Source organism: Roseibium sp. (assembly GCF_039982295.1).
In the GTDB taxonomy this organism is placed as follows: Bacteria; Pseudomonadota; Alphaproteobacteria; order Rhizobiales; family Stappiaceae; genus Roseibium.
In genome coordinates, this window is record NZ_JBDWYP010000009.1 from 1 (window position 1) to 54125 (window position 54125).

Here is a 54125-nt window from a genome sequence, read left to right on the forward strand (position 1 = left end):
GAACTCGGCCCCGTGATGGCAGGAACACCATGGATGATACGACAGGTTCCGAGGGTGAGGATAAGTTTCGGCTAGTCATAGGCTGTGGCTGTGTTTTCAATGCCTTGAGAGGGGCCTGTCCCCATCCGGATGTGGGATAAGCCTTGAGTAGCCCCTCCGCCGTCATCACCGAGTTTGTCCCGAGGATCCACTCTTCCAGACATTGGAGTGGTGCTATTTGGATTGCCGGGACAAGCCCGACAATGACGACGGAGAGTGTGTTTGCAGCCGCAAGGTCTCGCTTCAATCTGGGACGTCATCCCCGCCCTGTGCGGGGATCTATTGGCTCCCGATGCGCATCGAGCAAAGCAGAGAATGTGCGGCGAGTTCGAGCGCGCTCACAAACGCCCGGCCGGCAGCAATTTGGATTGGATCCCCGCACAAGGCGGGGATGACCGCCGGTGGTTCGGGGAATGTAGTGGGGTAGATGGTCATTGCCGTCCACCACACCCACTGGCGTCATCCTCGGGCGTGTCCCGAGGATCCACGTGTTACGCGTCTTCGGAGAGGGCCGCGCGGAGGGTGGCAAGGCGGGCGTGAACGGCGTCGCGTTTGGCGTCGAGGTCGGCCCGAAGCCGCTCGATCTGCTCGAGTTTGCCGAGCAGTTGCGCGATGCCACCCTCACAGGGGCCGTCACCCTCGTCGGATAGGCAGGCGGCCATGGCTCGGATTTCGCGGGTCGAAAACCCGGTGGCAATCAGGTCACGGATGCGGGTCGCGCGGCGCAAGTCTGCGGCGTCATAGCTGCGATAGCCATTGTCCGCGCGGCCCGTCTCCATCAGTCCGGATTGTTCGTAGTGGCGTAGCATGCGTTCCGTGATGCCAAGCCGCTCGGCTGCTTCCTTGATCTGCATATTGGCTCCTTTCGGGAGGCATCTAACACCTTAACACTAGTGTCAAGGTCAAGCCTCCCGTTCCAGAACGCAATTGCAAAGCGGCTTAGCTTCGGTGTGACCAACCGCCGTCAATCGTGAGCACCTGGCCTGTGAGCCACTCGTTTTCCGCGCTGCCCAGGCGCAGGATCCATGGCACCAGATCCGAGGTTTCGCCCCGCCGGCCGAGCGGAATTTGGGCTGCTTCCGTCTCCTCGATCGAGCGTGCAATGTCTGCCGGCAGACCCATCATGCCGGTCAGCGCGCCGCTTTTGACCGGGCCGGGGGAGACCGCGTTGACCCGAATGCCGTGCGCGGCCAGTTCGAGTGCCCAGGACCGGGTCAGATGTTCAAGCGCGGCCTTGGTGGCCGCATAATGGGCAAGACCCGCCGCTGCGTTTTGAGACAGGGCAGTTCCGATGTTGACGACGGCGCCCTTGGTGGCGGTGAGGGCGGCCTGGGCCTCCTTCAACAGGAGGGATGGTCCGACGATGTTCACCGCGCAAATGTTGGACAGTGTCTCCGCGTCATAGGCTTCGATGGGAAGCGGTTTGCCCGCGCCCGCATTGTTGACCACCAGATCCAGTCGGCCCCATCGGTGCGTTGCCGCCTCGACAATGCGCTGGCTGGCGGACGGATCGGCACTGTCGGCCTGAACCACTTCGATCGCCGGGCTCTTGCCCGCGACATCGGCGAGCTTCTCGCTGTCACGGCCCGTAATGACCACATTGGCGCCCATTTCAGTCAAGGCGAGAGCCGTCGCCCGCCCGATGCCGGAGCTTCCGCCGGTCACGATGGCGACCTTGCCCTGCCAGTTCTTCTGTTCACTCATCTCGGTCTGTTTCCCTGATTTGACCTGCGCATATGCGCGATGAGCCGGTGCTAACGGATTGACGTTAGTGTCAGGGTCAAGGCCGAATTTCAGGAGGTAGGTTTGTGGGTGTTTCTTGCAAGCGTCGGGCGTTCGATCCTAGTCAAACCAGGGACAATATCCGTGTTCCCATGAGGTGGCGCACAGGGCTGCGCTATTGAAGGAATAGCCGATGTCGTCAAGCAGGTGGAAGGCGGCATAGGTGAAGAGGGAGAGTGTCAGCGCGACCACGGCAAAAGCAACCAGGGTCCACAAAGATTCGCGGTAGGCGAGGTGGCGGGCAAGGCTCTGTTGTTTGCCGAGGCGGGGCCACGGGCCTTTGTGGTCATCAGGTGGATAGGTCGCCAGCAGACCGGGCACTTTTCCGGGAACGAGCGCCATGAAGGCAGCGGACAGGCCGAGCGTCAGATGAACCAGTGTTGGCGCCAGTGTCGTCAGCAGCATCAGCCAGACGAACAGGCCATCGCCAGTGGGGTCATGCATGGCGGCGGAAAGATATCCCTCCCAGTCGATCTGCGGCCCATCGATAAAGGCCATAAGAATATTGAACAGCACAGTGACATTGGGCAGCAGCATAGCCAGCAGCACCAGACAAAAAAAGGCGGCGAGGAAATCGGCCAGGAGATCAAGGATGAGCCAGAGATAGCTTTTCAATCCGCCGGGATGTGACTGGGCACGCTTCAAGAAATATCGCGTGGCGAGCAGCGAGAGCATATCCAGGGCGGCGTTGGTCAAAGGCAGAGCTCCTAAGAATAAAAAAACTGGAAAGACGCCAGCAATCGCAAAAGCAATAGCGACGGTAATCGCGATGTCACTCGCAAACGTTCCAGCAACGCCGTCAGCGTAGCCTCCAGCGAAACTACCAGCGACGGCACCGGCAATGACCACGGTGTAGGCGAAGGCTATGGTTCTGGGTAAGGTAGCTGTGCCAGTAAATGCAACTGCGACAAGAACAGAAATGGCAAAGGCAAAAACACCAACGCCGAAAAATTTGTCGACATCGAAAAACGTATCTAAAAAATAATTTACAAATAAATATGAAATAATAAGCCCAGAGAAATAAGTAATATAAATGTTAATTGAGTGAGATTTTGTGTTTTTTATTTTAAAAATCAACCTGATAAACCGAGTGATTAGATTTTCTTTTCTGCTAATATACCGCGCGTAAAGGCTGGCGCCCGAGCCAATGAGCAAGAGCAGGGTCGCAAATCCAAGCCTCTGCCACCACAGTGGCAACAGAGGCAAAAGCTCAATCCCGCCAATTTCCGGCCGAGCCCCGCATATCCAGGCGATCAGATAGACAACCAGTGGGTAGACATAGGCAATCGACAGGCAGCGCCAAAAACAGGCGCGATACGAGCCGTGTGACAGCCGTCCGGATGTATCGGTGTTCAGGTTGAAAAAGGCATCCAGCCTGTCATTGAACCACGACAACCAGTCAAGATACCGATCAAGGACGCTGTCTTTTTCAAGGGAACCCCTGATGTCTCTTCGATCGTCGGGACTTTCCAGTTGGGCGAAAAGTTGTGTTTCGCGGTATCTGAAAAAGCCGCCGACAGCGCCCAATACCGCCAGAACCAGCGTGATGACTACGCCGACAAAGCCCCAATCCATTTGCAAGTATGCCACCCCTGACTTTTTTGAACTATTGCAAGAAGAGGTTGTGCCTTCAAGACGTGCCTTCCGCGGTTCTGACTGTTGCCGCAGAATTTTTCAGTCTTTTTTTGGGCGTCATGTCGAAATCGCAAAGGGCCGAACGTCATGGGGGTGTCGAAACCCAAGTGAGGTGCTTTGAGAATGAGTTTTTATGTCACCACCCTGGTCGCGCTTGCGCTGACGCCCATCTGGCTCGTGCTCTGGATGGGGGTTACATCCGCGCGGCCGGGATATGAGACCTCCATCGGCGATGGCGGTCATTCAGTGCTTTTGCTCAAGATCCGCCGTCATGGCAATTTCATCGAATGGGTGCCTCTTACGCTCATCCTGATGCTTCTTGCCGAGGCCCAGGGAGCCGGTAGATTCTGGCTTTTTGCCGCTGGCGGTCTGCTGGTTCTTGGCCGGCTTGCGCATCCCTTTGGGCTCAAGGAAACTGAGGTCCATCACCCGTTGCGGTATGTGGGCAATGGAACAAATTTTCTCGCCGCTGTTCTTCTTTTTGGAACACTGGCGCGGCTTCACTTTGGTTTTTGATGGTCTTGAACCGACTTTGAAATGAGGATTACGTCATGAAATACATGATGTTGATCTACGCGGACCCTGCGAACGAGCCCGTCTATGGCACGCCTGAATTTGAGAAGATGATGGCCGGTTACCTGTCCTTGAGCGAGAAGATGGCAGCCGATGGTGTGATGCTCGCAGGCGAGGGGCTGAAGGAGGCGGAGACAAGCACAACCTTGCGCGTTCGCGGTGAAAAGGTCGAAACCATGGACGGCCCCTTCGCGGAGACCAAGGAACATCTCGGCGGTTTTTATCTCATCGATGTTCCCGATCTCGATGCGGCGCTGCAGTACGCTGCGCTGATCCCAAGCGCTGAATACGGCACTGTCGAAGTGCGTCCGGTGATGGACTATCCTGACGCCGGCTAGCACAGGATCTGGCACTCAACCGGACTGAACCATGACCGCCCCTGCCTCCAACGCCATTGCTGTTACGAAGATCCTCGGCAAGCTGGCGCGCGAAGAGCAGGGGCGGTTGCTGTCGATCCTAATCGGCAAGTTGCGCGATTTTCAGCTCGCTGAAGATGTTCTGCAGGATGCCATGGTGTCCGCGGTCTCCCATTGGGGGCGCAATGGCCTGCCGGCGTCACCTCAGGCGTGGCTGCTTCAGGTGGCGTACCGCAAGGCGATCGACCGGATCCGGCGCACAAAAACGGCAGAGCTTGCCGGGGCTGATCTGACCCTGTTGATGGAAGAGGCCTCCGGGCAGGACGACAATCCGGACATTCCCGACGAGCGGCTGCGATTGATCTTCACCTGCTGCCATCCGGCGCTGGAGCGCAAGTCACAGGTCGCGCTGACGCTCCGGACCCTCGGCGGACTGACGACTGAGGAGATCGCGCGGGTCTTTCTGGACCGGGAAACAACCATGGGCCAGCGCCTGTCCCGGGCCAAGACCAAGGTGGCGGCGGCGGGCATTCCCTATGAAGTGCCGGGCCCGGAACAATGGCCGGCGCGGCTCGATGCGGTGTTGGGTGTTGTCTATCTGATCTTCACCACGGGCCATGCGGGAGCGGCTGACGATGGCCGGGATCTGACGCAGGAGGCGCTCTTTCTGTGCCGTCTGCTGAACAGCCTTCGGCCTGACGACCCGGAAATCGAGGGCTGTCTTGCGCTGTTGACCATCAATCATGCGCGCCGTGCCGCCAGGCTTGATGACGCGGTCGTGCGAATTGCCCTTCTCGATCAGGATCGTTCACTTTGGGAGGCGTCTGAACTCAAGGAGGGGATTGCCCTCGTTGAGGTTGCCTTGAGTCGCGGGCGGCTGGGGCCCTATCAGATCAAGGCAGCGATTGCCGCCTGTCACTGCGAAGGCGACACGCCTGACTGGGCGCAGATCCTGTTGCTCTATGACGAGTTGCTGGCTTTTGAGCCGACCGACGTCGTTCGGCTCAACCGCGCCGTGGCCCTGGCAGAGGCCGGAGGTCTCGAGGCTGCGCTCGGAATCGTGGACGGTCTTGAGCCGAGCCTTTCGGACTACCAGCCGTTCCATGCAGCCCGGGCGGAGCTTTTTGCGCGGGCGGGCAGGCGGCAGGACGCCTGCACGGCCTATGAGAAGGCGATTGCCCTGGCGTCGAATGAGGCCGATAAGCTGTTCTTGAAACGCAGACTTGCAAGGGTCGCGGGGAATTGGCCAAGGGACGGCTGAGCCCTGTTGCTATGACGCAGGCTGCATTGCAATGGAGAGCGGGATGAACGGTGAACTGGATCTGCAACGACTGCTTTCGACCATGCGGCCGGAGCTGGATCCTGAGCCTTACGTGTTCTGCTGCTTTTCCGACATGTCCTTCGCACAACTTGCGAGCCATGATCCGGTCGCTCTGATCGCGGAGGCGGAAGGGGTGACAGCCATTTTGCCGCTCGCATCAGCGACGGCGCTTGGCCAAGACGCGCCGGCCAGGTTTCAGCGGATCACGCTGACCATCCATTCGAGCCTCGAGGCGGTCGGTCTGACGGCGGCCTTCGCGGCGGCTTTGACCCGGCACGGCATCTCGGCGAATGTGGTGGCGGGCTATTATCATGACCATATCTTCGTGCCCGAAGCCCAAGCCGTTGAAGCCATGTCGGTTTTGCGGCGACTGTCTGACGAGGCACGATAGCGCGGCGGGACACTTTTGGACGTTTCAGACACGTCTGCTGTTGCAATTTTCGCGCGGCGATCCCATTCCTTAGGGGGTGGAACAACGGGAACTCGGCATGGAACGGGCAAGGCGGCGTCTGGCTGCCGTAATGTGTGCCGATGTGGCGCATTATTCGCGGCTGATGGAACGGGATGAAGACGGGACCCTGGACCGGCTGAAATCCTACCGCAGCATTATGAGCGGGCTGACCGAACGCCATCACGGCCGGATCGTCAACACCTGGGGCGATGCGGTCATCATCGAGTTTTCCAGTGTCGTCGAAGCCGTGCAATGCGCGGTCGACATTCAGAACGAACTCTCCCTTCGCAACGCCGATCTGCCGCAAGCCGCCCGCATGGACTTTCGCATCGGGATCAATCTCGGCGACATCATGGTCGAGGGCGATGACATCTACGGCGACGGTGTGAATGTGGCCGCAAGGCTGCAGGAGCTGGCGCCGACCGGCGGCGTCATGCTGAGCCAGTCGGTCCATGACCAGGTCCGCAGCAAGCTCGCGCTCGGGTTCGAAAGCGTCGGACCGCAGACGATCAAGAACGTCAGCGAGCCGGTCGAGGCATTTTCCGTCCGTTTGGGCGGACGCAATGAGCCCGCGCCTCATGAAGCGCCTTCGCAAGACGGGGAAGAAACGGCCCGGCAGCAGGCGGATCCTCAGCTTGGGGCGGATACCCAGGCGTTTGCAAATGGCTTTGAACAGGCGCGCAACTGGCTGCGGCGCCAACCGAAACGGATCCGGAGCTGCGTCTTCATGATCGGTTTCTTTTTCGTGCTCAACCTTCTGACCAGTGGTCTGTCGACGCTCTGGTTCGTGTGGCCATCCCTGCCATTCGCGCTGGCGCTGATCTGGCATGTGTTTGTCGGAACGGAGCGCAAGTTGATGTCCGGCCGATCGGGGCCGGGAGACTGAACTGAAAGATCGCAATCTGCTGTTGCGGATCTGATAACTCTTTTTCGCGTATGAAGAGCCATGGGATTTGCGACAAGCGTCTGCTTCGCATAAACAAGGGTAAGAACCTGCTGGTGGCAACGCCGGCAAACAGTCAACGGAGCCTATCCTGCGCATGAAAAACTATTCAACAACGGTGCCAGCCCGCCTCGATGACGAGGAAGAGGACAAAGCAAAGAGCCAGCAGTCGATTCAGGTCGACAAGCACCTCTTCGATGCCCGCACCGTCCTGATCACCGGTGGTGTGACCCAGGAAATGGCCCGGGATGTGTGCGCGCGTCTTCTGGCTCTGGCCCAGGTGTCGAATGATCCGATCACGGTGATCGTTTCCTCTCCTGGCGGTCACGTGGAATCAGGTGACATGATCCACGACACGATCAAGTTCATTGCGCCGGATGTCCGCATCCTCGGCATGGGCTGGGTCGCAAGTGCCGGGGCGCTGATCTATGTGTCGGTGCCCAAGGAAATGCGTTTCTGCACACCGAACACCCGCTTCCTGCTTCATCAACCGTCCGGTGGTGCTGGCGGCATGGCGACCGACATCGAGATCCAGGCCAAGGAAATCATCAAGATGCGTGATCGCCTGAACCAGATTTTCGCCGATGCAACCGGTCAGCCGATCGAGCGGATCGAGAAAGACACCGATCGTGACTACTGGATGAGCCCGCAAGAGGGCATCGAGTACGGTCTGGTCGGCAAGGTTGTGACCAACGTCAGCGAACTTGGCTGATCCAGCAGGTCGCAACGTATCTGGAAATTGCAAAACGCCGGTGCTGAATGCGCCGGCGTTTTTCGTTTTACAGACAATCAAGACCTGGGTGATCAGGCGACAGCGTTTGATGCCTGGGCGAGCGCTGCGTCAGGGGCCGTTCCGATGGAGCCGTCCGCTACGATATAGGGCCGAATGTGCTCCATCATCAGCCGCATTTCCGCTTCCAGTCTGACAGACCGGGTTTTGCCGATGAGAACAGTTGCCAGATGATCGACAAATGCATCGAAGGCTTCATCTGTGGGACAAAGCGGCATGAGCAATGTGCGGATAGGACTGTTGTCGTAGAACGGAGCGCCGCCGGACAGAAAGATCAGAAATTCCGCGAAGTCCTCCCGCCAGATTTCGGGCAGGCCCTTTGCGGCGTCGCAGAAGCTGGTGTCGAGGCTCAGTCTGCCGGAGAGGCGTTCTACCGCATCTACGATTGCCGGACGACCGCCAAGCTTCATGTATAAAGTCATTTCATTGCCCCGAATTCATGTTGAACGAACAAGCTCAGCATGGGGCAAAGCCGACTTGTGAATTGTGATGCCGGTCACGGTTCAAGGCTTTTGCGACAAGAAGCTCTTTGCCGCTGCATTGGCACGTGACGCTCAGGTTCGCGCAGGTCCTGCCGCTTCGACCCATTTCCTGCAGCGCTGCTCGGGGTCTTCGTCTGCAAGAACGTCCGTGATCACACAGATGCTGTCGGCTCCGGCTGCATAGATATCGTCAGCGTGCTCCAGCCTTATGCCGCCAATCGCGATGAGTGGGCAGGAGAGGCGGGCTTTCCAGCTGCCGAGGCGGGCGATGCCCTGTGGCGCATAGTCGACCTGTTTGCCGCGGGCGGGGAAGATGGGCCCGAGCGCAACATAGTCCGGACCGTATGTCAGGGCGCGGTCCAGTTCCTCTTCCGTATGCGTGGACAGTCCGAGTTTGAGCCCGGCCCTGCGGACAGCCTGGATGTCCACTGTGTCCAGATCCTCCTGGCCGAGGTGCAGCCATTCGGCGCCTGTATCAATGGCGGTCTGCCAGTGATCGTTGATCACGAGTGTACAGCCTTGCGTTCGGGCGACGGCAAGTGAACGTGAGACCTCATCCGTCAACGCCGCAGGCGTTTTATCCTTGATCCGCAGCTGAGCCAGCCGCAAACCTTGCGGACAGAGCCGCTCAAGCCAATGATGGCTGTCAACAATGAGATAAAAGCGGCTCAGCACGGCATTCTCCCTTAAAGAGACTTCTGTCTCTCTTCTTCGGTCCCAAATGGCAAGCGACATGTTTTTTGTTCTTTCGAAAATCGGCTTCTTTTTCATTCAGCCGTCGAATGCGCTGGTTTTCTTCGGCGGTCTCGGGGCGGTTCTTCTGTGGAGCCGATGGGCGCGCGTCGGGCGATGGCTGTGCGGTCTGTCGCTCCTCGCCCTGGCTATCTGCGGCCTGTCACCTGCTGCCAATGTTTTGATCCTGCCGCTGGAAGAACGGTTTCCTCCACCGGCAGGACAGCTTGATATCGATGGAATTATCGTGCTGGGCGGGGCGCTCGACACGATTGTGATGGGGGAGCGAAAGGCACCTGCGCTGACGTCGGCGGCGGAACGGCTGACCATCGTGCCGCGACTGGCGCGCCGGTTTCCCGATATCCCGATCATTCACACGGGTGGGCATGGCTTTTTGACACCAGCCAAGGCGAGTGAGGCGGATGGTGCGTCGGCTCTTTTTGAGGATTTTAGCCTGCCGTCAGAACGAGTGATCCTTGAGGACAAGTCGCGCAATACCTATCAAAACGCACTGTTCACCAAAAGGTTGGTCAGTCCGGAGCCGGGCCAGAAATGGTTGCTGGCAACCTCTGCCTATCACATGCCAAGATCGATCGGGGTGTTTCGCAAAGTTGGATGGACGGGGCTTGTCGCCTATCCGGTCGACTGGCGCACGAGGGGCTGGCAGGACGCGAAACTCGGCTTTTCCGGGGTGTCCAATGGCCTCAAGCGGTTCGACATCGCCGCGCGGGAATGGATTGGTCTTGTTGTCTACTGGTTGAGCGGCCGAACTTCGGCGCTCTTTCCTGCGCCCGGGCCCGATTGAGCACAGTGATCCGCTTTTGGTGCGATACTGGCAAAAGCAACCTCTTTTCCTGAGCGCCTGCAGTCCCCATATTAATAGGATCTGAGAAAATGAGGAAGCGGGTCCATGGTACTCGAAGCTCCGCTCGTTGCAGCGGATATCGTTCAATGGCTCTACAGCGATGCCGTTGGACGAGAGGACAGCCTTGAGCTGGTCGAAGAGCTGGCGCAGCGTTTGCGCGCCGGTGGCATTCCCGTGGACCGGATCACGACGGGCATCATGTTGCTTCATCCCAACGTGCGGGCGGAAGCCGCTGTCTGGGACATTGACGGGACCCGTGAGCTCCGGCGCTATCTTGCGAGTGACGAGCTTGACGAAAGGTATACCAACAGCCCTCTGAAGATCGTTTATGAGGAGAAGAGGACCGTCCATGTGCCGATAACACCCGAGCCTCAGCCGGGTGAATTTGGTATCGTTCCGGACCTGCGCGAAGACGGCTATTCAGACTATATCGCCATGCCGATGCCATTTTCTGACGGGTCGGTGAAAGCCTTGAGCTTTGCCACCAAGGATGAGGGCGGTTTCACGGCCGCTCATGTGGGCGTTTTCGATTCCATCCTTCGCCCGCTTGCGATTGTCTGCGAGCTGAGCACCCTGCGCCGGACGGCGGAAACGCTGCTGGACACCTATGTGGGGCCGCGCGCGGGCGGACGCGTTCTCAATGGCACCGTCTCGCGCGGGGACGGGGAGTGGATTTCAGCCGTGGTCAGCTTTGCCGATCTGCGAGGCTTTTCCCGGATCTCGAACACGTTGCCCGCCGACAAGCTGATCGTCTTCCTGAACAAGTATTTCGGTGCGATGACCTCGGCGGTGGAAGCTCATGGCGGTGAGGTGCTCAAGTTCATCGGCGATGAAGTAATGGCGATCTTTCCCTACGAGACGCCTGAGGAAGCTGCGGATGCTGCGCGGCGGGCCTTGATGGCAGCGCGTGAGACGACAGAAAAGATCAATGAGATCAATGCGCTCAAGACCTGCGGCGAGACACCCCAGATGAGTGTGGGCATCGCCCTTCACGCCGGAGACGTCTTCTTTGGCAACGTTGGCGGCGAGAATCGTCTCGATTTCACTGTGATCGGTCCGGTGGTCAATCTGGCCGCGCGGATTGCCGAACTTGCCAAGGACCTCAACGTCGAGGTGCTGGTGTCCGATACGATCGCCGAGATCATGGGGTGCCGCTCTGGTCTCTACGGCCAGTATCAGGTGAAGGGGTTTGACGATCCGGTCTCGGTGTATTCCCCGTCCCTGGCCGCTGCAGGCTCCGACAAGTGGTGCCCTGACAGCACCGTGTTGCGGGACCTGGACGCGAACTGACGGCGCAGCAGGACGATTAGGACAGCAAGCGTTGTCACGCCGAAAAGGATTGGTCCTGCAAACCAGCCAAGGAAGGCGATTGCGAAGAAGAACGCGCGCTGTCCACGGTTGAAATGACCGCCGGCCAAGACATTCAAATCTGCCGCCTGTCTGGCGATGCGGCGAATGTCCTCGGAACCGGCGTGAGTGGCCTCAGGCACGCTTCCCATGATGATCGATGAATAGTTGAACAGGCGATAGGCCCAGCCAAACTTGAAGAAGGCATAGGCCAGTATCAACATCAGGCCGAGCACCTTGATCTCCCAGAGGGCGCGGCTTTGATCGATCGGAATGGAGAGGTCTCCGGCGACTTTCAGAATCGTGTCTGTCGCGTCCAGAAGCGTGAAACATCCGCCGATCGCCAGAAGGGCCGTGGAGGCAAAGAACGCTGTTCCCTGCTGCAGACCGGACATGATCGCCGTGTCCATGATCCTGACCTGGCGGGTGGTCATGGTCTCCATCCAGGCGCGGCGATAGCTTTCCATCGCAGCTGACAGTGTGTGCTTGCGCAATGGGCTCAGGTCGATCAGGAGATTGAAGCCGAACCAGGCGATCAGAAACCAGCCGGCTGCCAGAAAGTCTTGGAGCGAAAGGATGTGCATTGGCGTCCTGTTCATGGTCGTTCGCGACAGGCAGATGACATGTCTGCGGAGGTTTTACCCTGTTTAGCGCAGCTGTCTTGATCATGCCAGTGATGCCTAATTCATTGCAAAATATAGCGTCTTTTGTGCAATGCGAAAATTGCAAGCCTGCTGGCGACTTTTTGCCCTTGTGGTTTGATTAGGGATCCATTAACTGCTTGCCTCAATGAGGTCACATTCTCCCTCCCGGGAATGTGCAATGTTCAGTCAAAGGGTTTTCATGGACGAAAACGTACAGAAGTCCTGCTGGGGCGTAACCGTTTGGACGGTGCTTGCCCTTGGAGGTGCACTTGCGATGCTGGTGTTGTTCAACGACGTGGAAAGCGCCCAACAGGCGGTCGCTGTAGCGAACTGAACCCGGCAGACAGGTTTTGATTGAAGGGCGCGCGGTCACACCGCGTCCCTTTTTGTTTGCGCGGGCGCGCAGGATTACCGGCGGTGTTCCGGCCGGGGGCTTTTGAAGAGATTGTTCGCCCGATGCCGCGGTCCATGGAGCTGGTGAAATTCCATTTGCCTGACAACGGTTTTCTTCGACGGGTTGCTGATAAGAAAACCGCCATAAGAAGCCGGATCGTAATTGAAAAGCACCAGGGTGACCTTGCCCAGATTGGGCCATTCGATCCGCGCCGCCCAGGCGCTGACGTCCTCAAGCGAGTTCTTGGCCGAAAGATCGAGGATGTCGCTGCCATGAAGGAGGTTCGTGTCCTTCGGATCCCAGAAGAACTCGGAGAGGCCCTTTTCCATCGCAAACAGCTCCATGCGCGAGCCACTGATCTCCAGAAGAAGGTCGCCGGTTCCTGGAACAGGTGACATCTTCACCGTGCCCATGGCGGTATCGGTCGCCAGAGCGCGCCGGATGCCGTCTTCCTCGACGAAGCCGCCGGTGTTGACGATTTTGAATGTCCCCGTAGCAACATCGTTCCGGTGTGTTTCACTCCATGTTGGTGAATGGCCGGTGGTGTGCACAAGAAGAACAAGGGCAAGGAGTGCCAAGAGGGGGCGGAACATGGACTACTATCTCGATTCATCAAACAGATGCGCCCGACAGTACCATTGCTGTCCTGACGAATTGTTATCGCAACGCGTCTAAATTGCCGATTCTGTTTCAGCAAGCAAATGATCGATCAAGGTTTCGATCGTCTCTAGTTGTGGCGACCAGTTCAGGAGCCGGGCTGCCTTGTTCGCACTGACCGCCTGGGACCGGGCAAATCCCGCGTCCAGATCATGGCGTGGATCGACATCGTCGGGAGCAACTGACGTTTCCAGCTTGAGCGTGCCGCCAAGCCGTGCTTCCACCCAGGACGCAATCTCCTGAACCGTTATGGCCGGCAGGGCTGTTGCCAGCAGGCTCAGCCGGAAATTCCGTCCCTCCAGAGCATCGGCATACAGCCGGGCGAGATCCTCGTCGGAGATCAGCGACCAGAGTGTGTCCGGTCCGGCCCTTGTCCTGAAAGGTTTTCCCGAGCGGAGCGCCTGCGCCATGTCGGCGATTGGCCCGGACCGGGCGGAACAGACAAAAGAAGGATGGATGACTGAAACACTCAGATTGAGCGCTGTCTGAAGGGAGCGGATCTGTCCGGTCATCCAGCTCAGGGCTGGCAACGGATCGAAGGAGGTCGTTTCGCTGAGCGGCAGCTCGGGAGAGGCGGGGTAGAGCCAGATGTTGCCGGTGTAGATCAGCCGAAGCTGCTTCTTGCGGAAGGTGGCGGCCCGCAGCAGCGCCTGCATGGCCTTGCGGTCAATTTCCGCCATCTTGTCCGAAAAGGAAGCGCCTGCATGGATGAAGGCGTCGCAGGACATGGCCCGGTCGGTCCAACCAGCCGGTTCTCGGAGGTCGCCAGGAAAGGCGCTGGCGCCGACGTCCCGGATCCGGGCGCTGGCTTCTTCGGATCGTGCAAGGGCCACAATATGGTGTCCGCGGTCCCGGAGCTCCCGAACCACCGCGCTGCCTATCGTTCCCGTACCGCCTGTCACGAACACATCCATGGCCAAATGAGAACGCGCTTCGACCTCTTGTTTCAAGTCCGTCTTGCTTCAAACTGTGAATAACGAGGCCATGCCGTTGACCTTGCCCGGCAGCTTGCTACGTCAGAAGGATGACCTTGCATCTGTTGAAGCTGTGTGTGGGCGCTGACAGCGTCGAAAGTCTTCAGGCCTGGGTGGATTTCCGCCTGGAGCAAAAACGGATGGCAGGCGAGCCGCCGGAACAGCTCCACACCACGCGAATGGTGCCGACCCGCAAGGACGAACTTCTGGACGGTGGATCGCTCTATTGGGTGATCAAGGGCCGCATTCAGGTGCGACAGCACCTCATCGACATCCGTCCGTTCAAGGATGAGGCGGGGATCAAACGCTGCGACCTTGTCCTGGAGCCGCGTCTGATCCTGACCCAGTATCAGCCAAAGCGGCCGTTTCAGGGCTGGCGCTATCTGAAGGCGGAGGATGCGCCCGCTGACATTCGCGGCGTGTCTGCATCCACCGAGATGCCCGATGGCATGCGACAGGAACTCTCCGAGCTCTGCCTGATCTAGGTGCGCTTCAGGTCATCATGTCCTGCTGCGGAAATCGAGATGCTTGAGCAGGTCGCGCAGAAGGGGCAGGGGCGCACCGGTGCGTTTCGGGCGCTTTTTGTTGACCATCGCCAAATGGGTGTAGCCGTGCACCAGTGACCAGATGAGAAGTTCGATCTCTTCCGGGTCGGTTCCAGCCTCGACAAACGGGGCGCAAGTTTCACTCAGTATCTGATAGGCCCTCGAGGAGACCGTGTCGAAATCCCGGTTCTGCGGGTCCATGTCCTGACCCGAAAACATGAACAGGAACAGCTCGCGATGTCCGACGGCAAAGTCCAGATAGCCTTCGCAGATCGCCAGCAGCTGGTCTCGCGGGTCTTGTCCCGCTTTCTGACGTTTCGCGTCCATGGACTCTGAGAAGAGCTCGAAACTGCGCGCCGAAATTGCCGTGTAGAGCCCGGTCAAGTTCTTGAAGTGATAGGCGGGAGCAGCGTGCGAAACGCCAGCCCTTGCCGCACATTCGCGCAGGCTCAGCCCCTCGATACCCTTTTCTCGCAGAATGGAAATTCCGGCCTCGACGAGGTCTTTACGCAGTGAGCCGTCCCGGCGTCTGGGAGGTTTTGCTCCGCAAGGTGTTTTGGAATCGATCATGAAGGAGAGTCTACAACTCAACTTGACATTGTCAAGTTGAGGGGGAGGCGCATGTCCAAAGGTTCACGCTCAGTTACGGTTCTTGCCTGGATGGCGGCAATTCTCTGCATTCTTGTGGCCTTGGTCTCCTACCGATTCCTGCTGCTTGGCGTGCCGACCTCAATGGAATTCCTTGCCTATCATCTGCCTGGCAATCGCTGGTTTCTCCATGCGCATATTGCAGTCGCTCCGCTGACGCTCGCTCTCTTGCCGGTTCAGCTGAGTAGCCGGTTGCGAAAGCGCTATCCGAGGTTGCACAGATGGGGAGGGCGCATCTATGTGCTTCTCATCATGCTTTCTGGTGTTGCTGCCCTGCAATTGGCGACCACGACGCAGTCGGGACCGGTCGCGGCTGCCGGATTTGCGCTTCTCGGTGTCATCTGGCTGATAGTTACCGGACTCGGGTTCTGGACCGGCTGGAAACGCGATCTTTTACTGCATCGGCGCTGGATGATCCGCTCTGCCGCGCTGACCTTCGCTGCCGTGACCTTGCGGATCTATCTGCCGTTGTCCATGGTTTTCGGGCTTCCGTTTGATCCGGCCTACACGGCGATTGCCTGGCTAAGCTGGGTTCCCAATCTGATTGCGGCGGAGATCTATCTTCGCAGTGGCAACAGGATGAACCAGCGCGTTACGCCGATCGCCTGACGCTCGAATTGTAATGCGGCTTGCCAAGCAGAACCTTTGGACCCAAGTTCGGGGGACGACAGGACGCTTAGGCAGGAGAGCTAGATGGCAGGGCGACCGCCCACGACAGACTGCAGGCAACAGGGCCGCAGGCAACAGGGATCTCACCTTGAGACGGCCCGTGCGGAGGCGGCAGTGACGCCGGTTTCAGGCGCTGCAGAGGTGGCAGCCTTTCTGGAGCAGGCAAAATCCCTCGAATCTGTTGCGACGCGCACTCAAACCAGTGGCCGTCTGATTTTTGCGCTCGATGCGACGATGAGCCGTCAGCCGACCTGGGATCAGGCCTGCCATATCCAGGCAGACATGTTTCGCGAGGCCGACAAGATCGCCGGACTGGAAATCAAGCTTGTCTATTTTCGGGGCTTTGGCGAATGCAAGTCCTCAAGATGGTTCAGTCATGGCGACGAAATGGCGAAGGCCATGTCGCGGATCGCCTGCCAGGGAGGGCGGACACAGATCCGCAAGGTGCTGGCGTCCGGCCTCAAGGAAGCCCGCGGGGACAAGATTTCGGCGATCGTCTATGTCGGCGACTGCATGGAAGAGGATGTGGACGAGCTTTGTGCACGGGCTGGCGAACTCGGGCTGCTCGGCGTACCGATGTTCCTGTTCCAGGAGGGGAATGATCCGGTGGCCGAACAGGCCTTTCGAGAGATTGCGCGGCTGACCAACGGTGCCTATGGGTCATTCGACGCGGGGGCCGCCCGGCAGCTTGCAGCGCTTTTGAAGGCTGTTGCAGTCTATGCATCGGGCGGACGAGACGCGCTTCTGGCGCTGGAAAGACGTGGCGACGCTGGTGCGCGGTTGCTGATCGAACAAATGAAGTAGGTGGATGATTTATCTGATTTTGGGCCTGGCCGTGCTCGCGTTTCTTGTTCTGGCCGGCAATGGGTTCGTCCGAGCCAATCCCGCAGATCTTGCGCGCCAGTTGAAAACGGCTGGCGGAGTTGGACTTCTTTTGCTTGCCGCTCTTTTAGCCGTGACCGGCCGTTTCGGCTTTGCCATTGGCGCTGCCGGATTCGGTCTTACGTTGCTGGGAATGCGGAATTCACCGGGAGGACGGGGCGGTGGCCGGCCGAGCGGCGGCCAGATATCCAAGGTGAGAGCCGCCATGGTCGAGATGGAACTTGACCATGACAGTGGCGCCATGCGCGGGATCGTTCTTGCCGGTCAATTCGACGGGCATAGTCTTGATGACCTCGACGACGAGGATCTCAAGGCCTTCTGGCAGGAAACGGCGGCCGATGGCCAGAGCCGATCCCTAGTCGAAGCTTACCTCGACCGCAGGCTTTCCGGCTGGCGAGAAGACTTCCAGGCGGATGGAGCAGAGCGGCAGGGACGCGCGGCGAGCTCGGGCGCCATGACAGATCAGGAGGCCTACGAGGTCCTGGGGCTTTCGCCCGATGCCGGGGACGCGGAAATTAGAGCTGCGCACCGCAGGCTCATGAAGCGCCTGCACCCCGATCATGGGGGCACCGCTTTCCTGGCTGCTAAACTCAACGAGGCTAAGGACAGGCTTCTCGGAAGACATTGAGGATATCCGTTACGCTTTTACTGGTAGATGGCATAGCAGGCGAATTTCGCCTTCTTCAGGGTCTTGCAGGCGCCCAAGGCGGCGGTCTTGGTTTCGAAACCGACGAACCTTGCGCGGTAAAGGGTCTGGCCATTCGCCTCGACCGGTTCTGTGTAAGGCACGCGCTTGCGTAGAGCCTTTCCGGTGCGGGACTTTGCCTTTTTAAGCATCTCGATCGCGCCGGTCTCACTTTCAGCCGCAGCGATCTGCACCTGCCAGCCCGGGGCCCGGTCAGGAGTGTCGCTGGTCGCGACTGTTACCGTGTCTGCAACCTTTTCCGGCATTTGCTGAGGCACGGGGGCCACATTCACCATGGTTACGACCGGTTCTGCGGTTGCAGGCGCGCGGACGAGGTCAGCCGCCGGGGCTTGCTTGGGAGCTGGGGCCAGACCTGCCACCGCGAAGGTGCTTGCCATCCGGCTCTTCACCATTTTCGGTGGGACAGGGATGGTTCCGGTCACCAGATGTGTCGGATCATTCTTTGGCTCGTCCGGCTTGGCGAGTGCCAGAACCACAGGAGCGCCGGTCGCTACAGGAGCCTGACTGCCAGGCTTGAGGGTGGGAAGGGGCGCAACCTTGAGATCTGCAGCGCGGAATGCTGGCACTCCACCGCGAGAAACAAGGGCAGGGGCCGTCTTCGGTCCACGGCTGGCCTTCTTGAGGTAGCGGTTGATCAGCTTGATCATCTGGGCGTTTCGGGAATTGCCGGTCCTGCCGCCCATGACGACGGCAACGATATGGCGCCCATCGCGTTTGACGGAAGCGGTCAAGTTGAAGCCGGATGCGCGGGTGTAGCCGGTCTTGATGCCGTCGACGCCCTTGATTTTACCGAGCAGCTTGTTGTGGTTGCCGTAGCGGCGACCCTTGTAGGTAAAGGACCGTGTTTCGAAATATTTGTAGTACTTCGGAAAGCGCTCCTCGATGGCCCGTCCCAGCGTCGCCATGTCACGTGCGGTCGTGCGCTGCTTGGAATTGGGAAGCCCGTGAGGGTTGCGGAACGTTGTCTTGGACATGCCGAGCTGTCGTGCCGTCCGGGTCATGCGCTCGGCGAACTTGCGCTCGGAGCCAGAGATGCTCTCGGCAATGACCGTCGATGCGTCATTCGCCGATTTTGTCACGAGCCCGAGGATGGCGTCCTTGACCTTGATGGTGGACCCGGGCTTCAGGCCCAGTTTGGTCGGCGGTCGTCCAGCGGCGTATTTCGACACCTTGAGCTTCGAGTTCAGCGAATACCGTCCTGCTTCCATCTCTTCAAAAAGAACATAGAGCGTCATGATCTTGGTGAGGGAGGCTGGATAGCGGTAGGCATCGGCAGAAGACGAATAGAGGGTCTTGCCGGTTTTCGCATCGACGACGATGCCGGCGTATTTCGAATTCGCTGCAGCCGGCACTGCCATTGCAGCCATCAGCCCGGCAGTTGCCACAGTCCTGAACCAGGGAGCTCGATTTCGTACGGCGCGGAGGAGACGCATACCAAACACAGTTACTAATCCCATTTTGGGTCACGCTATATGCGGCAATCAATCCCCAGGTCAGTCTGCTTGTAAGAGCGAAACCCGTTCGATTGCCGATGATTTGATGATCAATCTGATGGAAACGCGGTTACGAATGAGTAAATGAAAATGCTCGAAAGCTCAAAAAAGATTAGCTTAAAGTTAGTATTAATGAACGGTAAACATTATTAAAAATGCATATTTGCGCATTCATTAAATATGAATGATGTCTAATTTCTCGTATTCATTGTTTTATTTAATTACTTGTTTATTAAAAGGATGCCGTGTCAAGTATTCGTGTTTTATAAAATTCGATGGTTTTTTGTATTTTCTTTTAGTTGCTGTTTATAGTGTTGTTTTTTGATATGCAGCTTATGCGCGATATTGCAGTGCAAAAAAATATTGACATATGTTGTGCGGTGCGAGATATTGCTCCCGTTAGGTCAACTCTTGATGCGATCGACCGCGGTGGCCTGATGCGGCGCATGTTTTGGGCACTGCAAGGTCGATAGAGCGAGGGCAGGAAAATGATGAACAATTTCGAAGATATGCAGAAGCTCGGCAAAGAGAACATGGATCTTGCCATGGAAAGCCTCGGATCCGTCTCCAAGAGCATGCAGGCGATTGCGGCTGAAGTTGCCGATTACCAGAAGAAGTCTTTCGAAGAAGGCTCTGCGGCTGTGGAAAAAGTTGCTGCTTCCAAGTCCCTGGACAAGGCCTTCGAGGCCCAGTCCGAGTACTTCAAAACGGCTTATGAAGGTTTCGTCGGTGAAATGACAAAGCTTGGTGAAATGTACACCGACATGTCCAAGGACGTTTACAAGCCTTTCGAAGGCGTCATGGGCAAGATGTCCAAGTAAGCGACCTTACGCGTTCGCCATGGAACCCTGGCGAGACCGATTTTGATGAAGCCCGGCTTGAAAGAGCCGGGTTTTCTTTTTTATTTCAGGTTTTTGCATGGTGCCACTGTCGCTGGTTTGGTGCCCTTTAAATTCATTTTTTGAGACCTACATCCTTAGCGAAGGCGGGCCACCAAGGCTGCGCTCACTTTTTTGTCTGTTTGTGTCTTGGTTCGCGCAAGGTCGCAAATGTACGTTTCCGGCTTACTTTCCCGGCTGCCGTTAAGGTCCGATTTGGCTTTGAGTCAAAATTCCGATCTGCCGTTGGATGAGGCTTTTACTCGGCCGCTGCGATTGGTAAGCTGGAGTTGACTGACTGATTTGAGGACGATGAGCTTGGAAATGGCTGGTGGGGCTGACTTTGACGATGGCGACACGGGAACCGTCGTCGTCACCAGAACCAAGACGGTTACCAAGCGCCCGAGTCTGTATCGGGTGCTGCTTCTCAATGACGACTACACGCCGATGGAGTTCGTGATTCACGTCGTGGAAAGTTTCTTCCAGAAGAATAGGGAAGAGGCGACCCGGATCATGCTCCATGTTCACCATCACGGCGTTGGGGAGTGTGGGATTTATTCCTACGAGGTCGCTGAGACAAAAGTGACGCAAGTCATGGATTTCGCCCGTAAGCACCAGCATCCGCTGCAGTGCGTTATGGAGAAGAAGTGAAGGATATCACACGTGCCGTCATTTTCTCGTAGTCTCGAAAAAGCACTCCACCAGGCGCTGGCTTTTGCCAATGAGCGCCAGCAGGAGTATGCGACCCTCGAACATTTGCTGTTGGCCCTTCTGGATGACCAGGATGCGGCGGCGGTGATGCGTGCGTGCAACGTGGACATGGATACGATCCGGCGCAGTCTCGTCGAGTATCTGGAAACCGAGCTTGAAAATCTGGTGACTGAAGGCGACGAGGACTCAAAACCGACCGCCGGTTTCCAGAGGGTGATTCAACGCGCCGTTATTCACGTGCAGTCCTCCGGCCGCGAAGAAGTGACCGGCGCGAATGTGCTTGTTGCGATCTTTGCGGAGCGGGAAAGCCACGCTGCCTACTTCCTGCAGGATCAGGACATGACCCGCTACGACGCGGTCAACTATATCTCTCACGGGATTGCAAAGCGCCCGGGCCTGTCCGAGACCCGGCCGATGGATGCCTCCGAAGAGGAGGACGATACCATCCAGGGCGGCGAAGGCCAGGAAGGCAAGTCCAAGGCCAAGTCGGACGCGCTGGAAGCCTATTGCATCAACCTGAATGACAAGGCGGACAAGGGCAAGATTGACCCGTTGATCGGTCGTGACAGCGAGATTTCGCGAACCATCCAGATCCTGTGCCGCCGCTCCAAGAACAATCCTCTGTTCGTTGGCGACCCGGGCGTTGGCAAGACTGCCATAGCCGAGGGACTGGCCTATCGGATCGTCAACGGCGATGTTCCCGAGGTGCTGAAAGAAGCGACCATTTTCTCTCTCGACATGGGCGCGCTTCTCGCGGGCACCCGCTACCGCGGTGATTTTGAAGAGCGCCTGAAACAGGTGATGAAGGAAATCGAGGAATTTCCCGGCGCGGTGATGTTCATCGACGAGATCCACACGATCATCGGAGCTGGTGCGACCTCGGGCGGTGCGATGGATGCGTCGAACCTCCTGAAGCCTGCGCTGGCGTCCGGAGCGATCCGCTGCATTGGCTCGACCACCTACAAGGAATATCGGCAGTTCTTCGAGAAGGACCGCGCGCTTGTCCGTCGCTTCCAGAAGATCGACGTGAACGAGCCGTCGATCCCCGACGCGATCGATATCCTCAAGGGCTTGAAGCCGTATTTCGAAGACTTCCACAAGGTGCGCTTCACCAATGATGCGATCCGGACAGCGGTGGAATTGTCGGCGAAATACATTTCCGACCGGAAGCTGCCGGACAAGGCGATCGATGTGCTCGATGAGACAGGCGCCTCGCAGATGCTGCTGCCGGAAACACGTCGCCGCAAGACCATCGGCGTCAAGGAAATTGAGAACACCATTGCGACGATGGCCCGGATTCCGCCGAAAACCGTATCGAAGGACGATGCCGAAGTGCTTTCCGGGCTCGGCGCTGATCTGAAACGGGTTGTCTACGGTCAGGACAAGCCGATCGAGACGCTGGCGTCGGCGATCAAGCTGGCCCGTGCAGGTCTGCGTGAGCCGGACAAGCCAATCGGCAGCTATCTGTTCTCCGGTCCCACCGGTGTGGGCAAGACCGAGGTAGCGCGCCAGCTGGCGTCGTCGCTCGGTGTTGAACTCATTCGATTCGACATGTCCGAGTACATGGAGCGGCACACGGTGTCGCGACTGATCGGCGCGCCTCCAGGCTATGTCGGTTTCGACCAGGGTGGCTTGCTGACCGACGGCGTTGATCAGCATCCTCATTGTGTGCTGCTGCTGGATGAGATCGAGAAGGCGCACCCGGATCTGTTCAATATCCTCTTGCAGGTTATGGACCACGGCAAGCTGACCGATCACAACGGCAAGCAGGTCGATTTCCGCAATGTGATCCTGATCATGACCACCAATGCGGGCGCGGCCGATATGGCCAAGTCTCCGGTCGGCTTCAACCGCCTGAAGCGGGAAGGCGACGACGCGGAAGCGATCAACAAGCTGTTCACGCCGGAGTTCCGCAACCGTCTGGACGCAGTCATTCCTTTCGGAAACCTGCCGAAGGATGTCGTCTACAAGGTCGTCGAAAAATTCGTCATGCAGCTGGAAGTCCAGCTGGCCGACCGCGGTGTGACCTTCGAGTTGACCGAAGGCGCGACCGAATGGCTGGCAGAGAAGGGCTACGACGACGCGATGGGCGCAAGGCCGCTTGGCCGGGTGATCCAGGAGCACATCAAACGGCCGTTGGCCGATGAGGTGCTGTTCGGCAAGCTCAAGAAGGGCGGCATGGTCAAGGTCTCTGTCTCCGAGGACAAGGCCGGCCTTCTGCTTGAATCCCTCGAGGAAAGAGCGCCGACCCCGCCCAAGTCCAAAGCCAAACCTGCGGCCAAACCAAAGCGTCGCCGCAAGCCGGCCGCACCCAAGGCGAAGGCCGAAACCAAGGCTGGGCCGAAATCCTCTGGTGACAAGTCCGGGCCCAAAAAGAGCCTGGTTCCGAAAGTGCCATTGGCCGACTAGGTGCCAAAAGACATATGGGATGCGAAAGGGGCGCCAATTGGTGCCCCTTTTTCCATGCGCGCCCGTTTACGCGACGCTGGAAACGCCGCTTTGAAACTCACTGACGATCCAGTCGATTACGGCCTCGCGGGCCGGCGCATGTCGCTGGGCCGCCTGAGGGAAAACCAGGTGGTAGCTCTTGTCGCTGGCGGGCAGGGCTTCTGTCATTGGCACGACCACAAGCCGCTTTCTGCGGATTTCCTCGCTCACGAGAATCTCGGGCACCAGAGCAATGCCCTGGCCGTCCAGGGCCGCGTCGATGGCAAGCCCGGAGTGGTTGAATTTCAGGATCCTGATGCCATTTGCAATCCGGCTTTCGCCAAGTGCAGCTTCCCATGTGTCATGACCATCTTGCAGAAGCCGGATGTCTTTTAAATTCGATAGGTTTTCTATCGGGTCTATTGTTGCGCCATAGCCTGGAGAGCAGACGGCGCATAGGCGCATGGCGCTCAGGTGTCGGTGCTGAAGGGCCTTGAAAGGGGGAGTGCCGATGCGGATGGCAAGATCGATGTCGTCGGTCTTGAAATTCGCCAGCCGTTCGGTCGCCACGGTGGCTATTTCGATGTCAGGATGAAGATCCTGAAATCGGGGCAGACGCGGAACCAGCCATTTCGAGGCGAGAGACGGCGGCAGGCTGATGGTAACCCGAGGGACGCCCGGTTTGAGATTTTCTGTGGCTCTATCAATAATCGCAAGCGCTTGAGCAACAGCTGCATGATAGTGCGCGCCAGCATCCGTCAGACGAAGTCCGCGCGGCAGTCGATCAAACAGCGGAAGACCCAGTTCTTCTTCAAGGGCGCGGACTTGCTGAGCGACCGCGCCCTGGGTCAGGTTGAGTGCTTCGGCCGCGAGACGAAAATTCAAGTGCTCTCCCGCGGCGTCAAAGGCCCGCAACTTGTTGAGGCTTGGCTTGCTCATGGTTGGCTTTTCATCCGAGTGAAAATGTCTACCCAGTAGATTTTCTATAGTCTTGCTGCATGAGGGATGATTGGTCAACGCTTTCTGGCAGTTCTAGGCTGAGGTCAGGTTCAACAGGAGGCAAATCATGAGTACTGCAAAGGTTGCACTGATCACGGCCGGTGGCAGTGGCATGGGGGCGGACGCGGCGCGGCGGCTTGCGGAGGAGGGGTTCGCGGTCGGCGTCCTGTCCTCCTCGGGCAAGGGCGAGGCGCTTGGCAACGAGCTTGGTGGTTTCGGTGTTACCGGCTCCAATCTCGATCCGGACGCGCTGCAAAAGCTGGTCGATGGTGCCATGGAGCGCTGGGGCCGGATTGACGTACTGGTGAATTCTGCCGGTCATGGGCCGAAGGGACCGGTCATGGAGATCTCCGACGAGGACTGGCACATGGGGCTTGAGGTCTATCTGATGAATGTCATTCGCCCGTCGCGGCTTGTTGCGCCGATCATGGCAAAGCAGGGGGGAGGGACGATCCTCAATATTTCCACCTTCGCTGCCTTTGAGCCGGATCCCCTTTTTCCGACCTCGGGTGTCTTTCGGGCAGGGCTCGCCAGCTTCACCAAGCTCTTTGCCGACAAGCATGCGGCCGAGAACGTCAGGATGAACAACGTTCTTCCCGGGTTTATTGATAGTCTGCCTGAGACTGCGGACCGCAAGGCGCGGATCCCCATGGGGCGCTATGGCAAGGCCGGGGAAGTGTCGTCGTTGATTGCCTATCTGGCGAGCGAAGGGGCTGGCTATATCACCGGTCAGAACATCCGCGTGGATGGTGGTCTGACCCATTCGGTCTAGGTGCCCGGGATCCCAAATCCGAGGCTGGCGAAGCTTGCCTCGGGGAGGTTGGCCATTTGACAGGTCGGGGGTTCCGGGATTAGTAAGGGCTCCTTCCTAATTGCTGACCCCCGAGTCCGCCAGACATGCCAGATCATCAAGATATCAGCACGCCAGAGGATCACGATGCACCTGTGCCCGGCCGGATCTGGATGGCGCGGGGCGCTCGGGCTGCGATCTCCATTCCCGCCTTGATTCTGACGGCAGCCTTTGTCGGCTATGCCGGATTGGCGCGTGGAAGTGGTCTCTCCCTGCCTGAAACCCTGATGATGACCGGTCTGGTCTGGGCCTTGCCCTCCATCGTGGTCCTGACCGGCGCGATTTCATCGGGCGTTGGCCTGGTCCCTGCGGCAATTGCTGTCGCCTTGGCCTCGGTGCGTTTGATGCCCATGACCATGGCCCTGATCCCCATGGTCAAGGTCGAGGGAAAAACCAAACGCTGGCAGCTGCTTTACATCTCGCATTTCGTGGCCGTGACCGCCTGGGTCTATGGTATGCGCAACTTGCCGGATCTGCCGAGGGAAGGCCGTCTGCCGTTTTTTGCAGGTTTCGGCACTGCGCTCACCAGTTTTGTTTTCTGCATGACCGGCGTGGCCTATCTGATGGTGGAGCGCATGCCGCCGGTGCTGTCCGGCGCGCTGTTTCTCCTGACGCCCATCTATTTCGTCTGTTCGCTCTGGAGCGCGTCGAAACTTTCCGCGGACAAGGCCGCGATGATCGTCGGCCTGATCCTGGGGCCGTTCTTCTATCTCTATGCGCCGGGCCTTGACCTTTTGTGGACCGGGCTTGTCGGGGGCACCATCGCCTATCTCATCACGCGCTACATGCGCAGGGGGCTGCTGTGAGCGATCCCTGGTGGTGGACTTATGTGATGATCATCGTTGCGGGCTGGATCGCAACGGACATCTGGCGTTGGATTGGCGTTTTTGCCGGCGGCAAGCTGCGCGAAGACAGCGAGCTGCTGATCTGGGTGCGCGCCGTCGCAACGGCCCTGGTCGCGGGCGTGATCGCAAAGCTGATCCTGTTTCCCACGGGCGCACTGGAGGTGACGCCTGTCTGGCTGCGGGTCCTGGCTGCGCTCGGCGGCTTTGCAGCGTTTTTCGCCAGTCGGCAAAAAGTTGTCGTCGGTGTGGTGTCAGGAGAGGTCATTCTGATCACCGGTTGGCTCTTGTTGGAGAGGCTCTGATCAAGCCGGATCGGGGAAGCCGGCCCGGCTTGCAGGCAGGCTCCCTTCTGGGCCTTAAGCCAGTGCGGCGCGGATTTTTTCCGCGTTGGCGGCAAGGACGTCATTGTCGGCCATTTCGCCTGTGTGGGGGCGAAGCGCAACGCCTTCAAAACGCGGAATCACATGGACATGGGTGTGGAACACGACCTGACCGCCAGCTGGTTCCGAGAACTGCTGGACGGTGGTTCCATCTGCATCGAAAGCCTTGATCACGGCGCGGGCCATCTTCTGCACCGTCGCCATCACTGCGTTCAGGTCCTCGGTTGCAATGTCCAGAATGTTGCGGGACGGGGGCTTCGGGATCACCAGGACATGCCCGTCGCCGCGGGGCATGATGTCCATGATCACCAGTGTCTTGTCGTCCTCGTAGATCTTGTGGCTTGGAATCTCGCCGCGCATGATCTTGGCGAAAACATTCTGGTCGTCATAGGCGGGCGCGGACATCGGCTTTTCCTCATGTGGGGGCGAAATTATGCTCGCCGGATTTGCGGCGACACTATCCAGTCGGTGGGCTGCGGTGCAAGCAGCTTTTCACGTGTCCAGATCGTTTGCGGTCGTGCGCCACGGGTTCTGCGTCAAGCGCCTGTTCAGCAGAAAATGCGGCTTCTGCATACTTCATAAAATGATTCAACGGATGCAATAAATTTAGACGGAGCAACAGTTTACGGGCGGTGGTTGAGGAAATGATTCTAGCTCTCGGGCTTCCTGAAAGGCGCGTGCTCGGCCAGCTCCTCGTTTTCCATGCTGATCGCGCGGCGTTCGCGTTCAAGGTAGTCAGCGACGGCTTCACTGAGGCCTTCATGGGCAATCCAGTGCGCCGAATAGGTCGTTGTCGGAAGATAGCCACGGGCCAGTTTGTGTGCGCCCTGGGCGCCGGCTTCGACGCGGGCGAGCTTGCGCTCAATGGCAAAATCGATGGCCTGATAATAGCAGAGCTCGAAGTGCAGGAAGGGATGATGCTCGGTGCAGCCCCAGTTGCGCCCGAAGAGCGTGTCTGAGCCGATGAAGTTGAGCGCACCGGCGATGTAGCGTCCTTCTCGCTTGGCCATGACAAGAAGTATCTGATCTGCCAAGCGCTCGCCGATCAGCGAAAAGAACTGCCGATTGAGATAGGGACGTCCCCATTTGCGGCTGCCTGTGTCCATATAGAAGGCGTAAAACGCGTCCCAATGGGCTTCGGTCAGATCCTTGCCGGTGACCTGTTCGATCTCGATGCCTGAGCTGACAGCATCACGGCGCTCCTTCTTGATGGCCTTGCGCTTGCGCGAGGCGAGGGCGCCGAGAAAGTCATCGAAGCTCGCGTAGCCGGGGTTTTCGAAATGAAACTGCTGATCGGTGCGTTGCAGGTAACCGATTTTGCCAAGTGCATCCCACTCCGATTTTGTCACGAAAGTGGCGTGGGTCGATGAGGCTCCGCTGCGTTTGCAGACTTCAACCAGCCCGGTGGCCAAGGCGTTCAGGCCGCTTTCGCGATGGATGGTCGGGGACAGGAGGAAGCGCCGCCCAGTGGCCGGTGTAAAGGGAACTGAAATCTGCAGCTTTGGATAGTAGTCGCCGCCGGCGCGCAGGAAGGCATCCGCCCAGCCGTGATCGAAGACATATTCGCCCTGGCTGTGGCTTTTGAGATAGGCCGGCACAGCACCCCAGACTTCACCATCGCCGCCTTCCAAAAGCAGATGACGCGGCATCCAGCCGGTCTGCGCCGTCGCACAGCCCGATTCCTCCAGCGCTTGCAGGAAGGCATGCGACAGGAACGGATTATAGGCGGGCGGTTCGGGCAGGCTCTCGGTGCCTTCGGACACGGTTTCCAGCAATTGCCGCTGTGTCTCATAAGCTTCGTCGCGCTGGACGGAACCGACAGCGCTTTTCGTCCAGCCTGGGTTGGCAACGCTGTCCCAGACGGCCTCTGGAACATCAGCAAGGGATGACAGAATGCGAAGCGTGGCGGCTTGGTCGTCCGGGGTCTGGGATGCGGACATCAGGCGGGCCTTCGGGTAACGAGCGTCATGTTCCTTACTGTAGTGCGTCGATGCTGCGCTGCAAGGGCGCCGGGACGATTGCCGCTGCCGCAAATCGGGTTCAGGCGTCGGGGTCGAAGCCTTCAAAGACGATCTGATCGGCGTATTTGGCTGCGCGCAGGCGCTGGCTTTCGGTCCGGACCGTCCAGGTCATGACGGGCAGGCCGAAGAACTTGCGCCAAAAACCGGGTGCCGGGCTGGGCAGGTCGCGGATGCCGTAGGAAATGAAGTGCGGGCGTGTGCGCGGAACATGAAGCATGTTGCGCAAGATGAAGCGGTCCATCCGGGAAAAGCGGAGGAAGTCGCCCTCGGGCCGTGCGGCATCGGCAACGATCCCGCGCAGCACCTCTGGGCGATGTGCCTTTGCAATTGACAGCATGTCGGGGTCGAAGGTCTTGATGCAGGCCGGGCCGTCATAGGCTTCGACCTGCTCGACAACGCGGCGCACGAAATCGGCCTGGGCGCCAGGAACCAGCCGCGACTTGATCTCGATGACTAGCGGCACCTTTCCAGCGACGAGATCAAACAGATCCTGCAGCAGCCAGAGATTGTCCGCGCCCGTCTGCATGGGCAGTTTGACCAGTTCGGCCGAGGTCTTTTCGATCACTGGACCTTTTGCCTGCACAAGCCGGTCCAGAGTGTAATCGTGATAGACCAGCGCCTCGCCGTCGGCGGTTTCCTGCACATCGACCTCGATGGCGAAATTGCGCTCGACAGCTGCACGGATCGCGGAAGGCGTGTTTTCGATGCAGCCGTTGTCTGCATCATGAAACCCGCGATGGGCGATTGGCCGCGCCAGCAGCTCGGAAACCTTGGTCATGGATCTAGGGCCTCGGGAAGAAGAGTTCGGGCGGCCTGTCTAGCCGCCCGTCATGTCGTAAGTGTTGCAGAAAATGTCTTGATCAGACGATTGGGCAGTCAGGCTATTTCGAAGATCGCTTCGATCTCGACCCCGGCGCCGAAGGGCAGGGAGGCGGCGCTTACGGCTGAGCGGGCGTGGCGGCCCTTGTCGCCCATGGCCTCGACCAGAAAGTCGGACGCGCCGTTGATCACCTGAGGCTGCTGGGCGAAATCACCGTCCGAATTGACGAAGCCGACGATCTTCACGAGCCGGGCGATCTTTTCCAGGTCTCCCGTGGCTGCCTTGGCCTGGGCGAGAAGATTGATCGCGCACAGGCGAGCAGCAGACTTGCCGTCCTTGACCGAAAGATCTCCGCCGACCTTGCCGACATATTCGAGGCCCTCTGGTCCCATCGGCAGCTGGCCGGAAATGAACAGCTGATTGCCGGTCAGGACGTAGGGCACGTAGTTGGCGGCCGGTGCCGATGGCGAGGGCAGTGTGACACCCAGGTCTGCAAGGCGGCTTTCGATGGTCTGGCTCATGGTGTGAAGGCTCCGGAAAGATCAAATCTGACAAGTTCTTGGCGTAAATGAAGGGCGGCTGCAAGGGCAAAACCGGCACCGGGAGGTGGTCCCGTGCTGCGTAAGGTGCGCTATTTTATCCAGATCAGCGGATTGTTGCACTGCAGGTCTGGCGGTGCGCCGGGGAAGTGCCTAAAGTCATGATCAGCTCATGCGCCTGCACCGGCAGGCTTGAATTATGCGGACGGGAGACGTTGATGCAGCTCAGGGCCGGAAACTTGATTTACGTGGCCTCTCTGCAAGCCGCCCTTGTTTTGACGGGAAGCTTTGCTGCAACCGCCGCGCCGGGCCTCGGTCTTGCGCCGCATCGCGCAATCTATGACATGGAGTTGGGTGAAGCGGAGGAACGCTCCGGCATTGCTTCCCTGTCCGGGCTGATGGTCTATGACTTTTCAGGCAGCGCCTGTGATGGCTACAGCATCAGTTTTCGCTTCGTCACCCGCTTTCAGAGTGTTGAGGGTGGTTCCCAGGTGACAGACCTGCGCACATCGTCCCACGAAAGCGGCGATGGGGACAGCTACCAGTTCTTGTCCAAGACCTACGTGGATCAGAAGCTGGTGGAAGCCACGCGCGGGACGGCGAAAGATCTTGATGGCGCCAAGAGCGTAGACTTGAAAGAGCCGGAAGAGCGCGCGTTCGAGATCGATCAGTCGACGCTGTTTCCGACCGTGCATTTGAGAACGATCATCGAGGCGGCGAAAGACGGTGAGAGCTTTCTTGTGTCCGAAGTCTATGATGGCTCAGAAACCGGCGACAAGATCTACCAGACCACGACGGTCATTGGCGAGCCGCGGCTGGAGCGGATCCCGGTGAAAGGATCTTCGGATGCCTCAGCTGTCGAGGTGCCGCAAGTGACCCATTGGCCCGTGACGATCGCCTATTTCGATCCCTCGGTAACCGATGGTGGAGAGCAGCTTCCTGTCTATCAGCTTTCCTTCCTGCTCTATGAAAACGGTATCAGTCGCCGCATGTCGCTCGACTATGGGGATTTTGTCATCAAGGGATCCCTGCGGGACCTGGAGCTTTATGAAGAGGCGTCCTGCACCAACTGATGCAAGATCTGCCGGTTGTTGGGCCGTCAGTCAGGAACCCGGTTTGGCTGGCTTGTTGAGCCGGGCTTCGTGGAGAAGACCGCGTTCGACCGCGTCCTTGCCGAACTTGTCGCGCAATGTGTCCATCGCCAGTTCGGCCTGTTTTCGCCGGCCCGCGCCTTCATCCAGAAGGTCCTGAGGATCGGCTTGTTCCGATTTGCCCAGATCACTGACGCCGATGCCGATCAGGCGGAAACGCCGACCATCGGTCTCCTTCTCGAGCAGATCGACCCCGGCTCGGAAAATGCGATCTGCCAGCTGGGTTGGATCCTGTAGCTGGCGGGCGCGGGTGATGCTCTTGAACTCATTGGTCTTGAGTTTCAAGGTCACGGTGCGCCCCGAGATCTCTTCTTTTTTCAGGCGTCGCGAGACTTTTTCCGACAAGTCCAGAAGGATTGGCCGAAGCTTGTCGAAGCTGGAAATGTCGGTGTTGAAGGTCGTTTCGTTGCTGACGCTCTTTGCGCCTCGTGACGGGGTGACGGTACGGTCATCTTCTCCCTGGCAGAGCCTGGCCATGCGCAGACCCATGGCGCCGTAGCGCCGCGCAAGGTCAGTGCCGTCCATGGTCTGAAGTTGCCCGATGGTTTCGATGCCGTCCGCAGCCAGCGTTTTTTGAAATACCTTGCCGACACCCCAGATCATGCCCACGGGCTTGTCTGCGAGAAATGTCTTGGCCTCGGCCTGGCCGATCACCGAAAAGCCGCGTGGCTTTTCCAGATCCGATGCCAGCTTGGCCAGAAACTTGTTGGGTGCCAGGCCGACGGACGCGCTGATGCCGATGTCCTCTTCGAGATCGCGAATGAAAGCGGCAAGGGTTTCGGCTGCTGTCGCGTGATGCAATCGCTCCGTGCCAGTCAGATCCAGAAAGGCTTCATCGATGGAGATCGGTTCGACGAGCGGCGTCAGAGCGCGCATGCGCTCGCGGACCTCGCGCCCGACCTTGGCGTATTTGTCCATATTCGGCTTGACGACAACCGCGTCCGGGCAAGCCTCCATGGCCTTGAACATAGGCATGGCCGAGCGAACGCCATAGATCCTGGCGATATAGCAACAGGTCGAGACAACGCCGCGTTGGCCCCCGCCGACGATCACAGGCAGGTCCCGCAGCTCCGGGTTGTCGCGCTTCTCGACCGACGCATAAAAGGCATCGCAGTCGATGTGGGCGATGGTGAGTTGGTCCAGCTCGGGATGCTTCAAGAGCCTTGGGCTGCCGCAGGACGGACAGCGGGCGCGCGCGATGGCCGGGCGCGCGCCACAGTCCCGGCAAAGGGCTTTCGAGGCAGGGGGCGTTTGAGCGTCCTGGGGCATCGGCTGTGTGTCCAAGAAGCGGGCGGCTGATACGGAGATGCTCCGCGCTCAGCTCGCCTGCAGCGTAGCGGCAATGAAGCTTGCTGTCTCGTCCCAGTTGCCGGTCAGCAAGTCGATGTGCGGTTCCGGCGTGACATTGGCTCGAAAGCGGTCATCGGCAATGAACTGGATCAGGGTCGCCGACGGCAGGCTTGCATTGACGGAGGTATGATTGGTTGGACTGTCGTCAATGAAGATGACCGGCGCCGGCCGTCCCGCGGAAAGCGCTGCCACCGCGCCGCCCTTGGGGCCGGAGTTCGTCAGAACCGGATAGTTGATGCCAAAGCCGGCAAGTAGAGTTTCCCGGATCGGTTTGTTGTGGGCCCCGGGAAGGTTTGTCAGCAGCAATACCTCGTGACTTTCCGAGATCCTGGCAAGACCAGTGTCTGCACCTTCAACCATCTCCTGGCGGTGGCTCTCCTCATCGAAGAAGCGAACAAGATGCCGACGCACATCGTCATTGGAAAGTGGGGCCTCGTCTCCCATTCGCGCGATGTTGCCATGGAACCTGTAACTGTGACGCAGAAAGATCAGGTCGTTGGCCGTCAGGTAGCGTTCGAGATGGCTGATGAGGTGGAGGATGACTTCATCAACGTCGCAGATTACCAGAGGCCGGTCCGAAGCGGGCAGGGCGGCAATCTGGTCGAGAACATGGCGGGAGGCGGTCTGTGGCTCAGGCATAGTCGGCAGGGTCTCCGGCCAGGGCGAAGCGTGCGGCGGCAATCATTGTCGGGCGGACGCCGGAATTCTCGCAGTAGCTGAGAAGCAGGGCCTCATCCATCATGTAGAACTCCAGGACACCAGCGAGAAAGCCGGGTTCTTCTGCTGCTTCCCGAATCAATTCGGGTCCAATTCCGGAGACGGCCAGAAAGCGTCCGACCTGTTCGGGCTCGCGGGTCAGGTGCAAAAGCGCTTCCGTCGCGATTTCCTGAGCCTTGTCAAAGGTCATCGAGGATGGTGAACGTCCATTCATTGCGAATTTTTGCCTTTCCGAAACGATTCCACGCTAAAAGGGAAGCTACTGTGGTGTGGGGGCGTGTTCCACTGCCGAATGGCAGCGGTGTGCATTCAAGTGACAAATTACCGGCTTGATGCCGGATCTAAAGGGCCGAGCAATGGCGAAAACCGTGCTGATCGTGGAAGACAACGAGCTGAACATGAAGCTGTTTCATGATCTGCTTGAAGCGCACGGCTATGATACGCTGCAAACGAGAACGGGGATAGAGGCGCTTGAGCTTGCTCGCGCCCATCGTCCCGACCTGATCCTGATGGATATCCAGCTGCCGGAGGTTTCGGGGCTTGAGGTCACCAAGTGGATCAAGGAAGACGACGATCTTCGCACGATTCCGGTGATTGCCGTCACCGCCTTCGCGATGAAGGGTGACGAGGAGCGGATCCGCCAGGGCGGCTGCGAGGCCTATATTTCCAAGCCGATCTCTGTCGCGCGTTTCCTGGAGACAGTTCGCTCCTACCTCGGCGACGCCTGAGAGGGGGGTGCGGATCTGGGCGATTTCCATGTTCTTCGGCTTTGAGGCTCTCCTTTGGCGGAGAGGGTGAATGAATTTCGGATTCACATTAAGGTTACGAATTTACTAAGTTATGACGATGCTTGTGCAAAATCGCCTGTCACAGTTGATTTCCCACAGCACTCTTGTAGGTTGACCTCGCATTGGTATGGATCAATTACATCCATCTGATGCCAAATCGCTTTTAGCGATCAGTTTCCCTACGGGGCGCTCAGGTCCGCCGCATCTCCTGGGTCCGTGGGGCAGGCCGGTGCGGAACGAGTCGAAGAGTGGCCTCCTCGTTGCTTGTTTCCCACCGGCCACCTTCTGCGCACTCGCCTCTTTTCTCCCTTGGTTCATTGGAAGAACCGGTTAGACTCCGAATTTTTAAGAAATTCGAGATCGTGTTGTTCTTGATCTTTTTCCTGATTTATTTTCTTGATTGAAGTCAGTCCTGTGTAAATTATCAGGTTTTTGACATTTTTTTATCCTATGCGAAACCCTAGGTAAAAATATGAATAAATATCTCATATATTGAGGATTTACTTGGCATTAATACCTAACACTGATGTCTAACGTAGTGATAACTCTACGGTTGGAGCTCAAATGACACGGCTTTTGTCTTCCATGAAAATGTCGACCGCAATGGCTGTGGCCAGTGGTGGTTTCCTCGCCCTTGCAATGATTGTTGTTGGCTTCATTGTTTACTCGGTCGCCGACAATCAGGCGGTGAGCGGCGCCATGGCGAAACAGGATGTAAACCTTCGTGTTGCTGCGACAATGCTTGGCGAGGAGGTCGAGGGCGTCAAGGTCAACTGGACCGGCGCTGGTGATGTCAGCCGGATCGAGATTGAGGCTCTTCCCGAGTTCACCTCGCACGAGCTGATTGATTCAATCGGCCGCATGACCGGCGAGACCGCGACAGTCTTTGCGTGGGACCCCGAGACGCGCGATTTCTGGCGCAAGACGACGAACATCATCAAGCCTGATGGCAAGCGCGCTGTCGGTACGCCGCTCGGTAAAAACGGCGCCGTCTATCCGGTGGTGACCAAAGGGCAGACCTTCCACGGCCAGGCGACGATCCTTGGCAAGGACTACTACACCATCTATCAGCCGATCTTCACGCCTTCGAATGAGATCATCGGCATTCTGTATGCTGGTGTCGAGAAGGCGGCGATCGTCGCCAACATTTCCGAACTCATGACCAAGTTCACGATGTTCGTTCTGCCGGTCGTTCTTGTGGCTGTGGCGCTGACAGTCTTCATGGTCAAGATCCTGCTGCGTCCCGTGACGCGGCTTGCCGAGATCACCAGCCGTATCGCGAATGATGAGCTTGATATCGAAGTGCCTCATGCCGAACGGACCGATCAGATCGGTCAGATGGCGCAGGCGATCGAGACCTTGAAGGAAAAGTCTCTCGAGCGAGTTGAATATGCCAACCAGCAGGTTGCCAACGATGCAGCTTCGGCAGAGCGCCAGAACCGCATCGAGCAGCTGATCGGTGGCTTCCGCTCCACGGTCGAAACGCTTCTGGCTTCCGTCGGCGAGACCGCCGTTGGTCTCGACAGCACCGCGCAGTCCCTGACGGAAATCGCAAGGGAAAGCTCCGGCTATGCGGACGAAACCCAGGGCTCTTCTGCTGAAGCAACCCAGAACGTTCAGACGGTTGCCAGTGCTGCGGAAGAACTGGCAGCCTCCATCGGCGAAATCTCCCGCCAGGTTGCTCAGACGACGGAAGTTGTCGGCCGTGCAACGGAAGGCACACGCGTCACCAACGAGAAGGTTGAAGGGCTTGCAGCTTCAGCGACCAAGATTGGTGAAGTCGTGACGCTCATCCAGGCCATTGCCGAGCAGACCAATCTTCTGGCTCTGAACGCCACGATCGAGGCCGCGCGCGCCGGTGAAGCCGGCAAGGGCTTTGCGGTTGTTGCATCGGAAGTGAAAGAACTGGCGACACAGACCTCCAAGGCAACCGAGGAAATCGGTGCACAGATCGCCGCGATCCAGAACGCCACGAAAGAGTCTGTCCAGGCCATTGCCGAGATCACCGAGATCATGGAAGAGGTGAACAACTACACCACGACCATCTCATCGGCTGTGGAAGAGCAGGGCAGCGCCACCACCGAGATCTCCCAGAACGTTCAGCGGGCAGCCATGGGAACCACTTCGGTTTCCTCCAGCATGTCCAAGCTGTCAGAGGCTGTCACGCAGACCTCGACATCTGCCGAGATGGTTCTGGCTGCGTCCGGCGAGCTGGGCTCCAAGACAGAGTCCCTCAAGGGCGAAGTCGAGCAGTTCCTCAATGAGGTTGCTGCCGCCTAATCCAGACGGACTTCCAAAACGAAAAAGCCCGCCGAAATTCGGCGGGCTTTTTTGTATTCAGAGCTTGATCAAGAATTACTTGATCTTGGCTTCCTTGAATTCCACGTGCTTCTTGGCAACCGGATCGTACTTCCGAACGACCATTTTTTCGGTCATCGTGCGGGAGTTTTTCTTGGTCACGTAGAAAAAGCCGGTGTCGGCCGTGGAGAGAAGCTTGATCTTGATTGTTGTCGCCTTGGCCATGGCCTTAGATCCTGTTTTGTATGATTGGGCAAACGGTTCTTATGGCCAGGGTCGCTGGCGATCATTCTGCCCCAGATTTCCGAAATCAGCGCGCAAAGTACTCATCAATGGGGCAAAGTCAAGCTTTGCCGTGGTGTGGCCGTGAAAACTCCGGTTTAGCGCAGTTTTGACTGGATGAAGGCCATCTTGCAGACCTGTCAGAGAAGGGTTCTCTGAAAATCGCCCCGTTGAAAGAAGTAGAAGGGAACAGGTGATTCCGGCGCAAGGTCCGGGTCGGACTGAAGCCGCTCTCCCAGATCCGACAGAACCCGTTTGGTGATCATCGGCAGCTCATCCATGGCGCCTGCCTCATCCAAAGTGAGCCAGACGATGTCCTCCAGCTCTCCGGAGGGCCCTGTGCCGCTTTCGAGGCGCTCGGCGATGGCATCTGCAGAAACTGCAAGAAAGCGCGTGTCGAAGCGCCTGGAGCGGTTGGGCGGCGTGATGGCTCTTGCGATCATCCTCAAGGGCCCGAGATCGGGCTCGATGCCCCGCTCGGCAAAGTCCTCGAAGCCCTTGCCGAGACGGAGATTTTCGATCGCTTCTGCGCGACGGCCGATGAAGAGGCCTGCTTCCTCGAAGGTTTCACGGATCGCAGCCAGTGCGAATGCGCGCACGCGCGACCGGGTTTTGGGCCGTTTCAGCTGTTCTGACAGTTTTGCCTCGACGACGGGATGATAGCCAAGCGCGACCGGGATGCGGGAATCTGCCGGATCGACGCGGCCGCCTGGAAAGACGAATTTGCCGGGCATGAACGTGTGGCGCATATGGCGACGCCCCATCAGGACACGGGTGTCCTTGCCCTTGCCATCCAGGATGAGCAGGGTGGCGGCGTCCCTGGGCCGGATATAGGGGTGTTTTCCGCCTTGTTCATCCTTGGCCAGTTGGGCCGCCATGCCCGTCGTCATCTGTCCAGAGCTCATCAAGACCTCACGTGTGATAGTGCGCGGTTTCCGCCGGATCGGGTTCCGGGAGGTCTTCGGATGCGTCCGGATCGAAACCGTGCATGTAAAGCGCCCACTGCAGTCCGACGAGGGCTCCCTTGATCGGTTGCAGCATACCCAGGGACAGGATGATCGTCAGCGGCAACCAGAGCGCCATATGGACCCATATTTCGGGCCGGTACATGACCTCGACGATCAGCAGCGCGGGGATGATGATATGGCCGACGATCGTGATGGTGAAATAGGGAGGGGCATCATCGGCGCGGTGATGATGGATCTCTTCACCGCAGGCCTCACAGGCGTGGACCGTCTTCAGATAGCCCTTGAACAGCTTTCCCTTGCCGCAGGACGGGCAGCGGCACATGAGACCGCGCATCATCGCAGGAAGAATGCGGCGGGCCGGTTTTTCATCGGAGGCCGGTTCTTCGCCTTGCGCGGATCGGTAGGATACGTTCATCGTTTCTTGGTCCCGGGTTTCGACTTTGCCGAAGTCCTGGACCGGCGTGTGGGCTTGCGCTTGCTCGCGGATGCGGGTTTTTTCGACCCGGAGCCTCGAATGCGTTTGCCCGCAATACGTCCCGGGCTCAGCATTTCGAACCTCAGGGCACCTGCAAAGGGCGCAGCCTCAACCAGTTTGACTTCAACTCTGTCCCCAAGCTGGTAGGTTTCACCCGACTTGTCACCAATGAGAGAATGCGACCCTTCGTCATACCGGTAGTAGTCCAGGCCGATGGTCGAGGCGGGAATGAAACCGTCCGCACCGCTTTCATCGAGCCGAATGAACATTCCGGATTTGACCACACCGGCAATACGGCCCTGAAAAGTCGCGCCGATCCGGTCCGACATCCACAGTGCAATCAGTCGGTCGATGGTGTCGCGCTCGGCCAGCATTGCGCGACGTTCGGCCGCGGAGATTTCCCCACCGACGGCCTCGAGTTTTGCCTCGATGCCATCGGGCAGACCGTCATCGCCCAGACCAAGCGCCTTGATCAGGCCGCGGTGGACGATCAGATCGGCGTAGCGGCGGATCGGCGATGTGAAATGAGCGTAGCGGCGCAGGTTCAAGCCGAAATGGCCGATGTTCTGAGGTGCGTATTCCGCCTGGGCCTGGCTTCTGAGCACGACCTCATTGACCAGATGGGCCTGGGGCGTGTCCTTGACCTTCGCCAGAAGCCCGTTGAATACAGAGGGCCGCAGGCCGCCGCTTGAGGGCAGCTTCATGTTCAAGGTCGAGAGGAACTCCTTGAGGCTCTCGAGCTTTTCCGGAGTTGAGGCATCATGAATGCGGTAGAGCAGGGGAGACTTCTTCTTCTCCAGCGTTTCCGCGGCGGCCACATTGGCCTGGATCATGAACTCCTCGATCAGCTTGTGCGCATCGAGCCGTTCGGGAATGAAGACATAGTCCACTGTTCCATCGGGCTTCAGCTTGATCTTGCGCTCGGGCAAGTCGAGTTCCAGAGGCTCGCGTGCATCCCGGCCTGCCTTGAGAACTTCATAGGCGGCCCAGAGCGGCTTCAGGACACCATCGAGCAGGGTTTCCGTCTTTTCGTCCGTGACGCCGTCCACGGCCTTCTGAGCCTGAATGTAGGACAGTTTCGCAGCCGAGCGCATCAACACCCGGTGGAAAGTGTGGCTGATCTTGCGACCGCTCTTGTCGAAGACCATTCGCACGGCCATGGCCGGTCGGTCTTCCTTTTCGCGCAGGGAGCACAGGTCGTTGGAGATCCGTTCCGGCAGCATCGGAATGACACGGTCGGGAAAGTAGACCGAATTGCCGCGCAGATGTGCCTCGCGGTCAAGGGCGGTGCCTGGCCGGACGTAGTGAGCGACATCTGCGATGGCGACATAGACGACATGGCCACCTTCGTTGTCCGGATCCTCGTCAGGCTCGGCAAAGACGGCGTCGTCGTGATCCTTGGCGTCGGGCGGATCGATGGTGACGAGCGGTATCTTTCGCCAATCCTCGCGCTTGCCGAGTGTCACAGGCTCGGCTTTTTCGGCCTCAACCTCGACAGCATTGGGAAACACATGCGGGATCGAATGGGCCTGAAGGGCGATTTCGGACACCGCCTTTTCAGACTTCATCGATCCGAAGCGCTCGACGATTGCAGCACGCGGGGCACCATAGCGGCCTGTGCGCACAACCTGAACGCTGACCAGATCACCGTCTTGCGCATCCTTCAGGTCGGTCGGGTCGACGTCCAGTTCACGCTGCTTGCGGTCGATTGGCTCCAGAAACGGCGGACGGTTGCCTTCGCGGTTGCGCAGGATGCCAAGCACGGCTCCCTGTTGCTTTTCCAGCACCTTGATGACGCGGCCGGCGTGTTTTGCCTCCGGGCCACTGTCGATGTCTGCCAGCCGGACGAGCGCCCGGTCGCCAATCCCGGGTTGAGGCGTTTTGCCTTTACCCGTAAGCACAAGAACCTTCGGCGCTGGCCCTGCTTCGTCGTCCCAGTCGACAGGTTCGCCCAGAAGTTCGCCGTCGCCGTCGCGTGCGATCAGGCTGACGACGAAGACCGGCGGCAGGTCACCAGGACGGATCAAGCGTTTCTGACGACGCTCGACGACGCCTTCTTCGGCAAGATCCTTGAGAATTTTCTTCAACTGAATCCGTGCTGCGCCAATGATGCCAAAGTGTTTGGCGATCTCGCGCTTGCCCGCCTTGCCGGGGTTCTCGGCAATGAAGGTCATGATGTCTTCGGGGGAGGGAAACTGACCGGGGGTCTTTGCGCGGCCACCGGCCTTCCGACCGGCGGGCTTTTTCGGTCCTATCCGCCTGGCGCTCAAGAGCCGTCTTCCACGGTCGTGTCTTCAGCGGGCTTCTTTGCCTTGGCGGCTGTTTTCTTTGCGGCCGGCTTTTTGGCAGCTGCCTTTTTGGCCGCTGGCTTTTTTGCGGCGGTCTTCTTGGCTGCAGGCTTCTTTGCAGCCGCTTTTTTCTTTGTGCCGCCCTTGGCTGCCTTGTCGGCAATCAGCTGCACGGCCTGTTCCATGGTCACGGTCTGAGGATCCGTGTCCTTGGGCAGGGTCGCATTGATCTTGCCGTGTTTGACATAAGGCCCGTAACGACCGTCATAGACATTGATCGGACCGCCCTCCTCGGGATGCTCACCGAGCTCCTTGAGGGGTGTCGCCGCCGCACGGCCGCGGCCGCCCTTGGCGCGCTTTTCGGCGAGCGCATCGACGGCACGGTTGATGCCGACGGTGAAGACTTCTTCAGGTGCTGACAGGTTGGCGTAAGTGCCTTCATGCAGCACGAAAGGTCCATAGCGACCGATGCCTGCGGTGATCATCTTGCCGTCTTCGGGATGTGGCCCGACTTCGCGTGGCAGTGAGAGCAGCTCGAGGGCTTTCTCAAGGTCGATATCCGCCGCCGCCCAGCCTTTGGGCAGGGAAGAGCGTTTCGGCTTGGCTTCTTCGCCAAGCTGGACATAGGGGCCGAAGCGGCCGGTGCGCAAAGACACATCGAGGCCGGTTTCTGGATCCTGACCGAGAACCTTCGGGCCTTCGGACGCCTCACCATCGCCATCGCTTTTCGCAAGCTGGCGGGTGTAGTTGCACTCGGGGTAGTTGGAGCAGCCGATGAAGGCGCCAAAGCGGCTGACCTTCAGCGACAGCTGACCGTCGGAACAGGACGGGCAAGCGCGTGGTGCTGTTCCGTCTTCCTTTTCGGGGAAAATATGCGGTGCGAGCAGGTCGTTGAGGGCGTCAAGAACTTCGGAGACCCGAAGATCCTTGATCTCGTCGACTGCACCGGAGAAATCCTTCCAAAAGGCTTTCAGAACGTCCTGCCAGGACAACTCTCCCGCCGAGATCTTGTCGAGCTGTTCTTCCAGGCTGGCTGTGAAGTCGAACTCTACGTAGCGGTTGAAGAAGCTCTCCAGGAACGCGATGACGATGCGGCCCTTGTCCTGCGGGACAAGCTGCTTCTTCTCAAGCTCCACATAGTCGCGGTCCTGAAGGGTCTGTATGGTCGACGCATAGGTCGACGGTCTGCCGATGCTCAGCTCTTCCATCTTTTTGACCAGGCTCGCTTCCGTGTAACGGGGCGGCGGGGTCGTGAAGTGCTGTGATGCCTCGACCGGGTCGGCCTTGGCTTCAGCGGCGCCAAGGGCAAGGTTTGCGCCCTGGTCTACGGCAGGAAGGCGGCGGGAGGCTTCATCTTCCTCGTCGTCACGGCTTTCCTGGTAGAGCGCGAAGAAGCCGTCGAACCGCACGACAGAACCGGTCACACGCAAGGCTGCCTTCTTGCCGGAGCCATTGGCGTCGATTTCAATCGTGGTGCGCTCGAGCACGGCCGATTCCATCTGGCTGGCCATGGTGCGCTTCCAGATCAGGTCGTAGAGCCTTGCCTGGTCGGGATCGAGAAAACGGGCGACGTCTTTCGGGCGCCGGGTCAGGTCGGTCGGGCGAACCGCTTCGTGGGCCTCTTGCGCATTCTTTGCCTTTGTGGCGTAGAAACGCTGTTTTTCAGGCACGTATTTGTCGCCGAAGTCCTGGCCGATCACTGATCTGGCGGAGGAGATGGCTTCCTGCGCGATCTGCACGCCGTCCGTACGCATATAGGTGATGAGACCGGTGGTCTCGCCGCCGATGGAGATGCCCTCGTAGAGCTTCTGGGCCACCTGCATGGCGCGTGACGCGGAGAAGCCGAGCTTGCGGGAGGCTTCCTGTTGCAGCGTCGACGTGGTGAAGGGCGGCTGCGGATTGCGCTTGGTCGGCTTCGAGCTGACGCTGGCAACCGAGAAGCTTGCGGACTGCAGCATCGTCTTGATGGCAGTGGCTTCACCTTCGCTGGTGATGTCCAGACGGCCGATCTTCTTGCCGTCATAGCCAACGAGCGATGCGGGCAGGGCTTCCCCGCCAGGTGTCTTCAGATGCGCCAGGATCGACCAGTATTCCTGCGGCTTGAAGACCTCGATCTCCATCTCCCGGTCACACAGAAGGCGCAGGGCAACCGACTGCACGCGGCCCGCGGACCGGGCACCCGGCAGTTTGCGCCAGAGAACCGGCGACAACGTAAAGCCGACAAGATAGTCCAGCGCGCGGCGGGCCAGATAGGCGTCAACCAGCGGTGTGTCCAGCTGGCGCGGGTTCTCCATGGCCTCGAGAATGGACTTCTTGGTGATCGCGTTGAACACCACGCGCTCGACCGGCTTGTCCTTCAGGACCTTCTTCTTCTGCAGAACTTCCAGAACGTGCCATGAAATCGCTTCCCCCTCTCTATCGGGGTCAGTTGCGAGAATGAGGCTGTCGGCCTCCTTCATCGCGTTGGCTATCTCTGTAAGGCGCTTTTGGGATTTGCTGTCGACCTGCCAGCTCATGGCAAAATCTTCGTCGGGTTTGACCGAACCGTCCTTCGGAGGCAGATCGCGCACGTGACCATACGAAGCGAGCACGTTGTAATCCGAGCCGAGATATTTGTTGATCGTCTTGGCCTTGGCCGGCGATTCCACAATGACGAGTTTCATCAGTACCCAAACGCTGCTTGCCGGGATCGCTGCCCGCCGGGCGCGCTCCTGTGGCGGAAATGGAAATCTTGAACTGGCGACGATCATGGATCGAAGGCCGCCTGTCAAATGGACCTTTCGAACCCTTTGGTCAAGTCGAGGCTCAATCAGGCGGGTTATCCACGGCCCATGACAGTCAGGTCAAGGAGGCAAGGCGCTTCGTTTTCCAACCAAGTCTACAAGAGCAGTGACACCCGTTGCCCCCTGTGTCGTTCCAGCCGCCCGGCCAGCTCGAGTTCGAGCAACAGGACATGGATGGTTCTTGCCGTTTCTCCGGTAAATCGAATGAGTTCGTCGATCTCGACCGGTGTCGGACCAAGGGCGGAGAGCAGCTTGTCGCGTGCACGCTGACCGGGGTCACCACCATAGGGTGATTGATCGTCGCCGGGCTCGTCGATCTCCTGTGTAAATGGCAAGTCCGGTTCCAGACGGCCGGCAAGGGCATCCATGACGTCTCCCGCCGACGTCACGAGAGTTGCGCCCTGACGAATCAAGCCATTTGCGCCTTCCGAACGCGGGTCGAGCGGCGAACCGGGCACGGCGAAGATGTCGCGGTTCTGTTCCAACGCAAAACGGGCCGTGTGCAGGGAGCCGGAGCCCTTGGCAGCTTCGATGACAATCACGCCCAGCGCCATACCGGAGATCAGCCGGTTGCGGCGGGGGAAATCGCGTCCGCGCGGCTTCCAGCCCAGAGGCATTTCGGAAATGGCATTGCCACCGCTGTCGATGATGGCCGCCAGCAGGCGGTCATGTTCGGGGGGATAGAGAATGTCGATGCCGCCAGCAAAAACAGCAGTCGTACCTGAACCGAGTGCTGCCTCATGCGCTGCTGCATCAATCCCCCGCGCAAGTCCTGATGCGATGAGATGACCGTCTTGTCCAAGGTCACGGGAGAATTGAGCCGCCAGCTTTCTGCCGGAGAGTGACGCATTGCGCGCGCCCACAATGGCCACGGCCTTCGGCTCCGACAGTGCCGATCCACCTCGAACGGACAGAAGCGGCGGAGGGCCGTCGATGTGGCGCAGATGTTGCGGATAGTCAGCTTCGCCCAGGGCAACCAGGCGGGCGCCGACCCGGTCGTGGGCATCCAGCTCGGCTTCGGCCTCATGCAAGGGACAGATGCGAATGGCGGATTTTCCGCCCCGTTTTGAAAGGCCGGGCAGGGCATCCAGAGCGGCTTCTGCTGAACCGAAATGATTGATCAGGTCCCGGAAGGTCGCTGGGCCAACGTTTTCCGATCGGATCAATCGGAGCCAGGCGAGGCGCTGAGCCTCGTTTAATATCAGGGCGTTTTTGCTTGCCGCCCTGATATTCATCAGGTGGAGCTGCCTGGAGGTGGTTCGACGGGTTTGGACTTGTTGCCGATCTTGGTTTCCTCGCCGTTCAGCAGACGTTTGATGTTCTCATGGTGCTTCAAGAGCAGAATGAGCGTGAGTATGGCGAACATTGCCGCCATTTGCACGTCAGCGGCGGCAAAAAGCGCAAGGGGCGTCAAGATGCTGGCCACGAAGGCGGAAAGAGAGGAGTAGCGGAACAGAAATGCACAGGCGAGCCAGATTGCGCAGAACAAGAGCGCGAAGGGCCAGTTGAGACCAAGCAGAATACCGATATAGGTCGCAACGCCCTTGCCGCCCTTGAATTTCAGCCAAACCGGAAAGAGGTGGCCCAGAAAGGCGCCGAAGCCTGCGACCAGAGCCATCTCGGCACCGAAGAAGCATTTGATGACGAGGACGGCAAGCGTGCCCTTCAAGGCGTCACAGATAAGGGTCGCGGCGGCAAGCTTCTTGTTGCCGGTGCGCAGAACATTGGTCGCGCCGATGTTACCCGAACCGATCTCGCGCACATCGCCCATGCCGCCAAGGCGGGTAATGATCAGGCCGAAGGGGATGGAGCCGAGCAGATAGCCAAATGCCAAAACGGCGAGGACGTGATGCCAGGCAAGGTCCCAGCTGAATGGATCAGGCATTTTTGTGTTGTCTTTTCAAAATGGCACCAGCTTTTCAGGTCAAGCATGCTGTCTGCTTGTTCGAACGTCAATCGAGTTTGAGGCAATGTAACCTTATGCTTCTCGCGATCAAGTCCGCCGACGGCGTGCCGATTTGAAAACGGTGCTTAACAGCGGTCTGAAAGCGACCTGGCGGTACCTAGTTGCCTTTTTCTTCAGGCCGCTCCTGTTTTGCAGGGGATCGGCCTTGAGAAGCTTTGCTGCCAGCGGACCGCAAAGGTCTGCCTTGTGTTTTAGCCCGAGTATGGCGGTCATGACGGCAAAGAGCAGTGCGAACAGCGGATGTGTGGTGAAGCCAAAAAGGATCGACGCGACAAGGCAGGCGATAAGTGTTGCCAGCACTGTGCTTTGAAGGAATGCGGTTATGGCGAGCCAGATTGCGGCGGACATCAAACCTATGGGCCATGCAAGGCATGTGGCCACCCCAAGGAGAACAGCGGCTCCCTGACCGCCTCTGAACGACAGCCAAACAGGAAAGAGGTGTCCAAGGACTACGCTGAAGCCAAAGACAATCACTGGCAAATCGCTAGGCTGTTCACCCAGGGGAATATAGACCGCCAAAGCGCCCTTCATGGCATCGCATAGGAAGGTAAGGGCCGCGAGGGGTTTGCTGCCGGTGACAAGAAGAACGTTTGTTGCCCCGGTAAGCCCTGAGCCGGTCTGCCTGATGTCGCCATGACCGGCAAGTCTTGCGAAAAAATACCCGAATGGGATCGACCCTATCAGATAGCCGATCGCAGTTGCTACCGAGATCAACATTATCAATACAACGACGCCGACCCCAAAGTCACCCATTCCCAGTTACCCGTTACGCTTTCGCAAACCTCAATCGTAAGAGTAGACGGTCCGGCCTGCAACGATTGTGCGCAAGGTTCGGCCGGAGAAGCGCGCGTCCTCGAAGGGCGAATTTTTGGAGCGGGACTTGATTGCGCTTTTTTCCAGCACCCAGGGACGATCAGGATCGAAAACGATTACGTCAGCCGGCGCTCCAGCTGACAGGCGTCCCGACTCAAGACCAAGGCGGTCGGCGGGGTTGCAGGTCATGGTCGCGAGCAGGGGCATCAGGTCCATCTGCTCTGCGTGATAGAGCCGGAGTGCTGCGGCCAGCAAGGTCTCTAGCCCGAGTGCTCCATCCTCGGCTTCGGCCCAGGGGTGGCGTTTGGTTTCCACGTCCTGCGGATCATGGTTGGAGACGATTATGTCGATGGTACCGTCTGCCACGGCTGCGATCATTGACTGCCGATCGTCCTCGTCGCGCAGGGGCGGTGACATCTTGAAGAAGGTACGGTAGGGGCCGATGTCGTTTTCGTTCTGGGTCAGGTGGTTGATCGATACACCGGCCGTGATGTCGAGCCCGCGCTTCTTGCCTGCGCGGATGACATCGGCGCTGTCCGATGTGGAGATCAAATTGGCGTGGTAGCGGCTCTTGGCCATGCCGACGAGCCGCAGATCCCGCTCCAGCATGATGATTTCTGCTTCGCGGGGGACGCCAGACAGACCCTTCCAGCTGGCGTTCAACCCAGCATTCATGGTGCCACCCGCGAGATCCGGATCTTCCGTGTGGTGAACCACCAGGGCATTGAAATCGCGGGCATAGGTCATGATCCGGCGCATGATCTGCGCGTTGCGGACAGATTTGTGGCCGTTGATGAAGGCGACAGCGCCTGCCTCCTGAAGCAGGCCGATCTCCGTCATGTCGCAACCTTCGAGGCCCTTGGTCAGGGCGGCCATGGGCTTGACGTTGACGATCGCAGTATCGCGCGCGCGGCGCAGGATGAAGTCCACTAGCGCCGGATCGTCGATGATCGGATCTGTCTCGGGCATGGTGACGATGGTCGTGATGCCGCCGCTCGCGGCAGCCTTGGAGGCCGAAGCAAAGGTCTCGCGGTGCTCGGCGCCCGGTTCGCCTACGCTGACACACATGTCGATCAGGCCAGGTCCGGCGACCGCGCCGGCGCAGTCGATGATCTCTGCGCCGTAAGGAGCGCCCTGGTTGGCCGCTTCCGGACCGGCCGCGAGAATGGTGCCGTCGGCGATGATCACGGATCCGGGGGCATCCAGGCCGCGCGCAGGATCGATCACCCTTGCGTTGGAAAGAACCAGGGGTTTGGGCGTGTCTATGGCCACTGGATTTGTCCTTAGCTGTTCGGCAGATGGGCGGCGAGCGCCTCGAGCACCGCCATGCGCACGGCAACGCCCATTTCCACCTGTTCGCGAATGAGGCTCTGCGGCCCGTCGGCCACTTCCGGATCGATTTCCACGCCACGGTTCATCGGGCCGGGGTGCATCACCAGGGCGTCCTCGCGTGCATAACTCAGCTTGTCCCTGTCGAGACCGTAGTAGCGGTAGTATTCGCGTACCGAGGGAATGAAGGCGCCACTCATGCGCTCGCGCTGCAGGCGCAGCATCATGACGATGTCGGCACCCTTGAGGCCTTCGCGCATGTCGCGGAAGACTTCCACGCCCATCTTCTCGATGCCACCCGGCAACAAAGTGGAGGGGGCGATCACCCGGACCCTGGCACCCAGCGCATTGAGCAGGATGATGTTGGAGCGTGCAACACGGGAATGAGTGATGTCGCCGCATATGGCAACGGTCAGGCGCGCGATCTTGCCCTTGTGCCGACGGATCGTCAGCGCGTCGAGCAGAGCCTGGGTCGGATGCTCGTGCGGGCCGTCACCGGCGTTGACCACGGAGCATCCGATCTTGCGCGCCAGCAGATGCACCGCTCCGGCGGCATGGTGGCGGACCACCAGAAGGTCGGGATGCATGGCGTTCAGCGTCGCGGCAGTGTCGATCAGGGTCTCGCCCTTTTTCACCGACGACTGGGACACAGCCATGTTCATCACATCGGCGCCGAGCCGTTTTCCGGCCAACTCGAAGGATGATTGGGTTCTGGTGGAGGCCTCGAAAAACAGGTTGATCTGCGTCCGGCCGCGAAGCACGGGCTTTATCTTTTCGACCCGGCGGCTGACCTCAACGGCTTCATCCGCACGGTCAAGCAGACCGAGAATTTCGTGGGGTTGAAGTCCTTCAATGCCCAGCAAATGACGATGGGGGAAAGAACTCAGTCGATGGGGATCAGGTGCGCTCATCGAGATCATGCCTATAGGTGCAAAAGAGCGGTTCTACAAGGAAAGAATCTCGGAAGGCGGAGCTGTCCACACACCAGTCATTCTTTGACCAATTAGCCAAAAAGCAGGACTGCGAGCGGAATTGTGAAGGTCGCGGCCAGCGTTTGAAGGGTAATGATCTCCGCCATCAGTTTCGCATCACCGCCCATCTGTCTGGCAAGCAAATAGGAATTGCTCGCTGCAGGAACAGCCGAGGCGATGATGACGATGGTCTGGGCGGTGCCGCTGATACCGAAAAGATGCACAAAGCCGAAGGCGATCAGGGGCATGAAAACCGGACGCAGGAATGCGCCGAGTGTCAGCGCGGGACCCGGTCGGCGCAGCGAAGAGAGGTCAAGTCCGGCGCCCACGCAGATGATTCCAATCGGCAAGGACGCCCGTCCCAGTATTTCGAGCGTATCGTCAACCGCACCGGGCAGAGATACGCCCAGCACATTTACGATCACGCCAGCGCCAATTGAGAGGATAAAGGGATTGGAATAGAGATCGCGCGCGATCTTGCGCGGGCTTGGTTTGGTGCCGCTGGCATAGTGGGACAGCACCAGTATGCTGGCGATATTCAGGACCGGGATCATGAACACCATGGCAATTGCCAATATGGCGAGCCCTTCCTCGCCGACCACATTATTGGCAATGGCGAGGGCGATCATCGCGTTCCAGCGTGCCGTGCCCTGAAAGATTGACGTGAAGCGTGGTCCCTCAATGCCGAATGCCCGTTCCAGGACGGGGCGCAACAACAGCAGCGCGATGATCATCGCGAAGATGCTCGACAGCAATGCTGCGCCCATGTTGAGGGTCGGTACGCGGGAAAAGTCGACACCTGCAATCGTGCGGAACAGAACGGCGGGAAAGAGCAAATAGTAGGCGAGGCGCTCGACCCCGCGCCACTGCTGGTCGCTGATCAGGCCTGTCCGAGCCATGAGATAACCCGATGCGATCACGAGAATGACAGGCAGAATAGCGGCAAGGGTCATGAACATGGCGGGACCAAGGGTAAGGAAGCTGACAGCGGACTCGGTAAGGCAGGCAAACTAGTCGTCTGCTGCGGGCAGGTCAAAGGAGGTATGTGGCGGTGCGTTGGGGGAGGTGAAGACGGTCTAGTCTTCCCCAAACAGCCCTGATGAACTCATATGACCAAGCCGGTCGAGAAAGCCTTGCAGGATGTAGGCTGCTGCCATCTTGTCGACGACTTCTGCGCGCCGGGCACGGCTTGAATCGGCCTCCAGCAATGTGCGGGTCACGGCGGCGGTCGACAGGCGCTCATCCCAATAGGTGATGGGCAGCTCCGTCTTGGGCGCAAGGTTGCGCGTAAAGGCACGGGTGGCCTGAACCCTTGGTCCCTCGCTGCCATCCATGTTGAGCGGCAGGCCAAGAACGATGCCGCCCACATCCTGCTGCGCGCAGATCTTGAGAAGCTGCTCGGCATCGAGGGTGAATTTCTTGCGCCTGATTGTTTCCATCGGCGAGGCGATCCCGCGGCCGACGTCGGACAGCGCAAGGCCGATGGTCTTGGTGCCAAGATCAAGCCCGATCAACCGTTTGGTCGCGGGCGTGGCCTGAACAAAGTCTTCAAGCGAAAGGGAAGGGTCATTTGCCATATCCGGGCTTTATCAGGCGCGGAGGCTGAAGGCCAGAGAAAGGCGGCGTGCTGACTATTGAGGTCCTGGAAAGATGCCGTGCCTCCGCTGATGGCGCTTTTCCGGTGTGCGGAACGACCATTGGGGGAGTTGCAACACCGGCTGGGGTTGACTAGCTCATGCGGGAGAGGGCGGCCTTTGCAGCGCTCAAGAGGTGCCGCCGCAGGGACTTTTCCGCTTCACGGGCGTTGCTGTCCAGGATCGCGGTGACAATCGCCGTGTGTTCTTCGTTGGATTTGGTCATCCGGGCGGCGATCCGGAGCTGTGACTTGCGGAAGGGGGCGAGTTTCAGCCGAAGTCCGTTGGCGACCTCGATCAGCTCTTCATTGTGCGTGCCGGCAAAGATGGCGGTGTGAAAGTCCGTATTGGCCCGTTCGTAGTCGTCATAGCGACCATTTTCAGCCATCTCCGCCATGGAGAGATGGAGCTCCTCAAGAGCTGCCCTTTCACTCATCGTCATGCGCTGGGCGGCGAGGCGGCCACAGGTGGCTTCGATTTCGCTCATGGTCTCGAACAGGTTGTCGATCCGCTCGCGTGTTATGTTGGCAACGATGACACCACGATAGGGCACTCGCTCTGCAAGCGATCGCGAGGCCAGCACATGGAGTGCTTCGCGCACGGGCGTGCGGGACACGCCGAAGCGTTCGGTCAGCGCCAACTCGTCCAGCTTGCTGCCACCTTCCAGTTTGCCTGAAATGATTTCTGCCTCGAGTTGATCGGCGATGATCGCGCTGTGGAGCCGCTTGGGCGCATCTTCGGTTTCGTTCTGGAGAGACGTCATGTGATCAGGGGTGCCGTGGGGAAGAGGCATCTCGCGATGTCATTGTTGTTGAGTGGGTCCGCTTGCTTTGCGAAATGATCGAAGCAATTTCCGACGGATCGGGCAAGGGGCAAAGGAGATTTCCGACAAGAATGGTGGGACCAGACCCGCTTGGCCGCTGAAACTTCATCAGGATGAATTCAAACGGCCTGCTTGAGCCGTTCTTGATAAGCGCATAACGAATTGCAGGATTGATTACGCAGCCAGTCTTTCAGATCGTCGAGCGGCATGCTCTTTGCGAAATAATAGCCCTGAAGGCAATTGGCACCGAGACGGGTTGCAAATTCGGCGTGCTGCAGTGTTTCCACGCCCTCGGCCACTGTCTTGCAGTCCAGTTTGCGCGCCATGTCGAAGGTCGATTCCAGAATGGCTCTTATGCGATCATCCTCGAAGGCGCCGACAATGATCGAACGATCGATCTTGAGGAAGTCGACGGGAAGCCTGGCCAACCGCGCGATGTTGGAATAGCCCTTGCCAAAATCATCGATTGAAACCTTGTAGCCGCTCTTGTTCAAACTGTTGAACGCTTCCACGGCCTGGTCTTCAGAGACAAACAGGGCGTCTTCCGTGACTTCAATCTCAAGTCTTGCGGCGTCAAAGCCGAGTTCGTCGCGGATGGCGTCGACACTTTGAACGAACCCGGGTGTCACGAAGTGGCCAGGACCGATGTTGACGGACATAAAGATGTCATGCCCGGCTTTGGCCAGAGCCATCTGATCTTTCATTGCACGTTTGAGGACCCATTCCCCGAGGGCGGAGATCGCGGGAGAATTGGCGATCGCAGGAAGCCAGAAATCCGGCATGAAGCGGCCATATTCGGGATGGTTCCACCGCACCAGTGCCTCGACCCCACGGACTTTCCGCCGGTTGGCGCAGATCTTCGGCTGGTACTCGAGAAAAAAGCCGTCCGTTTCGACCGCGTTGAGAACGTCTCGGCGAATTTCAGCCGTCGATCGGGCGCCGATTTCAGGCGCGTAGAGCTCTGACCGGTTCTTGCCGCTGTTCTTGGCGTGATACATGGCGATATCAGCGCGCTTGATCAGCTCCTCGACGTCCTGTCCGTCCTGGGGGAAGCGTGAACAGCCAATGCTGGCGCTCTTGTTCAGTGTGAACGGCAGTTCCGGAGCCGGGGCGGCCAGTTCAGTCCGAAGGGCATCCAGAAAAGCCTGGATTTCGTCTTTCTCGACCAGGCCCTGAATCATGATGATGAATTCGTCTCCGCCAATACGGGCCACAATCGGGCTTGCCAGAGAGTTGGGGGCGGGTTCGCTGCCGCTGGCCAGATGGTTGCGGGTCGTCCCAAGTATCTGGTTGGCGCATGCCCTGAGCAACTGGTCGCCTGCATCATGACCATGGAGGTCATTGACCTCCTTGAAGTTGTCCAGATCGATGAGCACCATAATGCCACCGGTGACGCCGTGTTAGCTGCCTGCAAGGATCGGGGCGGCGACCGACTGCAGGTGGGCCCGGTTCGGCAAGCCGGTGATCGTGTCACTGAAGGCCAGTGCCTCGATCTTTCGTCCCGATTCCGTGACCCGCCGGACCATGGTGTTGTAGCTGTCCCGGAAGTCCTTGATTTCCTCAAAGGGAAACAGGTCATTCTTGCTTTCGACGGCATGGAGCTGTCGTTCGCGCGCGTTGGTCTTCATGACCGTGACGAGCCGTTCCAACGGCGCAGACAAGGACCGTGCGAATAGCAAGCCAATGGCCAGAGTACCTGCCAGGGCGACGGCAAGGATGAGGAAAACCGAGGATCGGTTCTGATAGACCTTGTCGTAGATCTCGGAGATCGGCTGGGGAACCATCACACCCCAGCCGGGCCCGGGCACAGAGGTCAGGCCGGCGATCATGTTGCCCTTGAGCGCTGGCGAATAGAATTCCTCAATCCCGGTTTCGCCGTTCATCATGCGTGCCACGGATGACACCTTGGAGATGTTCTTTCTGCTCGCGATCCAGTCTTCTCGGGGATGGGCAAGAACATTGCCGAACTGGTCCACGATGGCCGCATGGCCCTGAACGCCGAAACTGATGCTTTCGCCGAGCCTTACAAAATACCGCGTGCTGACTTCGCCAATTGCATAATGGGTTCCAAAGTCGCGTATCACGTAGAGGACATTCTCGCCCTCGTGGTTTTCCATGACATTTGAAAACACCGTTTGCGACGGGACTGCGAATTTGGAAAGGGCGGAAAATACAGCGGGGTCGACTTCCTCGACAGGCGGATGCCCGAAGGTCGTCATTTGCTGCCATACTTCGCCGGTTGTCTTGTCGATATTGAGAATGCATAGCATGTTCAGCTGCTGGAGCAGACGCTTCATGGCATCGGTGGATGCTCCCTGCGTCAGGGTCGCGCTAACGGACTCAAATGCGGCGACCACGTCCTGTTGGTACCGCTCCAAGGCAAAGCTGAGGTTTCGGGCGATCAGAAGATGCCGATCTTCGACTTCGGCGAATTCTCGCTTGACACCAATATGATACGACCAGGCGCTGAAAATGAGCGTCGGGATCAACGTCGCGATTGCAAAAAGTATTATTAAAAAACTTCTGATCTTCATTCGGGGTTTGCCTTTTGGTGTTGATCAGGTCAATGCAATCCTACCGATTGATAACATTCGAGAATGTCGCGTTGCTCGGATTATTTAGCCTTAAAAACATCCTTTCGATTAGTAAAACTTGAGTACTACATGTTAAAAATACCTAAAAGCAGCCATTAAATATGATAATGATGTCATTTATTGATATTTTCATTTGGATGGGGTGGCTGGCGTTGATCTGTCTTCTAGGTCACCTGGAAAACAATCTATTTTTTATTTTGTGAAAGTATTTGTGCAATATTCGCTCAGCCAGGTTGGTTACGGATCGTTACACCCGCCAGAACAGGCGACGAGACTGGGCGGTGTTGCGTTTGGCGGTAGCGTTTGAAGTGCAGGTATTTGCAGCGTTTTAGTCGGAAAAGCCTCGCCTCTGACGTGTATGGATTAGTGGCGTTGCTTTTCCTGCCTGGCCCTGATGGAACCGTCAGATTTGTCGCTGCAGTGTCATTCAATGCGCGTATTCGAGACTGGTCTCTTTGCGATAGCCAGCCACGAGGGAGCGCCAGCTATGACCGACAATGACACTTATGATCTGTCCTGGGATGAATGGGATGAACTGGTTCGTCCGACGGAAGAAGAAACCGAATTCGACCGTGTGGTTGCCTCCGGTCTGTCTCGCCGCGGTTTTTTGAGCGGCCTGGTGGCCTTTGGCTCCGGTGCTGCCGTCATGGGTCTTGGCACCGGTGCAAGTCTGCTGAATTCAACGGCGGTTCAGGCTGCAGGCCGTTTCGGTTTCACGCCAGTGGGCGTTGCAACCGATGCAACGGTTCATGTTCCCGATGGTTACACTTGTGACATTCTGGTCAAGTGGGGCGACAAGCTCTTCTCTGATGCAGCTGATTTTGACCATGCGACAGGCGGCGACGTTGCCTCCTCCGATCGCGTCTTCGGCGAAAATACGGATGGCATGGAGCTTTTTGCGATCGGCGACAGGCAGATCATCGCTGTGAACAGCGAATATGCCAACCCGAAGCTGAACCTGCCAAAAAATCAAGATGGCAAACCGATATCCGCCGACGATGTGCTGAAGCTGCAGAACCTGCAGGGCGTAACGGTCATGGAAGTGGTGGAAGAGGGCGACGACTGGCACGTTGTTGTCGACAGCCCGTTCAACCGCCGCATAACCCACAACACGCCGATGAAGATCTCGGGCCCGGCCTCAGGCCATGACCTGTTGAAGACTGGCGCAGATCCTTCAGGTACGGAGTCGCTCGGGACGTACAATAACTGCGGCGCGGGCAAGACGCCCTGGGGCACGTATCTGACCTGCGAAGAAAACTTCAACGGCTACTTCGGCTCCACGGACGCCGACCTCGACCTGCCGGCCGACTTCAAGCGTTACGGCATCGGCATCAAGAGCCGCTACGACTATGAGAAGTTCGACACGCGTTTCGATATTTCCAAGAACATCAATGAACCGCGCCGCGCTGGTTACATCGTTGAGATCGATCCGGCCAAACCGGACTCGACGCCTGTCAAACGCACGGCACTCGGCCGTTTCAAGCATGAAAACGCTGC

Annotated in this window: 56 protein-coding genes (1 of these 56 running past the window's edge); 23 read left to right on the plus strand and 33 right to left on the minus strand. The window is 58.5% G+C overall.

The features are described from left to right. Nucleotides 1–530 precede the first annotated feature (530 nt). The 3 genes from ABJZ52_RS01255 to ABJZ52_RS01265 form a co-directional block, all read right to left on the minus strand. Nucleotides 531–893 carry a MerR family transcriptional regulator gene (locus tag ABJZ52_RS01255; protein WP_348185170.1) on the minus strand — a complete coding sequence of 121 codons (363 nt, stop codon included), beginning with the start codon at nt 891–893 and terminating at the stop codon, nt 531–533. A gap of 85 nt (nt 894–978) precedes the next feature. Beyond that, nucleotides 979–1743, minus strand: coding sequence for an SDR family oxidoreductase (locus ABJZ52_RS01260; RefSeq protein WP_348185168.1), 765 nt, complete (start codon nt 1741–1743; stop codon nt 979–981). A 138-nt stretch (nt 1744–1881) separates the two neighbouring features. Continuing rightward, complete coding sequence (locus ABJZ52_RS01265) at nt 1882–3402, minus strand: hypothetical protein (RefSeq protein ID WP_348185166.1); 1521 nt, start codon at nt 3400–3402, stop codon at nt 1882–1884. Nucleotides 3403–3579: 177 nt separating this feature from the next. On the opposite strand from ABJZ52_RS01265, the gene ABJZ52_RS01270 reads away from it, so the two are divergent. From ABJZ52_RS01270 to ABJZ52_RS01295, 6 genes are all read left to right on the plus strand, one after another. After that, entirely contained in the window at nt 3580–3972 is a 393-nt protein-coding gene (locus ABJZ52_RS01270; protein ID WP_348185164.1) for an MAPEG family protein, read from the plus strand. A 35-nt stretch (nt 3973–4007) separates the two neighbouring features. Next, on the plus strand, nt 4008–4367 hold the full coding sequence (locus tag ABJZ52_RS01275; protein ID WP_348185162.1) for a YciI family protein: 360 nt from the start codon (nt 4008–4010) through the stop codon (nt 4365–4367). A gap of 31 nt (nt 4368–4398) precedes the next feature. Continuing rightward, complete coding sequence (locus ABJZ52_RS01280; RefSeq protein WP_348185160.1) at nt 4399–5646, plus strand: DUF6596 domain-containing protein; 1248 nt, start codon at nt 4399–4401, stop codon at nt 5644–5646. 43 nt (nt 5647–5689) lie between these two features. Beyond that, the gene (locus tag ABJZ52_RS01285; RefSeq protein WP_348185158.1) at nt 5690–6097 is read left to right on the plus strand and encodes an ACT domain-containing protein; all 408 of its coding nucleotides are present in this window, start codon (nt 5690–5692) and stop codon (nt 6095–6097) included. A 97-nt stretch (nt 6098–6194) separates the two neighbouring features. Continuing rightward, nucleotides 6195–7043: an adenylate/guanylate cyclase domain-containing protein gene (locus ABJZ52_RS01290; RefSeq protein WP_348185156.1), complete on the plus strand. Its 849-nt coding sequence runs from the start codon at nt 6195–6197 to the stop codon at nt 7041–7043. 154 nt (nt 7044–7197) lie between these two features. Then, nucleotides 7198–7812 carry an ATP-dependent Clp protease proteolytic subunit gene (locus ABJZ52_RS01295; protein ID WP_348185154.1) on the plus strand — a complete coding sequence of 205 codons (615 nt, stop codon included), beginning with the start codon at nt 7198–7200 and terminating at the stop codon, nt 7810–7812. Between the two features lie 92 nt (nt 7813–7904). On the opposite strand, the gene ABJZ52_RS01300 is transcribed toward ABJZ52_RS01295, so the two are convergent. Further along, nucleotides 7905–8312 carry a Clp protease ClpP gene (locus tag ABJZ52_RS01300; protein ID WP_348185152.1) on the minus strand — a complete coding sequence of 136 codons (408 nt, stop codon included), beginning with the start codon at nt 8310–8312 and terminating at the stop codon, nt 7905–7907. 132 nt (nt 8313–8444) lie between these two features. After that, nucleotides 8445–9047, minus strand: a complete 603-nt coding sequence (locus ABJZ52_RS01305; protein ID WP_348185150.1) for a thiamine phosphate synthase — start codon at nt 9045–9047, stop codon at nt 8445–8447. Nucleotides 9048–9105: 58 nt separating this feature from the next. On the opposite strand from ABJZ52_RS01305, the gene ABJZ52_RS01310 reads away from it, so the two are divergent. Further along, entirely contained in the window at nt 9106–9909 is an 804-nt protein-coding gene (locus ABJZ52_RS01310) for a YdcF family protein (protein ID WP_348185148.1), read from the plus strand. 105 nt (nt 9910–10014) lie between these two features. Further along, nucleotides 10015–11259 carry an adenylate/guanylate cyclase domain-containing protein gene (locus ABJZ52_RS01315; RefSeq protein ID WP_348185146.1) on the plus strand — a complete coding sequence of 415 codons (1245 nt, stop codon included), beginning with the start codon at nt 10015–10017 and terminating at the stop codon, nt 11257–11259. Here the strand turns inward: ABJZ52_RS01315 and ABJZ52_RS01320 are convergent. Next, the gene (locus ABJZ52_RS01320; RefSeq protein ID WP_348185144.1) at nt 11145–11915 is read right to left on the minus strand and encodes a DUF599 domain-containing protein; all 771 of its coding nucleotides are present in this window, start codon (nt 11913–11915) and stop codon (nt 11145–11147) included. The genes ABJZ52_RS01315 and ABJZ52_RS01320 overlap by 115 nt on opposite strands. 223 nt (nt 11916–12138) lie before the next feature. On the opposite strand from ABJZ52_RS01320, the gene ABJZ52_RS01325 reads away from it, so the two are divergent. After that, the gene (locus tag ABJZ52_RS01325; RefSeq protein WP_348185174.1) at nt 12139–12294 is read left to right on the plus strand and encodes a hypothetical protein; all 156 of its coding nucleotides are present in this window, start codon (nt 12139–12141) and stop codon (nt 12292–12294) included. Between the two features lie 74 nt (nt 12295–12368). Here ABJZ52_RS01325 and ABJZ52_RS01330 read toward each other — a convergent pair whose 3' ends face one another. Together ABJZ52_RS01330 and ABJZ52_RS01335 are read right to left on the minus strand one after the other, a co-directional pair. Next, complete coding sequence (locus ABJZ52_RS01330) at nt 12369–12947, minus strand: hypothetical protein (protein WP_348185142.1); 579 nt, start codon at nt 12945–12947, stop codon at nt 12369–12371. Between the two features lie 78 nt (nt 12948–13025). Then, complete coding sequence (locus ABJZ52_RS01335; protein ID WP_348185140.1) at nt 13026–13961, minus strand: NAD-dependent epimerase/dehydratase family protein; 936 nt, start codon at nt 13959–13961, stop codon at nt 13026–13028. A 74-nt stretch (nt 13962–14035) separates the two neighbouring features. Between ABJZ52_RS01335 and ABJZ52_RS01340 the strand changes: the two genes are divergently transcribed. Beyond that, on the plus strand, nt 14036–14470 hold the full coding sequence (locus ABJZ52_RS01340; RefSeq protein ID WP_348185138.1) for a DUF1489 family protein: 435 nt from the start codon (nt 14036–14038) through the stop codon (nt 14468–14470). Between the two features lie 15 nt (nt 14471–14485). On the opposite strand, the gene ABJZ52_RS01345 is transcribed toward ABJZ52_RS01340, so the two are convergent. Continuing rightward, nucleotides 14486–15100, minus strand: a complete 615-nt coding sequence (locus ABJZ52_RS01345) for a TetR/AcrR family transcriptional regulator (RefSeq protein WP_348185136.1) — start codon at nt 15098–15100, stop codon at nt 14486–14488. Between the two features lie 51 nt (nt 15101–15151). Here ABJZ52_RS01345 and ABJZ52_RS01350 point away from each other — a divergent pair, with 51 nt between their 5' ends. The 3 genes from ABJZ52_RS01350 (at nt 15152) to ABJZ52_RS01360 (ending at nt 17357) form a co-directional block, all read left to right on the plus strand. Continuing rightward, nucleotides 15152–15787, plus strand: coding sequence for a DUF2306 domain-containing protein (locus ABJZ52_RS01350; RefSeq protein ID WP_348185134.1), 636 nt, complete (start codon nt 15152–15154; stop codon nt 15785–15787). A gap of 84 nt (nt 15788–15871) precedes the next feature. Beyond that, nucleotides 15872–16651 (plus strand): VWA domain-containing protein, encoded by a 780-nt coding sequence (locus ABJZ52_RS01355; protein WP_348185132.1) that lies wholly within the window; start codon nt 15872–15874, stop codon nt 16649–16651. Nucleotides 16652–16655: 4 nt separating this feature from the next. Next, the gene (locus tag ABJZ52_RS01360) at nt 16656–17357 is read left to right on the plus strand and encodes a DnaJ domain-containing protein (RefSeq protein ID WP_348185130.1); all 702 of its coding nucleotides are present in this window, start codon (nt 16656–16658) and stop codon (nt 17355–17357) included. A 17-nt stretch (nt 17358–17374) separates the two neighbouring features. Here the strand turns inward: ABJZ52_RS01360 and ABJZ52_RS01365 are convergent, their stop codons facing one another. Next, a complete protein-coding gene (locus ABJZ52_RS01365; RefSeq protein WP_348185128.1) occupies nt 17375–18802 on the minus strand; it encodes a D-alanyl-D-alanine carboxypeptidase in 1428 nt (475 codons plus the stop codon). 614 nt (nt 18803–19416) lie between these two features. Here ABJZ52_RS01365 and ABJZ52_RS01370 point away from each other — a divergent pair. The 3 genes from ABJZ52_RS01370 to clpA all read left to right on the plus strand — a co-directional run bounded on the left by ABJZ52_RS01370 (nt 19417) and on the right by clpA (nt 22926). After that, nucleotides 19417–19749, plus strand: a complete 333-nt coding sequence (locus ABJZ52_RS01370; protein WP_153768670.1) for a phasin family protein — start codon at nt 19417–19419, stop codon at nt 19747–19749. A gap of 381 nt (nt 19750–20130) precedes the next feature. After that, nucleotides 20131–20457: an ATP-dependent Clp protease adapter ClpS gene (gene clpS, locus ABJZ52_RS01375; protein WP_348185126.1), complete on the plus strand. Its 327-nt coding sequence runs from the start codon at nt 20131–20133 to the stop codon at nt 20455–20457. 12 nt (nt 20458–20469) lie between these two features. Continuing rightward, a complete protein-coding gene (gene clpA / locus ABJZ52_RS01380) occupies nt 20470–22926 on the plus strand; it encodes an ATP-dependent Clp protease ATP-binding subunit ClpA (protein WP_348185124.1) in 2457 nt (818 codons plus the stop codon). A 66-nt stretch (nt 22927–22992) separates the two neighbouring features. Here the strand turns inward: clpA and ABJZ52_RS01385 are convergent, their stop codons facing one another. Beyond that, on the minus strand, nt 22993–23883 hold the full coding sequence (locus ABJZ52_RS01385) for a LysR substrate-binding domain-containing protein (protein WP_348185122.1): 891 nt from the start codon (nt 23881–23883) through the stop codon (nt 22993–22995). Nucleotides 23884–24010: 127 nt separating this feature from the next. Between ABJZ52_RS01385 and ABJZ52_RS01390 the strand changes: the two genes are divergently transcribed. The 3 genes from ABJZ52_RS01390 to ABJZ52_RS01400 all read left to right on the plus strand — a co-directional run bounded on the left by ABJZ52_RS01390 (nt 24011) and on the right by ABJZ52_RS01400 (nt 25940). Next, nucleotides 24011–24715, plus strand: a complete 705-nt coding sequence (locus ABJZ52_RS01390) for an SDR family oxidoreductase (RefSeq protein ID WP_348185120.1) — start codon at nt 24011–24013, stop codon at nt 24713–24715. 125 nt (nt 24716–24840) lie between these two features. After that, a complete protein-coding gene (locus tag ABJZ52_RS01395) occupies nt 24841–25599 on the plus strand; it encodes an AzlC family ABC transporter permease (RefSeq protein ID WP_348185118.1) in 759 nt (252 codons plus the stop codon). Nucleotides 25600–25625: 26 nt separating this feature from the next. Next, nucleotides 25626–25940: an AzlD domain-containing protein gene (locus ABJZ52_RS01400; RefSeq protein ID WP_348199804.1), complete on the plus strand. Its 315-nt coding sequence runs from the start codon at nt 25626–25628 to the stop codon at nt 25938–25940. 54 nt (nt 25941–25994) lie between these two features. Here the strand turns inward: ABJZ52_RS01400 and ABJZ52_RS01405 are convergent, their stop codons facing one another. The 4 genes from ABJZ52_RS01405 to ABJZ52_RS01420 form a co-directional block, all read right to left on the minus strand. Beyond that, nucleotides 25995–26423 (minus strand): HIT family protein, encoded by a 429-nt coding sequence (locus ABJZ52_RS01405; RefSeq protein WP_348190512.1) that lies wholly within the window; start codon nt 26421–26423, stop codon nt 25995–25997. Nucleotides 26424–26668: 245 nt separating this feature from the next. Then, nucleotides 26669–27958 (minus strand): GNAT family N-acetyltransferase, encoded by a 1290-nt coding sequence (locus ABJZ52_RS01410; RefSeq protein ID WP_348190515.1) that lies wholly within the window; start codon nt 27956–27958, stop codon nt 26669–26671. Nucleotides 27959–28058: 100 nt separating this feature from the next. Next, nucleotides 28059–28817: a glycerophosphodiester phosphodiesterase family protein gene (locus ABJZ52_RS01415; protein ID WP_348190518.1), complete on the minus strand. Its 759-nt coding sequence runs from the start codon at nt 28815–28817 to the stop codon at nt 28059–28061. A 98-nt stretch (nt 28818–28915) separates the two neighbouring features. Next, nucleotides 28916–29380 (minus strand): RidA family protein, encoded by a 465-nt coding sequence (locus tag ABJZ52_RS01420; protein ID WP_153768679.1) that lies wholly within the window; start codon nt 29378–29380, stop codon nt 28916–28918. A gap of 236 nt (nt 29381–29616) precedes the next feature. On the opposite strand from ABJZ52_RS01420, the gene ABJZ52_RS01425 reads away from it, so the two are divergent. Continuing rightward, nucleotides 29617–30471, plus strand: coding sequence for a cell envelope integrity EipB family protein (locus tag ABJZ52_RS01425; RefSeq protein ID WP_348190521.1), 855 nt, complete (start codon nt 29617–29619; stop codon nt 30469–30471). A gap of 30 nt (nt 30472–30501) precedes the next feature. Here ABJZ52_RS01425 and ABJZ52_RS01430 read toward each other — a convergent pair whose 3' ends face one another. The 3 genes from ABJZ52_RS01430 to ABJZ52_RS01440 are packed head-to-tail and all read right to left on the minus strand — an operon-like array spanning nt 30502 to nt 32830. After that, on the minus strand, nt 30502–31818 hold the full coding sequence (locus ABJZ52_RS01430; RefSeq protein ID WP_348190524.1) for a DNA polymerase IV: 1317 nt from the start codon (nt 31816–31818) through the stop codon (nt 30502–30504). Between the two features lie 48 nt (nt 31819–31866). Continuing rightward, entirely contained in the window at nt 31867–32538 is a 672-nt protein-coding gene (locus ABJZ52_RS01435; protein WP_348183816.1) for a hypothetical protein, read from the minus strand. Further along, the gene (locus ABJZ52_RS01440; RefSeq protein ID WP_246541520.1) at nt 32531–32830 is read right to left on the minus strand and encodes a DUF3572 domain-containing protein; all 300 of its coding nucleotides are present in this window, start codon (nt 32828–32830) and stop codon (nt 32531–32533) included. The genes ABJZ52_RS01435 and ABJZ52_RS01440 overlap by 8 nt, the downstream gene beginning before the upstream one ends. Before the next feature lie 142 nt (nt 32831–32972). On the opposite strand from ABJZ52_RS01440, the gene ABJZ52_RS01445 reads away from it, so the two are divergent. Both ABJZ52_RS01445 and ABJZ52_RS01450 read left to right on the plus strand, forming a co-directional pair. Further along, nucleotides 32973–33344 (plus strand): response regulator, encoded by a 372-nt coding sequence (locus ABJZ52_RS01445; RefSeq protein ID WP_192107687.1) that lies wholly within the window; start codon nt 32973–32975, stop codon nt 33342–33344. Between the two features lie 624 nt (nt 33345–33968). Beyond that, entirely contained in the window at nt 33969–35684 is a 1716-nt protein-coding gene (locus ABJZ52_RS01450; RefSeq protein ID WP_348190528.1) for a Cache 3/Cache 2 fusion domain-containing protein, read from the plus strand. A gap of 75 nt (nt 35685–35759) precedes the next feature. Here the strand turns inward: ABJZ52_RS01450 and rpmG are convergent, their stop codons facing one another. The 15 genes from rpmG to ABJZ52_RS01525 all read right to left on the minus strand — a co-directional run bounded on the left by rpmG (nt 35760) and on the right by ABJZ52_RS01525 (nt 52568). Then, complete coding sequence (gene rpmG, locus ABJZ52_RS01455; RefSeq protein ID WP_153768683.1) at nt 35760–35927, minus strand: 50S ribosomal protein L33; 168 nt, start codon at nt 35925–35927, stop codon at nt 35760–35762. A 197-nt stretch (nt 35928–36124) separates the two neighbouring features. Further along, on the minus strand, nt 36125–36889 hold the full coding sequence (locus tag ABJZ52_RS01460; RefSeq protein ID WP_348190531.1) for an NUDIX hydrolase: 765 nt from the start codon (nt 36887–36889) through the stop codon (nt 36125–36127). A gap of 7 nt (nt 36890–36896) precedes the next feature. Continuing rightward, nucleotides 36897–37367, minus strand: coding sequence for a DUF983 domain-containing protein (locus ABJZ52_RS01465; protein WP_348190533.1), 471 nt, complete (start codon nt 37365–37367; stop codon nt 36897–36899). Beyond that, the gene (rnr, locus tag ABJZ52_RS01470) at nt 37364–39601 is read right to left on the minus strand and encodes a ribonuclease R (RefSeq protein ID WP_348190536.1); all 2238 of its coding nucleotides are present in this window, start codon (nt 39599–39601) and stop codon (nt 37364–37366) included. Before rnr ends, ABJZ52_RS01465 begins: the two co-directional genes overlap by 4 nt. A gap of 92 nt (nt 39602–39693) precedes the next feature. Continuing rightward, the gene (gene topA, locus ABJZ52_RS01475; protein ID WP_348190550.1) at nt 39694–42378 is read right to left on the minus strand and encodes a type I DNA topoisomerase; all 2685 of its coding nucleotides are present in this window, start codon (nt 42376–42378) and stop codon (nt 39694–39696) included. Nucleotides 42379–42593: 215 nt separating this feature from the next. Next, on the minus strand, nt 42594–43733 hold the full coding sequence (gene dprA, locus ABJZ52_RS01480) for a DNA-processing protein DprA (RefSeq protein ID WP_348190539.1): 1140 nt from the start codon (nt 43731–43733) through the stop codon (nt 42594–42596). Beyond that, nucleotides 43733–44383 carry a glycerol-3-phosphate 1-O-acyltransferase PlsY gene (gene plsY, locus ABJZ52_RS01485; RefSeq protein ID WP_348190542.1) on the minus strand — a complete coding sequence of 217 codons (651 nt, stop codon included), beginning with the start codon at nt 44381–44383 and terminating at the stop codon, nt 43733–43735. The genes dprA and plsY overlap by 1 nt, the downstream gene beginning before the upstream one ends. Nucleotides 44384–44491: 108 nt before the next feature. Continuing rightward, nucleotides 44492–45217 carry a glycerol-3-phosphate acyltransferase gene (locus tag ABJZ52_RS01490; RefSeq protein WP_348190544.1) on the minus strand — a complete coding sequence of 242 codons (726 nt, stop codon included), beginning with the start codon at nt 45215–45217 and terminating at the stop codon, nt 44492–44494. A 30-nt stretch (nt 45218–45247) separates the two neighbouring features. Then, nucleotides 45248–46549 (minus strand): dihydroorotase, encoded by a 1302-nt coding sequence (locus ABJZ52_RS01495; protein ID WP_348199803.1) that lies wholly within the window; start codon nt 46547–46549, stop codon nt 45248–45250. 11 nt (nt 46550–46560) lie between these two features. Next, on the minus strand, nt 46561–47526 hold the full coding sequence (locus ABJZ52_RS01500; RefSeq protein ID WP_348189078.1) for an aspartate carbamoyltransferase catalytic subunit: 966 nt from the start codon (nt 47524–47526) through the stop codon (nt 46561–46563). A gap of 83 nt (nt 47527–47609) precedes the next feature. Beyond that, nucleotides 47610–48536: an AEC family transporter gene (locus tag ABJZ52_RS01505; protein WP_348189080.1), complete on the minus strand. Its 927-nt coding sequence runs from the start codon at nt 48534–48536 to the stop codon at nt 47610–47612. A gap of 117 nt (nt 48537–48653) precedes the next feature. Continuing rightward, on the minus strand, nt 48654–49154 hold the full coding sequence (gene ruvX, locus ABJZ52_RS01510; RefSeq protein WP_348189082.1) for a Holliday junction resolvase RuvX: 501 nt from the start codon (nt 49152–49154) through the stop codon (nt 48654–48656). Between the two features lie 151 nt (nt 49155–49305). Continuing rightward, nucleotides 49306–50004, minus strand: coding sequence for a GntR family transcriptional regulator (locus ABJZ52_RS01515; protein ID WP_348189084.1), 699 nt, complete (start codon nt 50002–50004; stop codon nt 49306–49308). A gap of 149 nt (nt 50005–50153) precedes the next feature. Next, nucleotides 50154–51413, minus strand: a complete 1260-nt coding sequence (locus ABJZ52_RS01520) for a bifunctional diguanylate cyclase/phosphodiesterase (protein ID WP_348189086.1) — start codon at nt 51411–51413, stop codon at nt 50154–50156. Nucleotides 51414–51434: 21 nt separating this feature from the next. Next, complete coding sequence (locus ABJZ52_RS01525; RefSeq protein ID WP_348189088.1) at nt 51435–52568, minus strand: hypothetical protein; 1134 nt, start codon at nt 52566–52568, stop codon at nt 51435–51437. Between the two features lie 547 nt (nt 52569–53115). On the opposite strand from ABJZ52_RS01525, the gene ABJZ52_RS01530 reads away from it, so the two are divergent. Then, nucleotides 53116–54125, plus strand: the 5' portion of a protein-coding gene (locus ABJZ52_RS01530) for a PhoX family phosphatase (RefSeq protein ID WP_348189090.1). 883 nt of this gene lie beyond the right edge of the window; only the first 1010 of its 1893 coding nucleotides appear in the window; it begins with the start codon at nt 53116–53118; its stop codon lies beyond the right edge, outside the window.

What these genes read in the sequence shown, in the direction of transcription:
- ABJZ52_RS01255 (WP_348185170.1), bottom strand. Translation starts at nt 893, where the DNA reads ATGCAGATCAAGGAAGCAGCCGAGCGGCTTGGCATCACGGAACGCATG.
- ABJZ52_RS01260 (WP_348185168.1), bottom strand. Translation starts at nt 1,743, where the DNA reads ATGAGTGAACAGAAGAACTGGCAGGGCAAGGTCGCCATCGTGACCGGC.
- ABJZ52_RS01270 (WP_348185164.1), top strand. Translation starts at nt 3,580, where the DNA reads ATGAGTTTTTATGTCACCACCCTGGTCGCGCTTGCGCTGACGCCCATC.
- ABJZ52_RS01275 (WP_348185162.1), top strand. Translation starts at nt 4,008, where the DNA reads ATGAAATACATGATGTTGATCTACGCGGACCCTGCGAACGAGCCCGTC.
- ABJZ52_RS01280 (WP_348185160.1), top strand. Translation starts at nt 4,399, where the DNA reads ATGACCGCCCCTGCCTCCAACGCCATTGCTGTTACGAAGATCCTCGGC.
- ABJZ52_RS01285 (WP_348185158.1), top strand. Translation starts at nt 5,690, where the DNA reads ATGAACGGTGAACTGGATCTGCAACGACTGCTTTCGACCATGCGGCCG.
- ABJZ52_RS01290 (WP_348185156.1), top strand. Translation starts at nt 6,195, where the DNA reads ATGGAACGGGCAAGGCGGCGTCTGGCTGCCGTAATGTGTGCCGATGTG.
- ABJZ52_RS01295 (WP_348185154.1), top strand. Translation starts at nt 7,198, where the DNA reads ATGAAAAACTATTCAACAACGGTGCCAGCCCGCCTCGATGACGAGGAA.
- ABJZ52_RS01300 (WP_348185152.1), bottom strand. Translation starts at nt 8,312, where the DNA reads ATGACTTTATACATGAAGCTTGGCGGTCGTCCGGCAATCGTAGATGCG.
- ABJZ52_RS01310 (WP_348185148.1), top strand. Translation starts at nt 9,106, where the DNA reads ATGTTTTTTGTTCTTTCGAAAATCGGCTTCTTTTTCATTCAGCCGTCG.
- ABJZ52_RS01315 (WP_348185146.1), top strand. Translation starts at nt 10,015, where the DNA reads ATGGTACTCGAAGCTCCGCTCGTTGCAGCGGATATCGTTCAATGGCTC.
- ABJZ52_RS01320 (WP_348185144.1), bottom strand. Translation starts at nt 11,915, where the DNA reads ATGAACAGGACGCCAATGCACATCCTTTCGCTCCAAGACTTTCTGGCA.
- ABJZ52_RS01325 (WP_348185174.1), top strand. Translation starts at nt 12,139, where the DNA reads ATGTTCAGTCAAAGGGTTTTCATGGACGAAAACGTACAGAAGTCCTGC.
- ABJZ52_RS01330 (WP_348185142.1), bottom strand. Translation starts at nt 12,947, where the DNA reads ATGTTCCGCCCCCTCTTGGCACTCCTTGCCCTTGTTCTTCTTGTGCAC.
- ABJZ52_RS01340 (WP_348185138.1), top strand. Translation starts at nt 14,036, where the DNA reads ATGACCTTGCATCTGTTGAAGCTGTGTGTGGGCGCTGACAGCGTCGAA.
- ABJZ52_RS01345 (WP_348185136.1), bottom strand. Translation starts at nt 15,100, where the DNA reads ATGATCGATTCCAAAACACCTTGCGGAGCAAAACCTCCCAGACGCCGG.
- ABJZ52_RS01350 (WP_348185134.1), top strand. Translation starts at nt 15,152, where the DNA reads ATGTCCAAAGGTTCACGCTCAGTTACGGTTCTTGCCTGGATGGCGGCA.
- ABJZ52_RS01355 (WP_348185132.1), top strand. Translation starts at nt 15,872, where the DNA reads ATGGCAGGGCGACCGCCCACGACAGACTGCAGGCAACAGGGCCGCAGG.
- ABJZ52_RS01360 (WP_348185130.1), top strand. Translation starts at nt 16,656, where the DNA reads ATGATTTATCTGATTTTGGGCCTGGCCGTGCTCGCGTTTCTTGTTCTG.
- ABJZ52_RS01365 (WP_348185128.1), bottom strand. Translation starts at nt 18,802, where the DNA reads ATGGCTGCAATGGCAGTGCCGGCTGCAGCGAATTCGAAATACGCCGGC.
- ABJZ52_RS01370 (WP_153768670.1), top strand. Translation starts at nt 19,417, where the DNA reads ATGATGAACAATTTCGAAGATATGCAGAAGCTCGGCAAAGAGAACATG.
- clpS (WP_348185126.1), top strand. Translation starts at nt 20,131, where the DNA reads ATGGCTGGTGGGGCTGACTTTGACGATGGCGACACGGGAACCGTCGTC.
- ABJZ52_RS01385 (WP_348185122.1), bottom strand. Translation starts at nt 23,883, where the DNA reads ATGAGCAAGCCAAGCCTCAACAAGTTGCGGGCCTTTGACGCCGCGGGA.
- ABJZ52_RS01390 (WP_348185120.1), top strand. Translation starts at nt 24,011, where the DNA reads ATGAGTACTGCAAAGGTTGCACTGATCACGGCCGGTGGCAGTGGCATG.
- ABJZ52_RS01395 (WP_348185118.1), top strand. Translation starts at nt 24,841, where the DNA reads ATGCCAGATCATCAAGATATCAGCACGCCAGAGGATCACGATGCACCT.
- ABJZ52_RS01400 (WP_348199804.1), top strand. Translation starts at nt 25,626, where the DNA reads ATGATCATCGTTGCGGGCTGGATCGCAACGGACATCTGGCGTTGGATT.
- ABJZ52_RS01405 (WP_348190512.1), bottom strand. Translation starts at nt 26,423, where the DNA reads ATGTCCGCGCCCGCCTATGACGACCAGAATGTTTTCGCCAAGATCATG.
- ABJZ52_RS01410 (WP_348190515.1), bottom strand. Translation starts at nt 27,958, where the DNA reads ATGTCCGCATCCCAGACCCCGGACGACCAAGCCGCCACGCTTCGCATT.
- ABJZ52_RS01415 (WP_348190518.1), bottom strand. Translation starts at nt 28,817, where the DNA reads ATGACCAAGGTTTCCGAGCTGCTGGCGCGGCCAATCGCCCATCGCGGG.
- ABJZ52_RS01420 (WP_153768679.1), bottom strand. Translation starts at nt 29,380, where the DNA reads ATGAGCCAGACCATCGAAAGCCGCCTTGCAGACCTGGGTGTCACACTG.
- ABJZ52_RS01425 (WP_348190521.1), top strand. Translation starts at nt 29,617, where the DNA reads ATGCAGCTCAGGGCCGGAAACTTGATTTACGTGGCCTCTCTGCAAGCC.
- ABJZ52_RS01430 (WP_348190524.1), bottom strand. Translation starts at nt 31,818, where the DNA reads ATGCCCCAGGACGCTCAAACGCCCCCTGCCTCGAAAGCCCTTTGCCGG.
- ABJZ52_RS01435 (WP_348183816.1), bottom strand. Translation starts at nt 32,538, where the DNA reads ATGCCTGAGCCACAGACCGCCTCCCGCCATGTTCTCGACCAGATTGCC.
- ABJZ52_RS01440 (WP_246541520.1), bottom strand. Translation starts at nt 32,830, where the DNA reads ATGAATGGACGTTCACCATCCTCGATGACCTTTGACAAGGCTCAGGAA.
- ABJZ52_RS01445 (WP_192107687.1), top strand. Translation starts at nt 32,973, where the DNA reads ATGGCGAAAACCGTGCTGATCGTGGAAGACAACGAGCTGAACATGAAG.
- ABJZ52_RS01450 (WP_348190528.1), top strand. Translation starts at nt 33,969, where the DNA reads ATGACACGGCTTTTGTCTTCCATGAAAATGTCGACCGCAATGGCTGTG.
- rpmG (WP_153768683.1), bottom strand. Translation starts at nt 35,927, where the DNA reads ATGGCCAAGGCGACAACAATCAAGATCAAGCTTCTCTCCACGGCCGAC.
- ABJZ52_RS01460 (WP_348190531.1), bottom strand. Translation starts at nt 36,889, where the DNA reads ATGAGCTCTGGACAGATGACGACGGGCATGGCGGCCCAACTGGCCAAG.
- ABJZ52_RS01465 (WP_348190533.1), bottom strand. Translation starts at nt 37,367, where the DNA reads ATGAACGTATCCTACCGATCCGCGCAAGGCGAAGAACCGGCCTCCGAT.
- rnr (WP_348190536.1), bottom strand. Translation starts at nt 39,601, where the DNA reads ATGACCTTCATTGCCGAGAACCCCGGCAAGGCGGGCAAGCGCGAGATC.
- topA (WP_348190550.1), bottom strand. Translation starts at nt 42,378, where the DNA reads ATGAAACTCGTCATTGTGGAATCGCCGGCCAAGGCCAAGACGATCAAC.
- dprA (WP_348190539.1), bottom strand. Translation starts at nt 43,733, where the DNA reads ATGAATATCAGGGCGGCAAGCAAAAACGCCCTGATATTAAACGAGGCT.
- plsY (WP_348190542.1), bottom strand. Translation starts at nt 44,383, where the DNA reads ATGCCTGATCCATTCAGCTGGGACCTTGCCTGGCATCACGTCCTCGCC.
- ABJZ52_RS01490 (WP_348190544.1), bottom strand. Translation starts at nt 45,217, where the DNA reads ATGGGTGACTTTGGGGTCGGCGTCGTTGTATTGATAATGTTGATCTCG.
- ABJZ52_RS01500 (WP_348189078.1), bottom strand. Translation starts at nt 47,526, where the DNA reads ATGATCTCGATGAGCGCACCTGATCCCCATCGACTGAGTTCTTTCCCC.
- ABJZ52_RS01505 (WP_348189080.1), bottom strand. Translation starts at nt 48,536, where the DNA reads ATGTTCATGACCCTTGCCGCTATTCTGCCTGTCATTCTCGTGATCGCA.
- ruvX (WP_348189082.1), bottom strand. Translation starts at nt 49,154, where the DNA reads ATGGCAAATGACCCTTCCCTTTCGCTTGAAGACTTTGTTCAGGCCACG.
- ABJZ52_RS01515 (WP_348189084.1), bottom strand. Translation starts at nt 50,004, where the DNA reads ATGCCTCTTCCCCACGGCACCCCTGATCACATGACGTCTCTCCAGAAC.
- ABJZ52_RS01520 (WP_348189086.1), bottom strand. Translation starts at nt 51,413, where the DNA reads ATGGTGCTCATCGATCTGGACAACTTCAAGGAGGTCAATGACCTCCAT.
- ABJZ52_RS01525 (WP_348189088.1), bottom strand. Translation starts at nt 52,568, where the DNA reads ATGAAGATCAGAAGTTTTTTAATAATACTTTTTGCAATCGCGACGTTG.